This window comes from Paraburkholderia phytofirmans PsJN (genome assembly GCF_000020125.1).
GTDB classification, from domain to species: Bacteria; Pseudomonadota; Gammaproteobacteria; order Burkholderiales; family Burkholderiaceae; genus Paraburkholderia; species Paraburkholderia phytofirmans.
Window position 1 is genome coordinate 3,488,481 of the sequence record NC_010681.1, and the last position, 55,668, is coordinate 3,544,148.

At 62.5% G+C, this 55,668-nt stretch carries 54 protein-coding genes and 2 tRNA genes (2 of these 56 running past the window's edge); 26 read left to right on the forward strand and 30 right to left on the reverse strand.

From position 1 onward, the window contains the following. A protein-coding gene (locus tag BPHYT_RS15365) for a Bcr/CflA family multidrug efflux MFS transporter (RefSeq protein WP_012434063.1) crosses the window boundary here: on the reverse strand, window positions 1-1,034 show its 5' portion. It extends 187 nt beyond the left edge of the window; the window shows 1,034 of its 1,221 coding nt (coding positions 1-1,034); the start codon lies at window positions 1,032-1,034; its stop codon lies off the left edge, out of view. Between the two features lie 258 nt (window positions 1,035-1,292). Between BPHYT_RS15365 and BPHYT_RS15370 the strand changes: the two genes are divergently transcribed. From BPHYT_RS15370 to BPHYT_RS15405, 8 genes are all read left to right on the forward strand, one after another. Then, complete coding sequence (locus tag BPHYT_RS15370) at window positions 1,293-1,778, forward strand: hypothetical protein (RefSeq protein WP_012434064.1); 486 nt, start codon at window positions 1,293-1,295, stop codon at window positions 1,776-1,778. Window positions 1,779-1,917: 139 nt separating this feature from the next. After that, on the forward strand, window positions 1,918-3,201 hold the full coding sequence (hemL, locus tag BPHYT_RS15375) for a glutamate-1-semialdehyde 2,1-aminomutase (protein ID WP_012434065.1): 1,284 nt from the start codon (window positions 1,918-1,920) through the stop codon (window positions 3,199-3,201). Between the two features lie 71 nt (window positions 3,202-3,272). Beyond that, window positions 3,273-4,424 (forward strand): bifunctional diaminohydroxyphosphoribosylaminopyrimidine deaminase/5-amino-6-(5-phosphoribosylamino)uracil reductase RibD, encoded by a 1,152-nt coding sequence (gene ribD, locus BPHYT_RS15380; RefSeq protein WP_012434066.1) that lies wholly within the window; start codon window positions 3,273-3,275, stop codon window positions 4,422-4,424. A gap of 15 nt (window positions 4,425-4,439) precedes the next feature. Beyond that, a complete protein-coding gene (locus BPHYT_RS15385; protein WP_012434067.1) occupies window positions 4,440-5,054 on the forward strand; it encodes a riboflavin synthase in 615 nt (204 codons plus the stop codon). A 201-nt stretch (window positions 5,055-5,255) separates the two neighbouring features. Continuing rightward, window positions 5,256-6,392, forward strand: a complete 1,137-nt coding sequence (ribBA, locus tag BPHYT_RS15390) for a bifunctional 3,4-dihydroxy-2-butanone-4-phosphate synthase/GTP cyclohydrolase II (protein ID WP_012434068.1) — start codon at window positions 5,256-5,258, stop codon at window positions 6,390-6,392. Between the two features lie 49 nt (window positions 6,393-6,441). Beyond that, window positions 6,442-6,948, forward strand: coding sequence for a 6,7-dimethyl-8-ribityllumazine synthase (gene ribH / locus BPHYT_RS15395; protein ID WP_006050161.1), 507 nt, complete (start codon window positions 6,442-6,444; stop codon window positions 6,946-6,948). Then, entirely contained in the window at window positions 6,945-7,379 is a 435-nt protein-coding gene (gene nusB / locus BPHYT_RS15400) for a transcription antitermination factor NusB (protein ID WP_012434069.1), read from the forward strand. The genes ribH and nusB overlap by 4 nt, the downstream gene beginning before the upstream one ends. A 149-nt stretch (window positions 7,380-7,528) precedes the next feature. Then, window positions 7,529-8,725, forward strand: coding sequence for a pyridoxal phosphate-dependent aminotransferase (locus tag BPHYT_RS15405; RefSeq protein ID WP_012434070.1), 1,197 nt, complete (start codon window positions 7,529-7,531; stop codon window positions 8,723-8,725). 106 nt (window positions 8,726-8,831) lie between these two features. On the opposite strand, the gene BPHYT_RS15410 is transcribed toward BPHYT_RS15405, so the two are convergent. Beyond that, window positions 8,832-10,013: a transglycosylase SLT domain-containing protein gene (locus tag BPHYT_RS15410; protein WP_012434071.1), complete on the reverse strand. Its 1,182-nt coding sequence runs from the start codon at window positions 10,011-10,013 to the stop codon at window positions 8,832-8,834. A 607-nt stretch (window positions 10,014-10,620) separates the two neighbouring features. On the opposite strand from BPHYT_RS15410, the gene BPHYT_RS15415 reads away from it, so the two are divergent. Then, window positions 10,621-12,189, forward strand: a complete 1,569-nt coding sequence (locus BPHYT_RS15415) for a UbiD family decarboxylase (RefSeq protein WP_012434072.1) — start codon at window positions 10,621-10,623, stop codon at window positions 12,187-12,189. A 53-nt stretch (window positions 12,190-12,242) separates the two neighbouring features. Next, a complete protein-coding gene (locus tag BPHYT_RS15420; RefSeq protein ID WP_012434073.1) occupies window positions 12,243-12,920 on the forward strand; it encodes a LysE family translocator in 678 nt (225 codons plus the stop codon). A gap of 82 nt (window positions 12,921-13,002) precedes the next feature. Here BPHYT_RS15420 and BPHYT_RS15425 read toward each other — a convergent pair whose 3' ends face one another. From BPHYT_RS15425 to BPHYT_RS38700, 3 genes are all read right to left on the reverse strand, one after another. Next, the gene (locus BPHYT_RS15425) at window positions 13,003-13,968 is read right to left on the reverse strand and encodes a threo-3-hydroxy-L-aspartate ammonia-lyase (protein ID WP_012434074.1); all 966 of its coding nucleotides are present in this window, start codon (window positions 13,966-13,968) and stop codon (window positions 13,003-13,005) included. A gap of 249 nt (window positions 13,969-14,217) precedes the next feature. Further along, window positions 14,218-14,517 (reverse strand): hypothetical protein, encoded by a 300-nt coding sequence (locus tag BPHYT_RS37310; RefSeq protein ID WP_012434075.1) that lies wholly within the window; start codon window positions 14,515-14,517, stop codon window positions 14,218-14,220. 372 nt (window positions 14,518-14,889) lie between these two features. Continuing rightward, window positions 14,890-15,051, reverse strand: a complete 162-nt coding sequence (locus tag BPHYT_RS38700) for a hypothetical protein (RefSeq protein ID WP_007180743.1) — start codon at window positions 15,049-15,051, stop codon at window positions 14,890-14,892. Window positions 15,052-15,288: 237 nt separating this feature from the next. On the opposite strand from BPHYT_RS38700, the gene BPHYT_RS15430 reads away from it, so the two are divergent. The 3 genes from BPHYT_RS15430 to BPHYT_RS15440 all read left to right on the forward strand — a co-directional run bounded on the left by BPHYT_RS15430 (window position 15,289) and on the right by BPHYT_RS15440 (window position 17,415). Next, window positions 15,289-16,227: a Rossmann-like and DUF2520 domain-containing protein gene (locus BPHYT_RS15430; RefSeq protein ID WP_012434076.1), complete on the forward strand. Its 939-nt coding sequence runs from the start codon at window positions 15,289-15,291 to the stop codon at window positions 16,225-16,227. A 77-nt stretch (window positions 16,228-16,304) separates the two neighbouring features. Further along, window positions 16,305-16,625: an EthD family reductase gene (locus BPHYT_RS15435; RefSeq protein ID WP_012434077.1), complete on the forward strand. Its 321-nt coding sequence runs from the start codon at window positions 16,305-16,307 to the stop codon at window positions 16,623-16,625. A gap of 226 nt (window positions 16,626-16,851) precedes the next feature. Continuing rightward, window positions 16,852-17,415 (forward strand): YggT family protein, encoded by a 564-nt coding sequence (locus tag BPHYT_RS15440; RefSeq protein ID WP_012434078.1) that lies wholly within the window; start codon window positions 16,852-16,854, stop codon window positions 17,413-17,415. Between the two features lie 69 nt (window positions 17,416-17,484). On the opposite strand, the gene BPHYT_RS15445 is transcribed toward BPHYT_RS15440, so the two are convergent. Further along, on the reverse strand, window positions 17,485-18,381 hold the full coding sequence (locus BPHYT_RS15445) for a hypothetical protein (protein WP_012434079.1): 897 nt from the start codon (window positions 18,379-18,381) through the stop codon (window positions 17,485-17,487). Window positions 18,382-19,380: 999 nt separating this feature from the next. On the opposite strand from BPHYT_RS15445, the gene BPHYT_RS15450 reads away from it, so the two are divergent. Then, window positions 19,381-20,442 (forward strand): ParA family protein, encoded by a 1,062-nt coding sequence (locus BPHYT_RS15450; protein ID WP_012434080.1) that lies wholly within the window; start codon window positions 19,381-19,383, stop codon window positions 20,440-20,442. 6 nt (window positions 20,443-20,448) lie between these two features. Then, window positions 20,449-21,120, forward strand: coding sequence for a hypothetical protein (locus BPHYT_RS15455; protein WP_012434081.1), 672 nt, complete (start codon window positions 20,449-20,451; stop codon window positions 21,118-21,120). Window positions 21,121-21,265: 145 nt separating this feature from the next. On the opposite strand, the gene BPHYT_RS15460 is transcribed toward BPHYT_RS15455, so the two are convergent. Beyond that, window positions 21,266-21,568 (reverse strand): hypothetical protein, encoded by a 303-nt coding sequence (locus tag BPHYT_RS15460; RefSeq protein WP_012434082.1) that lies wholly within the window; start codon window positions 21,566-21,568, stop codon window positions 21,266-21,268. Between the two features lie 305 nt (window positions 21,569-21,873). On the opposite strand from BPHYT_RS15460, the gene BPHYT_RS15465 reads away from it, so the two are divergent. Both BPHYT_RS15465 and trmB read left to right on the forward strand, forming a co-directional pair. After that, window positions 21,874-21,947, forward strand: a tRNA-Gly gene (locus BPHYT_RS15465). A 654-nt stretch (window positions 21,948-22,601) separates the two neighbouring features. After that, entirely contained in the window at window positions 22,602-23,384 is a 783-nt protein-coding gene (gene trmB, locus BPHYT_RS15470; RefSeq protein ID WP_012434083.1) for a tRNA (guanosine(46)-N7)-methyltransferase TrmB, read from the forward strand. 81 nt (window positions 23,385-23,465) lie between these two features. Here the strand turns inward: trmB and BPHYT_RS15475 are convergent, their stop codons facing one another. The 3 genes from BPHYT_RS15475 to BPHYT_RS15485 form a co-directional block, all read right to left on the reverse strand. Continuing rightward, window positions 23,466-24,302 carry an undecaprenyl-diphosphate phosphatase gene (locus tag BPHYT_RS15475; protein WP_012434084.1) on the reverse strand — a complete coding sequence of 279 codons (837 nt, stop codon included), beginning with the start codon at window positions 24,300-24,302 and terminating at the stop codon, window positions 23,466-23,468. An 81-nt stretch (window positions 24,303-24,383) separates the two neighbouring features. Beyond that, window positions 24,384-24,977, reverse strand: a complete 594-nt coding sequence (locus tag BPHYT_RS15480) for a DUF1439 domain-containing protein (RefSeq protein ID WP_012434085.1) — start codon at window positions 24,975-24,977, stop codon at window positions 24,384-24,386. A gap of 114 nt (window positions 24,978-25,091) precedes the next feature. Beyond that, entirely contained in the window at window positions 25,092-25,394 is a 303-nt protein-coding gene (locus BPHYT_RS15485) for a YkgJ family cysteine cluster protein (RefSeq protein WP_041759028.1), read from the reverse strand. A gap of 252 nt (window positions 25,395-25,646) precedes the next feature. On the opposite strand from BPHYT_RS15485, the gene hemN reads away from it, so the two are divergent. Further along, on the forward strand, window positions 25,647-27,032 hold the full coding sequence (hemN, locus tag BPHYT_RS15490) for an oxygen-independent coproporphyrinogen III oxidase (protein ID WP_012434087.1): 1,386 nt from the start codon (window positions 25,647-25,649) through the stop codon (window positions 27,030-27,032). A gap of 106 nt (window positions 27,033-27,138) precedes the next feature. Then, window positions 27,139-27,223: transfer RNA gene (locus BPHYT_RS15495), tRNA-Leu, on the forward strand. Between the two features lie 150 nt (window positions 27,224-27,373). Here BPHYT_RS15495 and BPHYT_RS15500 read toward each other — a convergent pair. Beyond that, a complete protein-coding gene (locus tag BPHYT_RS15500) occupies window positions 27,374-28,759 on the reverse strand; it encodes an amino acid permease (RefSeq protein ID WP_012434088.1) in 1,386 nt (461 codons plus the stop codon). A gap of 214 nt (window positions 28,760-28,973) precedes the next feature. On the opposite strand from BPHYT_RS15500, the gene BPHYT_RS15505 reads away from it, so the two are divergent. Continuing rightward, a complete protein-coding gene (locus BPHYT_RS15505; protein WP_012434089.1) occupies window positions 28,974-29,972 on the forward strand; it encodes an alpha/beta fold hydrolase in 999 nt (332 codons plus the stop codon). A gap of 59 nt (window positions 29,973-30,031) precedes the next feature. Here BPHYT_RS15505 and poxB read toward each other — a convergent pair whose 3' ends face one another. The 10 genes from poxB to BPHYT_RS15555 form a co-directional block, all read right to left on the reverse strand. Further along, entirely contained in the window at window positions 30,032-31,756 is a 1,725-nt protein-coding gene (poxB, locus tag BPHYT_RS15510; protein WP_012434090.1) for a ubiquinone-dependent pyruvate dehydrogenase, read from the reverse strand. 136 nt (window positions 31,757-31,892) lie between these two features. After that, a complete protein-coding gene (locus tag BPHYT_RS15515; protein WP_012434091.1) occupies window positions 31,893-32,726 on the reverse strand; it encodes a M55 family metallopeptidase in 834 nt (277 codons plus the stop codon). Further along, on the reverse strand, window positions 32,726-33,826 hold the full coding sequence (locus tag BPHYT_RS15520) for a DmpA family aminopeptidase (protein WP_012434092.1): 1,101 nt from the start codon (window positions 33,824-33,826) through the stop codon (window positions 32,726-32,728). The genes BPHYT_RS15515 and BPHYT_RS15520 overlap by 1 nt, the downstream gene beginning before the upstream one ends. Continuing rightward, on the reverse strand, window positions 33,823-34,728 hold the full coding sequence (gene gsiD / locus BPHYT_RS15525; RefSeq protein WP_012434093.1) for a glutathione ABC transporter permease GsiD: 906 nt from the start codon (window positions 34,726-34,728) through the stop codon (window positions 33,823-33,825). The genes BPHYT_RS15520 and gsiD overlap by 4 nt, the downstream gene beginning before the upstream one ends. 7 nt (window positions 34,729-34,735) lie before the next feature. Beyond that, entirely contained in the window at window positions 34,736-35,656 is a 921-nt protein-coding gene (gsiC, locus tag BPHYT_RS15530; RefSeq protein ID WP_012434094.1) for a glutathione ABC transporter permease GsiC, read from the reverse strand. 123 nt (window positions 35,657-35,779) lie between these two features. Beyond that, window positions 35,780-37,342 carry a glutathione ABC transporter substrate-binding protein GsiB gene (gene gsiB / locus BPHYT_RS15535; RefSeq protein ID WP_012434095.1) on the reverse strand — a complete coding sequence of 521 codons (1,563 nt, stop codon included), beginning with the start codon at window positions 37,340-37,342 and terminating at the stop codon, window positions 35,780-35,782. A gap of 83 nt (window positions 37,343-37,425) precedes the next feature. Further along, window positions 37,426-39,348, reverse strand: coding sequence for a dipeptide ABC transporter ATP-binding protein (locus BPHYT_RS15540; RefSeq protein WP_012434096.1), 1,923 nt, complete (start codon window positions 39,346-39,348; stop codon window positions 37,426-37,428). A gap of 73 nt (window positions 39,349-39,421) precedes the next feature. After that, the gene (locus BPHYT_RS15545) at window positions 39,422-40,414 is read right to left on the reverse strand and encodes an isoaspartyl peptidase/L-asparaginase family protein (RefSeq protein WP_012434097.1); all 993 of its coding nucleotides are present in this window, start codon (window positions 40,412-40,414) and stop codon (window positions 39,422-39,424) included. Further along, on the reverse strand, window positions 40,411-41,394 hold the full coding sequence (locus BPHYT_RS15550; RefSeq protein ID WP_012434098.1) for a MurR/RpiR family transcriptional regulator: 984 nt from the start codon (window positions 41,392-41,394) through the stop codon (window positions 40,411-40,413). Before BPHYT_RS15550 ends, BPHYT_RS15545 begins: the two co-directional genes overlap by 4 nt. Before the next feature lie 168 nt (window positions 41,395-41,562). After that, entirely contained in the window at window positions 41,563-42,816 is a 1,254-nt protein-coding gene (locus BPHYT_RS15555) for an MFS transporter (RefSeq protein ID WP_012434099.1), read from the reverse strand. A 95-nt stretch (window positions 42,817-42,911) separates the two neighbouring features. On the opposite strand from BPHYT_RS15555, the gene BPHYT_RS15560 reads away from it, so the two are divergent. Next, window positions 42,912-43,622: a pseudouridine synthase gene (locus BPHYT_RS15560; RefSeq protein WP_012434100.1), complete on the forward strand. Its 711-nt coding sequence runs from the start codon at window positions 42,912-42,914 to the stop codon at window positions 43,620-43,622. 167 nt (window positions 43,623-43,789) lie between these two features. After that, a complete protein-coding gene (locus tag BPHYT_RS15565) occupies window positions 43,790-43,978 on the forward strand; it encodes a hypothetical protein (RefSeq protein WP_012434101.1) in 189 nt (62 codons plus the stop codon). Between the two features lie 156 nt (window positions 43,979-44,134). On the opposite strand, the gene BPHYT_RS15570 is transcribed toward BPHYT_RS15565, so the two are convergent. Next, window positions 44,135-45,160, reverse strand: a complete 1,026-nt coding sequence (locus BPHYT_RS15570; protein ID WP_012434102.1) for an NAD-dependent epimerase/dehydratase family protein — start codon at window positions 45,158-45,160, stop codon at window positions 44,135-44,137. Window positions 45,161-45,269: 109 nt separating this feature from the next. On the opposite strand from BPHYT_RS15570, the gene BPHYT_RS15575 reads away from it, so the two are divergent. Further along, window positions 45,270-46,301, forward strand: coding sequence for a CDP-6-deoxy-delta-3,4-glucoseen reductase (locus tag BPHYT_RS15575; protein WP_012434103.1), 1,032 nt, complete (start codon window positions 45,270-45,272; stop codon window positions 46,299-46,301). A 29-nt stretch (window positions 46,302-46,330) separates the two neighbouring features. On the opposite strand, the gene BPHYT_RS38225 is transcribed toward BPHYT_RS15575, so the two are convergent. Then, window positions 46,331-46,627, reverse strand: coding sequence for a hypothetical protein (locus tag BPHYT_RS38225; RefSeq protein WP_148225094.1), 297 nt, complete (start codon window positions 46,625-46,627; stop codon window positions 46,331-46,333). 34 nt (window positions 46,628-46,661) lie between these two features. Here BPHYT_RS38225 and BPHYT_RS15580 point away from each other — a divergent pair, with 34 nt between their 5' ends. After that, the gene (locus BPHYT_RS15580) at window positions 46,662-47,846 is read left to right on the forward strand and encodes an acetylornithine transaminase (RefSeq protein WP_012434104.1); all 1,185 of its coding nucleotides are present in this window, start codon (window positions 46,662-46,664) and stop codon (window positions 47,844-47,846) included. 18 nt (window positions 47,847-47,864) lie between these two features. Beyond that, window positions 47,865-48,335, forward strand: a complete 471-nt coding sequence (locus BPHYT_RS15585; RefSeq protein ID WP_012434105.1) for a GNAT family acetyltransferase — start codon at window positions 47,865-47,867, stop codon at window positions 48,333-48,335. A gap of 82 nt (window positions 48,336-48,417) precedes the next feature. Here the strand turns inward: BPHYT_RS15585 and BPHYT_RS15590 are convergent, their stop codons facing one another. From BPHYT_RS15590 to BPHYT_RS15620, 7 genes are all read right to left on the reverse strand, one after another. Then, complete coding sequence (locus BPHYT_RS15590; protein ID WP_012434106.1) at window positions 48,418-49,134, reverse strand: ABC transporter ATP-binding protein; 717 nt, start codon at window positions 49,132-49,134, stop codon at window positions 48,418-48,420. Beyond that, entirely contained in the window at window positions 49,134-49,907 is a 774-nt protein-coding gene (locus tag BPHYT_RS15595; RefSeq protein WP_012434107.1) for an ABC transporter ATP-binding protein, read from the reverse strand. The genes BPHYT_RS15590 and BPHYT_RS15595 overlap by 1 nt, the downstream gene beginning before the upstream one ends. A gap of 20 nt (window positions 49,908-49,927) precedes the next feature. Further along, window positions 49,928-51,097: a branched-chain amino acid ABC transporter permease gene (locus tag BPHYT_RS15600; protein ID WP_012434108.1), complete on the reverse strand. Its 1,170-nt coding sequence runs from the start codon at window positions 51,095-51,097 to the stop codon at window positions 49,928-49,930. Window positions 51,098-51,115: 18 nt separating this feature from the next. Beyond that, complete coding sequence (locus tag BPHYT_RS15605; protein ID WP_012434109.1) at window positions 51,116-52,066, reverse strand: branched-chain amino acid ABC transporter permease; 951 nt, start codon at window positions 52,064-52,066, stop codon at window positions 51,116-51,118. Between the two features lie 230 nt (window positions 52,067-52,296). Then, window positions 52,297-53,496 (reverse strand): branched-chain amino acid ABC transporter substrate-binding protein, encoded by a 1,200-nt coding sequence (locus BPHYT_RS15610; protein ID WP_012434110.1) that lies wholly within the window; start codon window positions 53,494-53,496, stop codon window positions 52,297-52,299. A 540-nt stretch (window positions 53,497-54,036) separates the two neighbouring features. Beyond that, window positions 54,037-54,996 (reverse strand): 4-hydroxy-3-methylbut-2-enyl diphosphate reductase, encoded by a 960-nt coding sequence (gene ispH, locus BPHYT_RS15615; RefSeq protein WP_012434111.1) that lies wholly within the window; start codon window positions 54,994-54,996, stop codon window positions 54,037-54,039. Window positions 54,997-54,998: 2 nt separating this feature from the next. Beyond that, entirely contained in the window at window positions 54,999-55,454 is a 456-nt protein-coding gene (locus BPHYT_RS15620) for an FKBP-type peptidyl-prolyl cis-trans isomerase (protein ID WP_012434112.1), read from the reverse strand. 165 nt (window positions 55,455-55,619) lie between these two features. On the opposite strand from BPHYT_RS15620, the gene radC reads away from it, so the two are divergent. Beyond that, window positions 55,620-55,668, forward strand: the start of a protein-coding gene (gene radC, locus BPHYT_RS15625; RefSeq protein ID WP_012434113.1) for a RadC family protein. It continues 731 nt past the right edge of the window; only the first 49 of its 780 coding nucleotides appear in the window; it begins with the start codon at window positions 55,620-55,622; its stop codon lies off the right edge, out of view.

Below are 55,668 nucleotides of genomic sequence, written 5' to 3' on the forward strand. Positions count from 1 at the left end.
GCGGCGCCGGCATTCTGCGGATAGCGATGCATCAAATCGGTCGTGCAGTTGGCGGACAGAAGACCGACCACGCCGACCACAAAGAACAGCCCGAACACGATCGACCACAGACCGCCCCAGCCGGTCAGCGACACGAGACAGACAAACAGCGACGCAATGCAGCTCACGGTCGCGGCGAAAGAAATGATCGGCAGCGAACCGAGCCGGCCGACGAGCCGCGTATTCATGAAGTTGCCGAACATAATGCCGACGATATTCAGCGCGAACAGAAAGCCATAATGCTGCGCCGACACATGGAAATATTCGATGTAGACGAACGGCGTCGCGGTGATGTACGCGAACATCGACGCGAACGCCATGCCGCCGCACAGCATGTGCCCCCACGCAACCGGATCGCGTAGCAGCTTGCCATACGCGCCGAATGACTTCAGCAACGCCGAGTGCGCACGCTTCTCACGCGGCCAGGTTTCCGGCACTTTGAGAAACGCAGTGATTGCGCACACCGTGCCGAACAGCGTCAGCACGATAAACACCACGCGCCAGCCGCCGAGCAGCAGCAACTGTCCGCCGATGAGCGGCGCGAGTAACGGTCCGATCGACGTGACGATGGCAAGCATCGACAACACGCGAGCGGCATCGGTCGGACCGTGGGCGTCGCGTGCGATGGCGCGCGCCAGCACCGAGGCGGCGCCCGCGCCCAGCGCCTGCACGAAGCGGAACGTCACGAGCGAGCCGATCGAGAACGACATCGCGCAGGCCACGCTAGCCAGCGCGTACATGACGATGCCGCCGAGCAATACGGGCCGGCGGCCATAGGTATCCGACAGCGGACCATAGAGCAGCATGCCGATCGAAAAGCCGAACATGAAGCTGGTGAGCGTGGTCTGCGCGGCGCCGGTGCTGATGGCGAACGCCTGCGCGATGGTCGGCAGGCTCGGCAGATACATGTCGATGGAAATCGGCCCGCATGCGGCAAGCGCACCGAGCAACAGAATCAGCCGGCCATCGGGCCGGCTTCTGGCGACGTGAGACATGGGAATCCAGATGAAGCGCCGCGCCGTTATCGGCAGCGGAACAGGTGAAACGGGGAAAACAGCAACTTGACAGCCTCAATTGTACGCGACGGTTAATACGACAGCCGGGCTCTGGACCAAGTCGCAAAGACGCACGTGCGGCGTCGACAACGCGCGGCAGCCACGTTGCCGATCGGTTAAGCTGCCGCCTGAGCGCTTCGGGTAACGCGCAAATCTTTGCGCAGCGCCCTTCCCGACCATTCTGTACGCGACCACGCGATGACCGCATTCCTGCTGATCTGGAGCCCCAAGAAATGGCCATGGCCCGAGTTGCCCGACGTGGCCAAACGCGTGGTTGCGGGCGTCGCGGTGGCCGACGCGTGGGGCTGCGGATTTGCGCGCAGCATCCTGCCGGGCGACCGCGTGTTCCTGCATCGCGTGGCGCAGGAACCGAAGGGTATCTTCGGCTCCGGCTATGTGACGCGCGCGCCGTACGAGGTCCCCGATCCGGCCACGAAGCGCGGCTACCGTTTGTGCATCGACTTCGTGTACGACTGGCTCGTCGATGCACATGAAGGTGTGGTGATTCCGCGCGAGATGTTGCGCACGCATCGTTTCTCCGTACAGACGTGGGACGCGCAGAGCTCGGGCACCGTGATCAAGCCGATGGCCGAAGGCGCATTGGAAAAGCGCTGGGCGGAACTGACCGGCAAGCGCAAGCCGCCGAAGTTCGACACGCCGACGGGACCCACGCACAAAAACTAAGCAAGCGGCCCGCTGCGCAGGCGCATCCGGAAAACCTGTTCACGCTGACTCCGGTACAATTTCCCCACCTATCCCAGTGCCGCGCGACTCGCCGAGAGGCCATCCGCGTTGCTGCGCAACCCCAATTCCAGTCATCGCCATGTCCAGAAACGAAACCCTTTTTGAACGCGCGCAACGCACCATTCCCGGCGGCGTGAACTCGCCGGTGCGGGCCTTCCGCTCGGTCGGCGGCACGCCGCGCTTTATCGAGCGCGCGCAAGGCCCGTACTTCTGGGATGCGGACGGTCAGCGTTATATCGACTACATCGGCTCATGGGGCCCGATGATCCTCGGCCACGTCCATCCGGAAGTTCTCGAAGCCGTGCAGCGCGTGCTGGGCAACGGATTCTCGTTCGGTGCGCCGACCGAATCGGAAGTGGAAATCGCCGAAGAAATCTGCAAGCTGGTGCCCTCCATCGAACAGGTCCGCATGGTGTCGAGCGGCACCGAGGCGACCATGAGCGCGCTGCGCCTTGCGCGCGGCTTCACGAACCGTAGCCGTATCGTCAAGTTCGAAGGCTGCTATCACGGCCACGCGGACAGTCTGCTGGTCAAGGCCGGCTCGGGCCTGCTGACCTTCGGCAATCCGACTTCGGCGGGCGTGCCGGCAGATATCGCCAAGCACACCACCGTGCTCGAGTACAACAACGTTGCCGAACTCGAAGAAGCATTCAAGGCGTTCGGCAACGAGATCGCCTCGGTGATCGTCGAGCCGGTGGCCGGCAACATGAACCTCGTGCGCGCCACGCCCGAATTCCTGCAAGCCTTGCGGCGCCTGTGTACCGAGCACGGCTCGGTGTTGATTTTCGACGAAGTGATGTGCGGCTTTCGCGTCGCCCTGGGTGGCGCGCAAGAGGTCTACGGCATCACGCCGGATCTGACGTGCCTAGGCAAGGTGATCGGCGGCGGCATGCCGGCAGCGGCTTTCGGCGGCCGGCGCGACATCATGGCCCATCTCGCGCCGCTCGGCGGCGTCTACCAGGCGGGCACGCTCTCGGGTAACCCGATCGCGGTCGCCGCCGGCCTGAAAACGCTGCAACTGATCCAGGCGCCGGGCTTTTACGACACGCTGGCCACGCGCACCGCGCGCCTCGTGCAGGGTCTCGCGAACGTGGCGCGCGAAGCCAAGGTGCCGTTCGCGGCCGATTCGCTCGGCGGCATGTTCGGCCTCTACTTCACCGACTCGATCCCGACCAGCTTCGCAGAAGTCACGAAGAGCGACGTGCCGCGCTTCAACGCGTTCTTCCACAAGATGCTCGACGCCGGCGTGTACTTCGCGCCTTCGGCGTATGAGGCGGGCTTCGTTTCGATCGTTCACGACGACGCAATCGTCGACGCCACGATCGACGCCGCGCGCGGCGCGTTCGCGTCGCTCGCGGCCTGAAGCCGGCGAGACAACCTACCGCTAAAACCGAAACCCATTACAGCCTAGCCACCGTACCCGACCGGACACCGATGTTTTCGCAAACCGATTTCGTCCATATGGAACGCGCGCTCGCGTTGGCCAAGCGCGGCATGTACACCACCGACCCGAATCCGCGGGTCGGCTGCGTGCTCGTCAAGAACGGCGAGGTGATCGGCGAAGGCTTTACGCAACCGGCCGGCCAGGACCATGCCGAGATCCGCGCGCTGAAAGACGCCCGCTCGCGCGGTCACGATCTGCGCGGGGCCACGGCCTACGTGACGCTGGAGCCGTGCAGCCATTTCGGGCGCACGCCGCCGTGCGCGAATGCTTTGATCGAAGCCCAGGTCGCGCGTGTTGTCGCGGCAATGGAAGATCCCAATCCGCAGGTATCCGGGCGCGGTCTCGCCATGTTGCGCGACGCCGGCATCGAAGTACGCTGTGGACTGTTGGCCCACGAAGCGCACGAACTCAATATCGGCTTCGTCTCGCGCATGACACGCGGCCGCCCGTGGGTACGCATGAAGGTGGCGGCCTCGCTGGATGGACGCACCGGCTTGCCTTCGGGCGACAGCCAATGGATCACTGGCGAAGCGGCGCGCGCCGACGGCCACGCCTGGCGCGCCCGCGCGTCGGCGATTTTGACGGGCATCGGCACGGTCAGGGAGGACAATCCGCGCATGACGGTGCGGGCTGTCGATACGCCGCGCCAGCCGCAACGCGTACTGATAGACAGCCAGCTCGACGTGCCGCCGGACGCACAGATTCTGGCCGGCGCATCCACGCTGATCTTCTGCGGCAATCTGGATGGGCGACATACCGATCGCGCCGCCGCGTTGCGCGATCGCGGCGCGGAGATCGTCCAATTGGCGAACCCGGCCGGCAAGGTCGATCTGCCTGCGGTGCTCAAAGTGCTCGGCCAGCGCAACGTCAACGAACTGCATGTCGAGGCGGGCTACAAGCTGAACGGCTCGCTGCTGCGCGAAGGCTGCGTCGATGAATTGCTCGTGTATCTCGCGCCGAGCCTGCTCGGCATGGATTCGATGAGTATGTTCAATCTGAGCGCGCCCGAAACGCTCGAGGGCCGCGTCAAACTGAACTTCCATGCGGTCGACCGGATCGGCGAAGATGTGCGGATTCTCGCGCGCTTTATGCCCCAACCCGGACCCGGCAACGAGCCCGCGACCCCACCCGTTTCGAAATGATCGAGGATTAGTACGATGTTCACAGGAATCGTCGCGGCCGTGGGCCGCATTGAATCAGTCAAACCGCTCGGCACGGACGGCGACGCGGGCGTGCGCCTGAACGTCGAAGCCGGTGGCCTCGATCTCGACGACGTGCAACTCGGCGACAGCATAACCATTCAGGGCGCCTGCATGACCGTGGTCGCAAAGACCGCCCACTCGTTCGAAGTCGACGTCTCGCGCGAAAGCCTGAACTGCACGGCGGGCCTCGGCGAGACCGGCGAAGTCAATCTCGAAAAAGCGCTGCGCGCTCACGACCGGCTCGGCGGCCATATCGTTTCCGGCCATGTGGACGGCCTCGGCACGGTCACGCATTTCGCGCCGGTCGGCGAATCGCACGAACTGCGCGTGCTGGCTCCGCGCGAGATCGGCCGCTATCTGGCGTTCAAAGGCTCTATCACTGTCAACGGCGTGAGCTTGACCGTCAACTCGGTTAAAGATCGCGACGATGGCTGCGAATTCTCGATCAACCTGATTCCGCACACGGTCGAAGTGACCGCGCTCAAGCGCCTGCGTGAAGGTACGCAGGTGAATCTGGAGATCGATCTGATTGCGCGCTACGTCGAGCGCATGCTCAACGCGCCGAAATAACAGGCCGCAAGCCCGGCTATGCATAAGTCGGAGGCGGCGCCTCACCGCCTCCGGCCGGTTCATGCGGCCATCGTTTTCAACGAGCATAGCAACGGCGGACGGCTCATCGCCAGTCGACCAAATGGCCTATGCCGTTCGGCGGAGGCGACTTGGGCCCGCGCGTGGCGTAAAATACGCGCTTTCTTCGAAACTCTCGCCAACATGACGCTCGCCTCCACTCTAGAGATCATTGCCGAACTGAAAGCAGGCCGGATGGTGATCCTCGTCGACGAAGAAGACCGCGAAAACGAGGGCGACCTCGTGATCGCCGCCGAATTCGTCACGCCGGAAGCGATCAACTTCATGGCCCGCTACGGCCGCGGTCTGATCTGCCTGACACTCACGCAGGAACGCTGCAAGCTGCTGAATCTGCCGCTCATGACCTACCGCAACGGCACGCAGTACGGCACCGCGTTCACGGTCAGCATCGAAGCGGCCGAAGGCGTCACCACCGGCATTTCGGCTGCGGACCGCGCCCGCACGATCGCCGCAGCGGTCGCGCCGGACGCCAAGGCAGAGCACATCGTGCAGCCGGGCCATGTGTTCCCGATCATGGCGCAGCCCGGCGGCGTACTGGTGCGCGCCGGCCATACCGAAGCGGGCTGCGACTTCACCCAACTGGCCGGGCTCACGCCGGCCGCGGTGATCTGCGAAGTCATCAAGGACGACGGCACGATGGCACGCCTGCCGGACTTGATGGAATTCGCCAGCGAACACGGTCTGAAAATCGGCACGATCGCGGATCTGATCCACTATCGCAGCCGCACCGAGTCGATCGTCGAGCGGATTTGCGAGCGCACCATGCAGACCGCGCGCGGCGCATTCCGCGCGGTCATGTATCTGGACCAGCCGAGCGGCCAGCCGCATATCGCGCTGGTGCGCGGTACGCCGTGCACGGATCAGGACACGCTGGTGCGCGTGCATGAACCGCTGTCGGTGCTGGACCTGCTGGAAGTCGGCGAATCCACCCATTCGTGGACGCTGGACGCAGCCATGAAAGAAATCGCCGCGCGCGACTGCGGCGTGATCGTGCTGCTGAACTGCGGCGACTCGAAGGACCATCTGATCGACGTTTTCAAGGCGTTCGACTCGAAGGAAAAAGCCGACGCACTCAAACGCCGCCCGGTCGACTTCAAGACGTACGGCATCGGCGCGCAGATTTTACGTGAGCTCGGTGTCGGCAAGATGCAGGTGCTGTCGAACCCGCGCAAGCTGGGCAGCATGTCGGGCTACGGTCTCGAAGTCACGGGCTTCGTGCCGATGCCAGGCGGCGAGACACAAGCTCCGCAACACGGCTGATCCGACCATTCACGCGCTTCGCGCCCACTCAAAACACTACGGAATTCACATGGAAATCGGACAATACCAACCGAACCTCGACGGCGACGGACTGCGTATCGGCATCGTCCAGGCGCGCTTTAACGAGCCCGTTTGCAATGGCCTCGCAGACTCCTGCATCGAAGAACTCGAACGCCTCGGCGTGACCGGCGAAGACGTGCTGCTCGTCACCGTGCCGGGCGCGTTGGAAATCCCGCTGGCACTGCAAAAGCTCGCCGAAAGCGCGCAATTCGACGCACTGATCGCGCTCGGCGCGGTGATTCGCGGTGAAACGTACCACTTCGAACTGGTCTCGAACGAAAGCGGCGCGGGCATCACGCGCATCGGCCTCGACTTCGGCATTCCGGTCGCGAACGCGGTGCTGACTACCGAAAACGACGAGCAAGCCGTCGCGCGCATGACCGAAAAGGGTCGTGACGCGGCGCGCGTGGCCGTCGAAATGGCGAATCTCGCCGTCGCGCTCGAACAACTCGGCGGCGACGACGAAGAAGAAGACGAAGAAGAGGAAGAGGCATGAAGAGCGCACGCCGACGCTCCCGCGAACTGGCCACGCAGGGGCTTTACCAGTGGCTGCTGTCGGGCTCGCCCGGCGGTGAAATCGACGCGCAACTGCGCGGCGCGCAAGGCTTCGACAAGGCCGACCACGAACATCTGGACGCCATTCTGCATGGCGTGATCCGCGATTCGGAAGCCCTCTCCGCGGCAATCGCTCCGTGTCTGGACCGTCCGATTGAGCAGCTCTCGCCGGTCGAACGCGCCGTGCTGCTGGTAGCCGCGTTTGAACTGAAGAATCACGTCGACATCCCTTATCGCGTGGTCATCAACGAAGCGGTCGAGCTCGCCAAGACGTTCGGCGGCGCGGACGGCTACAAGTACGTGAACGGCGTGCTGGACAAGCTGTCGGCACAACTGCGCGTGGATGAGACGCAGGCCGCTCGCAAGCGTTGAGCGCAAGGCGCGATGCTGGCAGCTTGATTGCCGTCATGCGCCTCGCTGAATGGATGCGGCGCGAATGAATCGCCTGCAAGGACGCCGTTTCGAGCATAAGCACTCGCGTCGAACGTCGTCCCGCTTTGCTTCTGACTGGATTTAATCGTATGAACTCCGTGACCGAACCCTTGGTGCGGCTTGCTGCGCGTGTCGACGCCATCCAGCCTTTCTATGTGATGGAACTGGCCAAGGAGGCCGCGCTTCTTGAGCGCGACGGCCGCGACATCATTCATATGGGCATCGGCGAACCCGATTTCACCGCGCCCGAGCCGGTTATCGAGGCGGCCGCGAGCGCACTGCGCCGTGGCGTCACGCAATACACCAGCGCGCTCGGTCTGCACGCGCTGCGCGAAGCGATCTCGGCGCATTACGCCGACTTCTATGGCGTCGACGTGGATCCGGCGCGGATCGTCGTTACCGCAGGTGCATCGGCCGCGTTGCTGCTGGCTTGCGCGGCGCTCGTCGATCGCGACGACGAAGTGCTGATGCCCGACCCGTGCTATCCGTGCAACCGCCATTTCGTGATCGCCGCCGAAGGCAGGCCGGTGATGGTGCCTAGCGGCCCGGCCGAACGTTTCCAACTCACCGCCGCCGACGTCGAGCGCCTCTGGAACGAGCACACCCGTGGCGTGCTGCTGGCGTCGCCGTCGAACCCGACCGGCACGTCGATCGAACCGGCTGAGCTGGAGCGCATCGTCAAGGCCGTGCGGGCGCGTGGCGGCTTTACCATCGTCGACGAGATCTACCAGGGGCTGAGCTACGACGCGAAGCCCGTGTCGGCGCTCTCGTTTGGCGACGACGTGATCACCGTCAACAGCTTCTCGAAGTACTTCAACATGACGGGCTGGCGCCTGGGCTGGCTGGTGGTGCCGCCCGGCATGGTCAGCGCGTTCGAAAAACTCGCGCAAAATCTGTTCATCTGCGCTTCCGCGCTCGCCCAGCACGCGGCGCTCGCCTGCTTCGAGCCGGAAACGATCGCGATCTACGAAGCGCGGCGCCAGGAATTCAAGCGTCGCCGCGACTTCATCGCGCCGGCTCTGGAATCGCTCGGTTTCTCCGTGCCGGTGATGCCCGACGGCGCTTTCTACGTGTACGCCGATTGCCGCACGGTTGCGCATTCCGCGGCCGGCGACAGCGCGGCGCTTACCAAGGCGATGCTCCACGACGCGGGCGTGGTGCTGGTGCCGGGCATGGATTTCGGCACGCATGCGCCGAAGGACTACATCCGGCTGTCGTACGCGACCGCCTATCCGAAGCTGGAAGAGGCCGTCGACCGGCTGGCGAAATTGTTCGGCAAAGCCTGAGCGAAGCAGCTCACTCTCAGTCGCCAGACGAAAAAAAGGACACGCCAGATGGGTGTCCTTTTTTGTTGCCGCTCCTGCATGGAGCCGCAAGTCTACGCTTCCAACCTCAAGCGCCTAGCTCAGACGCCGACGCCACATGCTTCGTCGCGTTGGCGCTCGCATCGTCCTGCTCGGCGGAAACCGGCGCCTTGACCGGTGTCGCCGCGCTCAACTGATGACTGCCCTCGAGCGTCACCTGCACGCGCTTGCCATTGCTGCTGGCGGGCGCAGCCGTGTTGGTCGACGCCGTCAAAACCGGCGCCTGCGGTGCGTTGATCGGCACCTTGCGGCCACGCGCCACGTCACGCAGACGGGCACGCTCGGCCATGACCTTGGCGCCGTAGCCGCCGTCGTCCGGCGAGGTCGAGCCGACGTACAGACGCAAACCGCCCGGCAGCGAGCCGCCACGTGCGATGCAATCCTTCAGCACCAGCGCGCCCACCTTGATGTTCGCGACCGGTTCGAGCGCCGCGCTCTGACCGCCGAAATACTGGAACTTGTCCGAGTGCACCTTGGACATCACCTGCATCAGGCCTTGTGCGCCGACGCCGCTCTCGGCGTACGGGTTGAAGCCCGACTCGATTGCCATTACTGAAAGCAACAGCAACGGATCGAGACCGACTTCGCGGCCGGTGTCGAACGCCGCCTTCACGAGCTCGCTAACGGGCTCCTGAGCGACGCGATAGCGCCGTGCCAGAAATGACGCAACCAGGTCCTGCTCGCGGGTCGAGATCAGGACGCGGTCGTCGCGTGCGTCGGCGGATACGCGTTGCGACGGGATCAGGCTCGCCAGCGCGGTAACGCTTTGCATGGTGCGCGGGTCGAGGCCGTTCAGCGCTGCGACGCCCATGCCGGTCGAGCCGGCTGTGTCGAATGCGTTGTCAAAGCCGGAGTTGCCCGCGGTGACAGTGTTGCCGTTGTTCGTGCCGCTCACGGCATCGGGGCCGTTCGTGTTGGCGGTCAGCGAGTCGTCCGAGGACGCGCGCGCGGGCGGTCCGAAAGCCGGCAGCGGGTTGCCCTGAAGCAGACGGGCGGGACCGGCTTGCACAGCGGCGGAGATGACCGGCATCAACTTGGCGGCTAGCGTGCCGCGCAGGGCCGGCATCAGCCACAGTGCGACTGTCAGCACCACCGCGATACCGCCGACGATGCTGAACAGGTGATGACTCATTCGCGTCCCGCGACGCAGCGCACCACGCACAACTTGCGCGATACGCTCATCGGGACGCCACGATAACCAGGCGTTCATTCAGATCTCCCATGTTGCATGATCCGCGAACCCCGTCGGATGAAGAGGCGGTGAGGCACGTTCGCAGAGTCAAGACATCGCGCGCTCTGTCTGGTTAGGGCAGCAGCGACGTCGGGAAAACGGCAAATACCGTTTGTGGGGAGCCGTCCTGAAAGAGGACTGCGGCATGTCAAAAAAACATGCGGGCGGTGGCTCCCACGCGAAAAACCAGCGTCAGTTGGCGCTGGCGAGGACATCAATAAGACCGTTAGATACCGTGCAGGGACTCGGTAAGCGGTGACGCGTTGCGTCTGATGGGACCGGGGGCAGTGGTAAAAAGGTTCACGCCCTGCAACCAATGTGGACGGATTCTATGCAGGGTTTTATAGATCGTCAACACTATAGATAGGCAAATGTATAACTAATTGTAATAATGAACGGTGTTCAGACCGTCCAAAACCGCGCGGCGCGCGCCTTTTGAGCGATCTCGATTCCCCCGTCTCACCTAGGTCGTTTGGCTGAGCTACGTGCGCCTGCCAACACAGGTAAAATCGACAATCGTTCTGGCGCCGTTAAATCCTGCCGCGCCTCCCCTTTCCGCCGCCTGCGCGGCACTGAACCGCACCAGATGAAATACAAAGACCTACGCGATTTCGTCGGCCGTCTCGAGACGATCGGTGAACTGCGCCGCATCTCGCAAAACGTCTCGCCTGTCCTGGAAATGACCGAGTTGTGCGACCGCGTGCTGCGCGCCGGCGGTCCGGCTTTGCTGTTCGAAAGCAAGGCACAGCATGAGTTCCCGGTGCTCGGCAACCTGTTCGGTACGCCTCGGCGGGTCGCGCTCGGCATGGGGGTGGATGCGCAAGCCGGCGAAGGCGACGGCGCCGCACTCGAATCGCTGCGCGACGTGGGCCGGCTGCTCTCCGCATTAAAGGAGCCGGAGCCGCCGAAGGGTCTCAAGGACGCCGGCAAACTGTTCTCGCTCGCGAAGGCCGTGTGGGACATGGCGCCCAAAACGGTGAGCGCGCCGCCCTGCCAGGAAATCGTCTGGGAAGGCAACGATGTCGACCTCGCCAGGCTGCCCATTCAGACGTGCTGGCCCGGCGATGCCGGCCCGCTAATCACATGGGGCCTGACCGTTACAAAAGGCCCGAACAAGAGCCGACAAAACTTAGGCATATATCGCCAGCAGTTGATCGGACGTAACAAACTGATCATGCGATGGCTCGCGCATCGCGGCGGCGCGCTCGACTTTCGGGAGTTCGCGCTGCAGAACCCCGGCAAGCCGTATCCGGTGGCCGTCGTGCTGGGCGCCGACCCGGCGACGATCCTCGGCGCGGTCACGCCGGTGCCCGACACGCTCTCCGAATACCAATTCGCCGGGCTGCTGCGCGGCGGCCGCACCGAACTGGCTAAGTGCATCACGCCGGGCGTCGACGGTTTGCAGGTGCCGGCGCGCGCCGAGATCGTGCTCGAAGGCTTCATCTATCCGCAGGAAGGCGCGCCTTCGCCCGCTCCCGCAGGCGCGCCGCCGCGTCCGGTCAAGGGCGCGTCGGCGGCCTATGAACATGCGCTGGAAGGCCCGTACGGCGACCACACCGGCTACTACAACGAGCAGGAGTGGTTCCCCGTCTTTACCGTCGAGCGCATTACCATGCGGCGCGACGCCATCTACCACTCCACGTACACCGGCAAACCGCCCGACGAACCGGCCGTGCTCGGCGTCGCGCTCAACGAAGTGTTCGTGCCGCTGTTGCAAAAGCAGTTCAGCGAGATCACAGACTTCTATCTGCCACCCGAAGGCTGCAGCTACCGGATGGCCATCGTGCAGATGAAGAAGAGCTACCCCGGCCACGCCAAACGCGTGATGTTCGGCGTGTGGAGCTTCCTGCGGCAGTTCATGTATACGAAGTTCATCGTCGTGGTCGACGAGGACGTGAATATCCGCGACTGGAAGGAGGTGATCTGGGCGATCACCACCCGCATCGATCCGGCGCGCGACACGGTGCTGGTGGATCGCACGCCGATCGACTACCTGGATTTCGCCTCGCCCGTGGCCGGCCTCGGATCGAAGATGGGCCTCGACGCGACCAACAAGTGGCCCGGGGAAACCGATCGCGAATGGGGCCGCCCCATCGTGATGGACGACGCGGTCAAACAGCGCATTGACACCTTGTGGAACGAGTTGGGCCTCTGAGGCAAACCGTATAACGAGACTGAAATAACAGAGCTATCGGAGCCGTTGCGCGGATGCATGCTTTTTCAATGATGTCGGATGGATTTTTTCTGTCGCTGTCGCTGTGTCTGGATATCGGTCTCGTGAACGTCGCCATGATTTCCCTGACGCTCTCGCATGGCTTCAAACCGGGCTTCTGGCTCGGCCTTGGTTCATGCATCGGCGATCTGATTTACGCGGCGCTCGCGCTTGCGGGCATGGCGGCCTTGCTGCAGTTCGAATCGGTGCGCTGGGTGGTGTGGATCGGCGGCGCGGGGATCCTGCTCTTCCTGACCTGGAAGATGGCGCGTGAAGCGATGTTCCCGGCGACGGCGCCCGCAGTGGCCGGCGAGGCGGACGCGAATGCGCCGCATCTGTCCGCGTGGCGCGGTTTCTTGCGCGGCGTCTTGCTGGCGGTGTCGTCGCCATCGGCGATTTTGTGGTTCGCCGCGGTCGGCGGCGCGCTGATCGCGAAGGCCGGCGCCACGAGCGTGACGACCGCGCCGGTGTTTCTCGGCGGCTTCTTTCTCGGCGGCCTGTGCTGGACCATCTTTATCTGCGGACTCGGCAGCCACGGGCGCAAACGCGCAGGCACCGGTTTGCTGCGCGCCTGTCACGTACTGTCCGCGCTGCTGTTTGCGTACTTCTCGTACAGCGTGATCGTCAACGGGTATCGCGATCTGATCGTGCAAACCGCGCACGTGGCAAGCTGACGTGAAAACGCTCGCGTTGGCGAGCCGTTTTCGATTGAGCGCCAAGCCAGGCGAGCGCGACAGCGCCTGCTTGCACGATGTATCAGGCGAGATACTGCGCGAGCTTTTCCAGGTCGACGTTGCCGCCGCTCACCACCACGCCGACACGCTTGCCCGTCACCGGCACGATGCCGTTGAGCACCGCGGCCGCGGCGAGACAGCCCGTCGGCTCCACCACGATCTTCATGCGCTGGGCAAAAAAGCGCATCGTTTCGATCAACTGCGCGTCGCTGACCGTTTCGATCTGCGCGACCAGCTTGCGAATAATCGCGAACGTGTAGTCGCCGAGATGCGTGGAGGCGGCGCCGTCGGCGATCGTGCGCGGCGTGTCGATATGCACGATCTCGCCGCGCGCCAGCGACTGCTGACCGTCGTTGCCCGCTTCGGGCTCGATGCCGATCACCGTGCACGCCGGGCTCAATGCCGCCGCGGCCAACGCGCTGCCGCTGATCAGCCCGCCGCCGCCGAGACACACGAACAGCATGTCGAGCGGGCCGGTTTCCTCGATCAACTCCTTCACCGCCGTGCCTTGCCCGGCAATCACGTGCGGATGGTCATACGGAGGAATCAGTGTCATGCCACGCTCTTCGGCGAGCCGCCGGCCGATCTCTTCGCGGTTCTCCGTGTAGCGGTCGTAGGTGATCACTTCACCGCCGTAGCCCTTGGTTGCCGCCACTTTGGCCGCCGGCGCGTCCTGCGGCATGACGATCGTCGCGTGGATGCCGGCAAGACGTGCCGACAAGGCGATCGCCTGAGCATGGTTACCCGACGAATACGTCAGTACGCCGGCCTTGCGTTGCTCCGCGTCGAAATGCGAGATCGCGTTATAGGCGCCGCGAAATTTGAAGGCGCCCATACGCTGAAAATTCTCGCACTTGAAGAACACCGACGCCCCGGTGCGCTCGTTGAACGTGCTCGAGGTTAGAACGGGAGTGCGGTGGGCGACGCCGTTCAGACGCGCAGCGGCGTCGAGTACGTCGTCGAAAGTGGGAGCGGGAAGCGCTTGCATCGGCGAAACTCTCCAGAGCGGTGGCGAAACAGCCATTCTCCCAGCTTCGGCAGAGGTTTGGAACGTCACGCGTGAAGTGAGCTTCTGTGCCGGCGACTCTTCGCCCTGTCCGACTGGCGCGAATTCAAACCGTCTTTCCGGCAAAATGCACCGGACTGACTGCATGACAAGCCGCCAACCCAAAACAAACGGCGTAACCCGGCGATCAAGCCGGCGTTACGCCGTCAACGAAAACGCTACGTGCCGCGATTAACGGCGATAGTAGCCATGACCGTAATAACCGCGGTAATAGCCATGGTGATAATAAGGACGCCCATAACCACCATAATATCCGCCCACCACGACTGGCGGCGGTGCATAAACGACCGGGGGCGGCGGCGCATAAACCGGCTGCGGCGCGTAGTACACCGGTGGCGGCGCGGCATAAACCGGGTAAGCCGGCGCAATCGGAACCCCGATACCGATACCTACGGAAACGTGCGCCTGAGCGGCACCCGCAAGTCCCAAGCCGAGTGCTGCGGCAACGACAAACGGAACGATCTTTTTCACTTTTATTCTCCTAGCGCGGCCCACCAAGGTCGCCGACTTCGCATGCCCTGCATGCTATGAAATCAATGTATCGAAAAAGACCGCGCCTATCTGTTCGCATTTGTTGCAAATTGCAATTGGCGGCAAGACGTCGCAATTCTCGCGGACGCCTTAAGCGACTCATGGGCTTCGCAATGCGCTGAAAACTCAGGGATTGCGCGTGACAAAACGCAAGCAACGCGCCGCAATTCACGTAGCAGCGCTTGAAGCATTCGTCTCACGGTAATCTTTGATTACAAATTAGCTTCGATTCTGACGGCGCCCAATTGCGCTCCAAAACGAAAAATGCCCGGCCGAAGACCGGGCATTTCCTTACCTGCAAGGGCCGCGACGTCAGCCGACCTTCACATACGCGAACTCGCGGGACACGCTGGGCGGCACATAAGCGCCGCTGATCCGCACGCGCGGCGTCAGGCGCTTTTTCTGGTCCCACCAGCGACGGCGCTGTGCATGCGTCAGGAACCGCAAGTGCTTTCGGTAAGAAAAAATATTCATCGTGAACCTCCCGAATCTGACTGCGAGACGAAATACCCAGAACAGCAACTGCCAAACCGGCTTTGAAGAATTGTGAGCAGTTTTCTTGCCAGCGGGGCGCATGCCGCCGGATGACCGGCCGGGCGCGCCATATCGCGGGCGCACTGATCAGGGGAAAGCCGACGTTCAGCCGCGCCGCGAGCGTGGCGGATGCGCGATACTTCTGCTTTCCCAATGTTCCGTCTGGAGCACGCACCCATGTCCCAGTCCTCTCTGCCGCGCCTCGGCATTATCGGTGCGGGCCGGCTCGCGCGTTGCCTCGCGCTGAGCTTTTCACGCGCCGGCTATCCGGTCACGGCGGTGGCAAGTCGCTCGGCGACATCCGCCGGCCGGCTTGCCAGTCAAATCGAGCATTGCGCGGCAGTGGAGAACCCACAACAGGTTGTCGACGCCGCCGATATCGTCTTTTTAGCTGTTCCCGATGACAGCATCGGTACGTCAGCGCACACACTCCGGTTCAGCCCGGACGACGCGGCCGGCGCGCACGGCAAGGCGCTCGTGCACTGCAGCGGCGCTTCGCCGGTCGAATTGCTCGCCCCGGCACGCGATCAGGGCGCGTCGATCGGCGGGTTTCATCCACTGTACCTCTTTAGCGGCGAACTCGCCGATCTGGAGCGCATCGCCGGTTGTTCCGTGACGATCGAGGCCGACGGCGCCCTGAAGGACACGTTGACAGCCCTCGCCGTCGCGCTGCGCTGCCATCCGCTGTCGATTCCGGCGGGCGGTCGCATGCTCTATCACGCCGCCGCGCACTACGCCGCCAGTTTCGCGCTGTGCAGCCTCGCGGAATGCGTCGCGCTGTGGCGCACGCTGGGCTTTGCCGAAGACGACGCGCTGCGCGCGCTGCTGCCGATGCTCTCCGGCACCATCGAAACCGCCCGCGACAAGGGTTTGCCCAATGCGCTCGCGGGCCCGGTATCGCGCGGCGACACGGGCGTGGTTCAGAAACAGCTAGCGCTGCTGGAAGGCCTCGGCGGCGACCACGCCGCGCTGTACGGGCTGATGTCGCGGCGCGCGGTCGGACTGGCCGAACGCCGTGTCACGCCGCCCGCCGCGATCGACGCCATCTCCGAGGCCGTGGAAGAATCGCTCAACCGGTCGCTGAATCAGGCCGCGGCAGGTGCAAGCGTCAAGTAAGCCGTGATAATGTGACGTCCGGCGCCGCGCGCAATCCGCCAGCGCCGCGCATCGGGACCAACAGACGAGAACGCACAATGATCAAGGTCAGCATCCTCTATCCGTATCGGGAAAACGGCCACTTCGACGTGGACTATTACTGCGTCACACATATGCCGCTTGCGGCGAAGCTGTTCGGGCCGTCGTTGAAGGGCTGGTCGGTCGACGTCGGCATCAATGCTGGGCCGCCTGGAACACCGCCGCCGTACGTCGCCGCGGGCCACTTCCTGTTCGACAGCGCGAACGATTTTTATAAAGTCTTTAAACCGGCTTCCGAGCAATTGGTGGCCGACATTCCCAACTACACGGACGGTGGCAACGGCGCGATTCTGATCAGCGAGATCAAGATTTCCGTGTGATGCCGCGCGGAAGCGGGACGAACCGCGGCCTTTAATACAGTGAGCCGTTGAGCGCAGCCCGCAAACTGTGGCATCGCGACACCACGCAACCGCTTCAAACGACGCGTAATGCGCCCGAGTGCGGAAAGGGCGCGGGAAATTAAATGAAACCGCCGGCGCGCCGTTCGGAAAGCGCCGGCACCCTGCGGCCGGTCTGCGGTCGTTATTCGAAGGATAAGGACACGAGATGTTTGGCGATATCGCCCGTTTTCTGCTCAATACCGTCTTCACGCTGTTCGGCGCGGCCCTGTTGCTGCGCGCATGGCTGCAGGTCGTGCGCATGCCGCCCTACAACCCCGTCACGAATGCCGTGCTGCAAGTCACCAACTGGATCGTGCTGCCGCTGCGGCATATCTTGCCGAGCACGCGCAAGATCGATTGGGCAAGCCTTGTCGCAGCCCTCCTGGCGGCCATCGTGTATGTGGTGCTGATGGTGGTGCTGACCGGCGCCGATCCGCTCTCGCTGTTGCCGACGCTGCTGATCGTCGCGGTGCTGACGCTGATCAAGTGGGCGCTGAATCTGATCATCTGGTTGACGATCCTGATGGCGCTGCTGTCGTGGCTCAATCCGCGTTCGCCGGCTATGCCGATTCTGTACCAGCTCACGGCGCCGTTTCTGAACCCGCTGCGCCGCGTGGTGCCGCAACTCGGCGGCATCGACCTCTCGCCGATCCTGCTGTTCGTGATCGTGCAGGTGCTGCTAATGGTGGTCACCCGCGCGGCCGTTCAACTGACTTATTTCGTGATCTGAACGCACAGGTAGCGAACATTCACAAGCCGCCGCCCGTCAAACAGGCGGCGGCTTTGTTTCATGCGTCGCTTATTGCTTCGTCAATTGACCGTAGGCGACCGTGTCGTTGGTCGCTGTCTTGATCATGAAGAAAATTGTGCGGACGTACAGGTTGCTGCCCGTGATCGGCAGGAACGTAATCGCGGCATTGCCCGTGTATGTCGCACCCGATTTCAACGTGCAGGATGCGGTCGTGCCGGTCACGTTCAACGTGTAGAGATTCTTGCTCGACGATGGCGTGGCCAGCAGCAAGGTGCCGGAGACCGGGCAGTTGCTCAATGTCCCGCTCAGCGTGCCGTCGTTTGCAATCGTCAGCGACGAGCCGGTTTCCGCCCACGTACCCGCGACGCTCGACTGGGTAACCGCGAGCGCGTTCGCCGCGTCGTAGTTCCAGGACAGGTTCACCGTGTTGCTGTTCTCGACATAGCTGCCGGTGAACGTCTGGTTATTCACGAAGGTGCCCGAGCCGGAGGTCGTCGGATAATAGAAGCCGCCGATGAATGCCGTACCCGATGTGAGCGTCCAGTTCGGCGCACCGGCCGCGATGACGCCGAAGAATTCCGACAAGCCGATGCCGCCTACCGTATTCAGGTAAGAGATGTTGCCCTGCGGATCGACCAGCGCCGTGGTCTTGTCGATGCCGAACTGGCTAGTCCAGATCCCTTCTACGCCGTTGCCCGTGGCCGCAGCCGAACCGCTCTGCGGACTGGACAGACTCGGCAGTTGCTCGCCGCTGAGGGAGGACGAAGAGGCCGGCGCGCTAGCCGGAGCGGGCGCGCTAGCGACGGCTGGCGCCGAAGCGCTGCCGGCCGACGGCGCAGCCGCCGAATTACCCCCGTCGCCGCCACCGCCACCGCCACCACACGCTGCCAGAGCGAGCGAAGCGAGCAGGGACAACGTCAATTTAGCTTTGATTTTCATATCCATTTTTGTTTTTGGGCGAGTGTGCCGCCAATCAGATTGGCACTGTCACGCCATTGGTCATTTTGATCTCGATGTTTGCTGTCAGCGCCGATTCGCTGAATCATTCCAAAAATCCACTTGACAGAAGCCAACCGAACGAATTCTTGTAACTTCTTGAAAGGGCGCTAAAGAAGTAAACGGCGGCATTCCGACAAGCTTTAGTATTTATTCGAACTTTTTGGGAGACCGCTGAATCGATACTGACGAAATATCATGCATAACGAATTAAAAAATCGAAGCGGGAAGCGCGTATCTATTTGATTGGTCTTGTATTTATATGGGCTTCTGGCGGCATTCAATTTTCTCGCTCTGGTTGGCAATCGAAGCGCTAATCGGCTAGTTCCGAGCTTTGCGCGGCAGCGGGCGGTGCCTGCCTTTCCACTTAGTTGCGGCGCCTGCCAACGGCGACGACACTTCATGGGCGTCAAAAGCAACCGTAAGGGAGATAGCCAATCGAACGGGCGAGCCACGCAATTAGCCGTTGCACACGGGCGGTTTGGTGCGGCAAGTGCGTCGTGGCGCGGAACACCGCACCCGCTCCCGCAGCGAGCACACGCCTAAGCTGGCCGCAAACATCCACGTTTGCCAAATCGCGTGAAACCCGCGTAGAATGCCATGCTCTGCGGGCGTCGTATAATGGTAATACCCTAGCTTCCCAAGCTGCAACGGCTTGAGCAAACCCACTATTCACGCGGGTTTTGGATGTGATTTTCCAGCCGGCGCCATTGAAAACCACGTGTCATACGGGTTTGACGGCGATGCCAGTTTTCACCCCACGGGCAGCAGCAAAAAGCTGACGACATATTTAGCAAACGCGCCCTGTCAGTTCCCAATCAGCAGTACGTTTGCTCTGCTTTACCAGAGTCACGAACAGTCATAGAAGTCGGATCGACTGACTTTGCAGGTTGGCCTTCCCGCACCAAGAAGTAGAATCCTGATGACCACTGTCAATAAAGGTGACAAATGCCGATTGTGACTCTATACAACCATAAAGGCGGTGTGTCCAAGACCACCACCACTTTCAACTTGGCCCATCTTCTCGTAACTCAGGGGAAAAGGGTGTTGTTAGTGGATGCGGACTCACAATGCAACCTGACGGAACTATGCTTGGGAAGGGTCATTCAAGAATTGGACGCGGTCGCGGAAAAAACCGGCATTATTCAAGAGCTTCCCGGAACGAGCATCCTCGACGCGCTCAAACCGCGGATCGAGGGCGAGGTTGCTGCGGTAAATATCGATGCTATCGAGACCGTAAATCTGGTAGCGGGGCTAGACCTAATCCGAGGCAGTGTCGATCTCACGTCGATCGAAGATGATATTGGCGAAGCACACAGCCAACGATTCGCTGCTCGCACGAACCTGATGCGCACATACGTCGCCATCGGCGACATGTTGACGCGCCTCGCAGATGCCAAGAAATATGATTATGTATTCATTGATCTCGGCCCAAGTGCTGGCGCGCTAACACGTTCATTCTTCTTAGCGTGTGACGCGTTCTTTGTTCCTGTCGCACCGGACCGATTTAATGTCCAAGCCATTCGCACTCTATCAACCATCGTCTCTCGATGGCTTGAGGAGCATGCTCAAATTCGCGAGACGTACAAAAGCTATTCACTCCCGGTACGACATGGACTTCCAATCTTTTGTGGCGTGATATCTCAATTCTTCAAGATCTACAAAGGTAAGCCCAAAGCAGGTTTTGATGTTTGGATGAAACGCATTCCGGAGCAAATCACGAACTACCTAGTCCCCGCTCTGGCGAGACAATCGACACCCGAAAGAAATCTTTGTTCTCTGAACCCTGAGGAATTCATCGCTGCACAGATTCCTGACTTTGGCACATTATCCCCTCTCATGCAGGAGGTGGGGAAGCCCGTGTTCGGTATCATGCAGGAAGATACGGCGTTAGTAACGGAATCGGGCGTTGCGTGGGCAGGTGGTACTTGGACGGACGCCCAGAAACGAATGGCGACGTACAAGGAATGTCTTGAGCAACTTGCCGCTCGTCTTTCTATTACGGGTTAATCGACAATGCCATTGCAACTTGCCAGCCATTTCGTGGCATTTATAGATCTTCTGGGTTTTTCCGAGATGGTACGGATCGACTGCGAATCATCTCACGCCCCTAAATACCTGGAGATTTTGTATGATGCGCATCTTCGAGCGGCGACTCTCTTTAGCAAAGATTTAGACTCCGGCCTCACTCAGTTTTCCGATTCAATCGTACTGAGCCGACCGTTTGATCTTGCGTGCCTAGCCGATTTCATCTCAACGATAGCTGCTTGGCAGCGTTCGCTTCTTCTCGATGGGCTTCTATGCAGAGGCGGGGTGACATTTGGGAAGCACTTTGTCAAGGATCGATTCTTATTTAGCAAAGGGTTAATTGATGCTTACCGTCTCGAAAGCACGCAAGCTAAACACCCTCGGATAGTCATCTCGGAAAACTTGCTTCAGCTCGCCCACCCGACGGTAGAAATCGGAACGCTGAATCTGATCCAAGAGGAAGATGGCATTTCATTCATAGACTATCTTGCAATAGACAACCAGAACGAAAAGGAGAAATTCTCCGCAGCGATTCAGACAGTGATGGCAGCATCACCAAATGGCGATGCCTCTGTGCAAGAAAAGATGCGTTGGCTAGCACGTTATGCCGATCACAAACTAGGAACCAATTTATCTGGACCAAGGTTTGCTATCTTGTAATCGACAAATTCGATTCGCGCATTTTCGGTCCACCACTCAGACCTCGGGCTTCGCTGATGTCCCCGCCAAGCATCAGCGGGAAACGACTTGATCCTCAAAAAAATACAGTAGAAGCTTCGTGGCAAGATTTAATCGACCCGCTACATCACTTCTTTCCCGTCGGTTCGTGCTTGTCCTTGATCAGCTGATAGTATGTGCTCGCACCGGTCTTCGTTAGCTTAACGTCGGCGATGAACTTCTCGATGATGTCTTTTCGCGTCACGTCCTTGACCGTCCGCATCCGCTTGTAGATTTCGGTTACCAGCTCCATCTTTGTCGGTGTAGCTGGTGCCGCTTTCGCTGCGGTATCGTTCGCCGTCCCAGTACCGGCATTTGCCTTCACATCGGCGACAACCGGCTTACCCAACTTCTCGTCTTTGGCCGCCGCCCCTTGCTTCTGATCAACCATACTCGCACTCCATTCGTTGAAAGTGCGTCCAGGGTCCAGCAGATCGACCTTCAAGGCAACGGCAGGCGAGCGACCACGACCGACACGACGGCGTCCAGCGCGGAATCGGACGAGCAACAGTGACAGTTTTCACGTCACCCTCACCTACCTCTCTCCTATCCCTTTGATCTATGGGGGATTCCGCCCTCTGCGCACCATTTTCCGACGATGCCAGCAAGAATTTCCGAAGTGCATACACTTTTCACGCCAGTTCACACGATCCCTACTCCCCAACGCGCCGAAACCCCTGTAAAATACGCGGCTGCGCGGGCGTCGTATAATGGTAATACCCTAGCTTCCCAAGCTAGAGCCGTGGGTTCGATTCCCATCGCCCGCTCCAGATACTTTCTGATTAGCTCTTGAGCAACCGGGCAAATTCGCGAAAGGATCTGACTCTACCGCTCGTCTCGTTTCTACCCATAAAGACCTTTCCTGACTGTCAAATCCGGCATTCGATTCGCTTGCGCAAACGGGCAGAGCAAAACGTCGAGTAACGACGCCGCCGCGAATGGCGCCTCATAACGAAGTCCGCGCCGCCAGTAGTTGGAACGACAGTAAGACCGCCGGCACCGACACGCATATTCGCTACTGATCGGTACTCGCCCAGATAATCGCGCTCAGGAAAACACCTTACAAACCGATTAAATCAATTGCGCGGATACCTGCGTTATTTAAACGTAATATTCCCCACCACATCCATGCTCCCGCCGTCCGCAGTCCGTCTGGACGCGCCCTTTTCGGTTGTGCTACCTTACGCGCACTTGCAACGCCCGCTCCACTTTCCGCTGACACTTTCAGCAGAATCCAGCACGAGCCGCCTCCATGAAGGCGGCTTTTTTCTCATAGCGGCGGCTTGGCACAGCGACCCGTCAACCTCGCGCTTACCAGCCGCGCCTGTCGGAACTCGCCGCCCCACACCACGCGAGCTCCGACGGCCACCGTGCAGCACGCGAGGCAAGCCGCGAAGCCCTTCACCCTTGTAGCAGCATCGACGATGATCCACGATCCAAACGACGCCGGCCTGCCGGACGACCTCCCGACGCCCTCCAGCGAAACCGAACACCAGTCGAACGCCGACGGCAACGCACCACAAGAAGCCCTGCACCGACGCCGCATCCGCAGCTTCGTCACGCGCGCCGGCCGCGTCTCGACCGGCCAGCGCCGCGCCATGGACGAACTCGGCCCGCGCTTCGTGGTGCCCTTCGCGCCGCAGCAGCCTGACTGGAACGCCGTATTCGGCCGCGAGGCGCCACGCGTGCTGGAGATCGGCTTCGGGATGGGGGCGACCACCGCCGAGATCGCCTCGCATCGTCCCGGCGACGATTTTCTCGGCGTCGAAGTACACGAGCCGGGCGTCGGCGCGCTGCTGAAACTGATGGGTGAACAGAACCTGTCGAACATCCGCATCATTCAGCACGACGCGGTCGAGGTGCTCGAACAGATGATCGCGCCGGATAGCCTCGACGGTGTGCACATCTTCTTTCCGGACCCGTGGCACAAGGCGCGCCACCACAAGCGCCGGCTGATCCAGCCGAAGTTTGTCGCGCTGCTCGTATCGCGCCTGAAGCCCGGCGCCTATCTGCATTGCGCGACGGACTGGCAGAACTACGCCGAACAGATGCTGGAAGTACTGGGCGCCGATCCGGCGCTGGAAAATACTGCCGACAGCTACGCGCCGCGTCCGGAGTACCGTCCGGTGACGAAGTTCGAGCGCCGTGGATTGCGGCTCGGACACGGCGTGTGGGATCTCGTCTTCCGCAAACGCGGCGTCGCATAAACGCCCGGCGAAATCGCCACGCAACGAAAAAGGTCCGCAAATGCGGACCTTTTTCTCATGGCTCAAGCGAAACGCACGCGCTTACTCTGTCCAGCTCAACGCGCCGCTATAACCAACCAGCAGGATCAGCAGCCCGAAGCCGATGCGATACCACGCAAACGCGGTGAAATCGTGCGCGGCGATGTAGCGCAACAGCCAGCGCACGCAGGCAAAAGCACTGACGAACGCCGCCGCGAAACCGATCGCGAAGGTGCCGAGCGCATCGACGGAAAGCAGGTGCCAGTCTTTGTACAGCTCGTAAGCGGTTGCGCCGAAAATGATCGGAATCGCGAGGAAGAACGAAAACTCCGTGGCGACGCGCCGGTCGAGACCGAATAGCATCCCGCCGATGATCGTCGAGCCCGAGCGCGACATGCCCGGAATCAGCGCGAAACATTGCGCGAGGCCGACTTTCAGCGCGTCCAGCGCGCTCAGGTCGTCCACGCTCTGCACGCGCGCTTGCGTCTCGCCTTGCGCGCGCTGACGCGCCTCCGCCCACAGGATCACGACACCGCCCGCCACCAGCGCGAACGCGACCGGCACCGGAGAGAACAACGCCGCCTTGATGGATTTCTCGAACAGCAAGCCGAGCACGATGGCCGGAATCGTGGCGATGATCACGTTCAGTGTAAAGCGGCGCGCATCCGGCCGGGTCGGCAGACCGGACACCACACTGCCGATACGGCGACGGAATTCCCAGCACACGGCGAGAATCGCGCCGAGCTGGATCACGACATCGAAGGTTTTCGCGTGCTCATCGGTAAAGTTCAGCAGACTGCCCGCGACGATCAAATGCCCGGTGCTCGATACGGGCAAAAACTCCGTCAATCCCTCGACGACGCCCAGAATCAGCGCCTTGCAAGCCAATAGCCAGTCCATCCCTGCCCCTAATCGCTTTAGTTAGTCGGAACGAACAGGGCCGGCATGGAAAGCGCGCGGCCCTGCCGGCCGCGCGCCGCGTCATTTTTCGACGATTTGCACGCGTATGCCGTTTGTAAGGATGGTGATTGTACCGGGTTCGTAATTCACTCCGGCAAATTGCAGCTGTTCGGGCTTGAATGTGTAGATCGGATAGTTGGTCAGCAACTGTGTGGCGAGCACCGCCGCCGCCGCATTGATCTGCTGCGTATAGGCCTGCGCCTGTCCGCTCACGCTGACGTTGTCGACGTTCGGCGACTTGAGCACGACCGATTTGCTGGCGGCGTCATAAGCCAGTTCGCTCGACAGCGTAAACACGCCGTCGACCGGCTGCGGCATGAAGGGGCTCACGAGGCGTGCATCGAGCTTCACCGAGACGCGGTTCGCGTCCGGCAGCAAACCGACCACCGGGTGGGTCAGCGCGACATCGAACACTTGCGAAACCGTGCGCTGATACGGGAATTTGCGCTGCACCGCGTCCTGCACCTGCTGCTGCGAGAATGTGTAATGCGAAGGGATGAACGGAAAGGTCGAGGTTGCGCAGGCCGAGAACGAAACGGTGATGCCGAGCGCGCTACAGCCCGTCAGCGCGGCAAGCAGGAAGCGGCGCCGGGCCGGCGCAGCGGGTCGAGTCATGCGAAATCTCCTGTGGAAATCTGTTCGGGCATGCTATTGCGGTGTTTGTTTTCAGCTTGTGGTTTTGCAGTTGCGGTTTGCGCCTGGCGGCGATTCGCTTGCGGGCGTTTAGAGCTAAGCCGCCGGTTGTGCGTTCGGTCGAGTCTGCATCTCGAGCTGCGTGAGCCACGCGAGCGCCTCGCCGCGATCCGTGCCGCACATTTCCATCTGCGGTTGCAGACCTGAGCAGCACGCCGGCCGCTCAGGCTGACCGAAGATCGCGCAGCGCAGATCGTCGCGGAGTTGCGCGCAGCGTACGCCCGCCGGCTTGCCGTTCGGCATGCCCGGAATCGGACTCGAAATCGACGGCGCAATACAGCATGCGCCGCAATCCGGGCGGCACGCGTGATCGGCCACGTGAAACGGAGACTCGCGCATCACGGCGCTGTTCGACACATCACTCACGACATTTTTTCCTGAACCCAAAAACGGGCAATGCACTATCAGACCCGCATTGTGCCACCGCATTCCATGCGACCTTTTTACGCAATCGGGCGAATGGTCACTCGCGTAAACTCGAAAAATCTTAAAGGCCATGCGCAAGGGGCGCCCGCGCGGATCGATCTGGTCGCGCGAATCGCGGCGGTCCGCCTCTTTCCCGATGGCCGCCAGCCAGCCCTCGAGTCCCTCATGTCCATCGCCAGCACGCTGTTCCGCCCTGACCTGCTCGCCAAATACAGTGCGAACGGCCCACGGTATACGTCCTATCCGACCGCCCTGCAGTTCCGCGACGAGTTCGACCCCGCCGACTATTTACGCGCCGCCGCCGACCCAGGCGCGTCGGCCACGGATCTCTCGCTGTACTTCCACATTCCGTTCTGCGACACCGTGTGTTTCTACTGCGGCTGCAACAAGGTCGCCACCAGGAATCGCGCCCATGCGCGTCCGTACCTCGACCGGTTGAAACGCGAAATGGCGTTGCAGGCGGCCTGTTTCGACACGCGGCGCCCGGTATCGCAATTGCATTGGGGCGGCGGCACGCCGACTTTTTTGTCGCATGACGAAACGGCCGAACTGATGGCCGCCACGCGCGAGCACTTCAAGCTGCTGCCCGACGCCGAAGCCGAATATTCGATCGAAGTCGATCCGCGCGAAGCGTCGCCCGATACCATCGCCCATTTGCGCAAGCTGGGTTTCAACCGGCTGAGCCTCGGCGTGCAGGACTTCGATCCGATCGTGCAGCAGGCGATCAACCGCATTCAGCCGCTCGAAATGACCGCCTCGGTGATGCAGGCGGCGCGCGAGACCGGCTTTCACTCGATCGGTGTCGATCTGATTTACGGACTGCCGCATCAAACGGTCGAGAGCTTCAGCCGCACGCTCGACACGATGCTCGCGCTCGCGCCCGATCGTCTCTCGGTCTTCGCCTATGCGCACATGCCGCAGTTGTTCAAGATGCAACGTCAGATGGACCCGGCCACGCTGCCTTCACCTGAAGTGCGACTCGCGATCCTGCAGCGTGTGGTCGAGCGTCTGACAGGCGCGGGCTACGTGTACATTGGCATGGATCACTTCGCGCTGCCCACCGACGAACTCGCGCGCGCGCAAGCGCAGCGCACCTTGCATCGCAATTTTCAGGGCTACAGCACGCGGGCGGAATGCGATCTGATCGGCTTCGGGGCATCGTCGATCGGCAAAGTCGGCGACGTGTACGCGCAGAACGTCAAGGATTTGCCGGGCTATTCCACGGCGATCGATGCAGGCACGCTCGCCATCGCACGCGGCGTGCGCCTCACCGCCGACGACCGTCTGCGCCGCGACGTCATCACGCAACTGATGTGCAACCTCGAGTTGCGCTTCGACGGATTCGAAGCGGCGTATGGTATCCGCTTCGCCGATACGTTCGAGCCGGAGTTGGAGCGTTTGCGCGGCTTCGAGCAGGACGGCCTGGTGTCGCTCGAAGCGGGCAAGCTCGAAGTGCGGATGGCCGGCCGCATGCTCGTGCGCAACATCGCGATGGTGTTCGACCGCTATCTCGGCCAACAGACACTCGAACGATTTTCGCGCACGGTTTGAAGCCCTTGCAGCAGATGAAAGCAACTGGCTTGCCCGTCGCCGAATTTTCGGCCATAATCTGCGTCTTCGCCGCGCGCCAGCTTCTGACGCGTGCGCTGCAAGACCTGCCCAGGTGGTGAAATTGGTAGACGCAGGGGACTCAAAATCCCCCGCCGCAAGGCGTGCCGGTTCGATTCCGGCCCTGGGCACCAAAGAATTCGAAAGACTGCTGTTTCAGTATTTCCTCGAACCCCGCTAGCACATGCTGCTCGCGGGGTTTGTCGTTTCTGGCCCGTCTAAAAAACCTCAAGGGATTCAAACGGCGCGAGCGCGAACGTCGCCCTCACGCCATTCGAGACACCTTACCGCCCCACGACCCGCGCCCCACCCTGCACAGCCGCGCGCCGGCGCTTGAACACATATCCAGCCCACATCACCACCAGCCACGCCGGCACCAGCCACACCGAAACCGACAGACCCGGCGTCATCGCCAGAATCACGAGGATCAACGCCATGAACGCGAGGCAGATCCAGTTGCTGACCGGAAACCAGAACGACTTGAACACGAGCGTCTCGCCGGCCGCGACCATCGCCTTGCGCGACTTGAGATGCGTCAGGCTGATCAGCGCCCAGTTCAACACGAGCGCGGCCACTACCAGCGCCATCAGCAAGCCGAGCGCTTCCGCGGGAATCAGATAGTTGACGATCACGCACGTGAACGTGGCGAGCGCCGACAAGCCGATCGCCATATACGGCACGCCGCGCCGGTCGACCTTCATCAGCGCGCGCGGCGCATTGCCCTGCTCCGCGAGGCCGTACAGCATGCGGCTATTCGCGTACACGCCGCTGTTGTACACCGACAGCGCCGCGGTCAACACCACCACGTTAAGGACGTTCGCGGTCAGCGTCGAACCGATCTGCGAGAAGATCATGACGAACGGACTGCCGCCGGCCGCCACTTCGTTCCACGGGTACAACGACAAGAGGACCGTCAGCGAGCAGATGTAGAAAATCAGAATCCGGTAAATCACCTGATTCACGGCCTTCGGAATGCTCTTCTGCGGCTGGTCCGCTTCCGCCGCCGTAATGCCGATCAGCTCGAGGCCGCCGAACGAAAACATGATGACCGCGAGCATCATGAACAGGCCATGAAACCCATGCGGGAAGAATCCGCCGTGGGACCAGAGGTTGGTGATCGAAGCTTGCGGGCCGCCGTGGCCGCTGATCAGCAGGTAACCGCCGAACACGATCATGCCGATCACCGCCACGACCTTGATGATCGCGAACCAGAACTCGGTTTCGCCATAGGCTTTGACGTTGGCGAGATTGATCGCGTTGATCAGCGCAAAGCACACCAGCGCCGACACCCACGTCGGCACGCCCGGCCACCAATAGTGAATGTACGTGCCGACAGCGGTCAGTTCGGCCATGCTGACAAGCACGTACAGCACCCAGTAATTCCAGCCGGACAGAAAGCCGGGAAAGTCGCCCCAATACTTGTACGCGAAGTGGCTAAACGAACCGGCCACCGGCTCCTGCGCCACCATTTCGCCCAACTGCCGCATGATCATGAAGGCGATGATGCCGCCGATCGCGTAGCCGAGAATCATCGACGGTCCGGCTGCCTGCAACACGCTGGCGGAGCCGAGAAACAGGCCGGTGCCGATCGCGCCGCCCAGCGCGATGAGCTGGATATGGCGATTCTTGAGCCCGCGCTTCAGGCCGTCTTGCTGTTGTGCACTATTCAACGTTGCGCCCCAGTGTATGGATTTCGATCACCCGATCGGACTTGTGGTCCGGTCCGGCACAACCTGAAATTTTACCGTGGCCGATAAAGCCTAAATACTGGGAGCAACCCGCGCTTGGTTCTGCGCCGCACTTAACGGCGAGGATAGTGATTGTCACTGGCGCGGGGCTTCTGTATGTTGCCCTAGTCGAGCTTTAAGCCTTCGGAGATTCAACATGTCGCCCAAACGTCTGCTTTGCGCCGCTGCTGTGTGTCTCTGCTTCACGGGGGCCGCCGCGCTCGCCCAGACCAACGCGCCCTCCGCGACGCCCGCGCCTGCGCCCGCCATGGCACCGGGCGTGGCGCCCGCAGCCGAGCCGGCCGACGAGCCGGGCACGGAGGCAAGCGCGCCCGAAGCGCCGACGCCGGCACCTATGGCACCCATGGCACCCATGGCACCGAGCATGACACCCGCCGCGCCGCCTGCCAAAGCCGCCACCGTGCCGCCGCCCACGCCGCCCGCCGCGCCCATGACCGGCCCGGTGCGCAACGTCGTGCTGGTGCACGGCGCGTTCGTCGACGGATCGAGCTGGAACGGTGTGGTCGCCAAATTGCAGCAGAAGGGCTATCACGTCAGCTCGGTGCAGAATCCGCTCACCTCCCTCGCCGACGATGTCGCCGCAACCCGCCGCGTCCTTGCGCGTCAGAACGGCCCGACCATTCTGGTGGGGCATTCGTGGGGTGGCGTCGTGATTACCGAGGCGGGCGCGAACGCGCCGAACGTCGCCGGCCTGGTGTATGTCGCGGCGATCGCGCCGGACCTGCACGAGTCGACCATGGATCTGATGAAGCGCGCCGCGCCGGCGCCCGCCGGCGCCGGCATCATGAAGGATTCGAGCGGTTTCCTTTGGCTGGATCGCACGAAATACCACGCCGATTTCGCAGCGGACGTCCCCGAGAATCTGACGCGCGTGCTGGCCACCGCGCAGGTGCCGATCGCCGCGACAGCTTTTAGTGAAACGGTGAGCCAGGTCGCCTGGAAGGAAAAACCGTCGTGGTACGTGCTCACGACTCGCGACCGTGCGGTGTCGCCGGAAGTGGAAAAATTCATGGCCGACCGGATGGGCGCCAAGATCGTGCCGATGGCGTCGAGCCACCTCGCGCCCGTGTCGCACGCGGGCGCGATCGCCGATGTGATTGACCGCGCGGCGCGTGAATTGAGCCGGCAGCAATAGTCGAAGTCAGGCGTATGCACGAAGGCGTTCGCGCATACGCCAGTCGCCCCAAACTCGTCTCAGCGCAGATTGGTCGTCGCCAGTTCGACGACCTCATCTCCGCGACCGTTCAGCACCGCCTTCAGCATATACAGGCTGAAGCCTTTGGCCTGTGCCCACTGGATCTTCGGCGGCATCGCGAGTTCGTGCTTCGCGGTCACCACGTCGATCACGGCCGGACCCGGATGCGCGAACGCCTCGCGCAATGCCGGTTCGATGTTCTCCGACAGTTCGATTCGGACACCGTATATTCCCGCGCCTCGCGCGATCGCTGCGAAGTCGGTCGTCGCCAGATCGGTGCCGGCCTCCAGATAACCGCCCGCCTTCATCTCCATCGCGACGAAGCCGAGCACGCTGTTGTTGAACACCACGACCTTGATCGGCAGATTGAGCTGACGCGCGGTGAGCAGATCGCCGAGCAGCATCGACAGCCCGCCGTCGCCGGATAGCGAAATCACCTGGCGGCCCGGCTCGGCCGCCTGCGCGCCCAAGGCCTGCGGCATTGCGTTGGCCATCGAGCCGTGATTGAACGAACCGTGCAGCGTGCGCTTGCCGTTCATGGTCAGATAACGGGCGGCCCAGAGCGTCGGCGTGCCGACGTCGACGGAGAACACCGCGTCCTCGTTGGCGACCTTGTCGATGATGCTGGTGAGGTATTGCGGATGTATCGCGCGCCCCGGCGCGGACGGCCGTGCGAGATCGTCGAGGTCCTTGCGCGTATCCGCATAGTGCTTGCGCGCATTCTCCAGGAAATGCCGGTCGCTCTTGTGCTTGAGCCGCGGCATCAGCGCCTGCAAGGTCGCCTTCACATCGCCGACCAGACCGAGCTTTAACGGCGCGCGCTTGCCGAGCGCGGAACCGCGCCGGTCGATCTGCACCACGTTGCCGTGCGACGGATAGAAGTTGCGATACGGGAAATCGGTGCCGAGCATCACGAGCGTGTCGCACGACATCATCGCGTGATAGCCGGAGCTGAAGCCGATCAGCCCGGTCATGCCGACATCGAACGGGTTGTCCCATTCCACGTATTGCTTGCCGCGTAGCGCATGCACGGTCGGCGCGCCGAGCTGATCGGCGAAGGCGACGACTTCGTCGTGCGCGCCGGCGCAGCCGCTGCCGCACAACAGCGTCACGGCGCCCGCCTGGTTGAGCAGATCAGCGAGGCGGTCGAGATCCGCCTCGGACGGCACCACCATCGAGCGTTCCAGCGTGCCGGCCCAGCTCGGCGTCTCGTCGGGCGCATCGCCCAACGCGACGTCGCCCGGCAGCACGATCACGGCGACGCCGCGCTCTTCGATCGCGGTGCGCATGGCGCGCGCCAGCACGCGCGGAAACTGCGACGGGTTCGTCACCAGTTCGACGTAGTGACTGCACTCCTTGAACAGCTCTTGCGGATGAGTTTCCTGAAAGTAGCCGAGGCCGATTTCCGAAGACGGAATATGCGCGGCAATCGCGAGCACAGGTTGATGATTGCGATGGCAGTCGTACAGGCCGTTGATCAGGTGCAGATTGCCGGGACCGCAACTGCCCGCGCAGACGGCGAGCTTGCCGGTCGCGGCGGCATCGGCGCCGGCGGCGAAGGCGGCCACTTCTTCGTGGCGCGTGTGCATCCAGCGAATCGAACCGAGGCGTTGCAAGCTATCCGACAGGCCGTTCAGGCTGTCGCCCGTCACGCCCCAGATTCGCTCGATGTCTGCCGCAGCCAGTGTTTTGGCCAGATAATCCGCGATAGTCTGCTTACCCATGCTGTACCCCGCTCAGTGAGAAAGACGCCGCCTCCGGAATGCAGGAGAGTAACGCTTCCTCACGAAACGTGCAGTCACGGTGCCGCTGTAAGCGGGGTGAAATGGCCGCGTATGCGAACGGCCCGTTGCCGCGCGCTCAGCGCAACATGAACGACATCGCCGACAGGCAATTCAGCATGCGGACCCCGTGTTCCGCCGACGCCGCGCTAAAGCGCAGTGTGACTGCGTCGACACGCGTGAGCGTCGGCCATTGGCAGAACAGATCGGCGAGCGCGCTGGTTTGCACACGCAGTTCGCATTCCACCGGCTTCGCCTCGGCGCGGGTCGATTCGCGCGCGCGCCCGTTGGCGAGGTGCTGCTGAACCACTTCACGCGCGGCGGCTTCGATGGCGGCGCGCGCGCTGGCTGGCGATTGCGTCACGCCGCTCGCATGCCCCGTCGCGCTCTTGGTGACGACAAAACGCGCGCCCGGAAAACGCGGCGCGGTCTCTTCAGCGAAGACGTCGTCGCCGGATAAAAGCGCTACCTGTGCGCCATATTCTTCCGCCAGCGCGCCATAGATGCCCGCCTCACCGACCTCGACGCCGTTCAGCGCAACGCGTGCGAAAGCGAAGCTGTTGATGGTATGCGCGAGGATGCCGCGGGTTTGCGACATGGCGTGATAGCCGATCATGAAGACCAGCGCCGCGCCGTATTCGAGCCCGGCCATCATGCCCAAAGTGCGCGGCTTGCCGAGCACGATCTGCGCGCGGGCGTCGAGCAGGTCGGGCAGCAGATTGCGAAAGCCGCCATGAGAGTCGTTGACCCACACCTGCGTCGCGCCGCCGGCGAAGGCGCCTTCGATCGCGGCGTTGGCTTCGAGCGTCATCCAGCGGCGCGCGGCTTCGTATTCGCCATTGCCCGCGCGCGTCTGTTCAGGATGGAACACGCCGGCAATGCCTTCGATGTCGGCGGAAATGAGGACTTTCATCAGCGAGTGCGTTCGAGTAGTTGGGCGAGATCGGGCACGCAGTCACGCAGCGACAGACGCTGGTGAGCGTCGCGCCCGGTTACGGATACGGCGCTCCACAAAGTATCGAGAATTGCCTGCTCGACGCTGTCGGCGCATGCGCGAAAGAGCGGGTCGAGACGTTCGTCGGCGAGAAGCGGTGGGAGCGTGATGAAGTCGGCGCCGTGCGGCACCGTATAGGCCGTTGAAAACGCGAGCGCGATATCGCCGCTGCCGTGGCCGTACACCGAACCGGTGCGCGCGAGGCCCGCCGCCGCGCGCAAGGAGAGACGTTTGAGTTGGCGTGCGTCGAGCGGCGCGTCGGTGGCGACGATCATGATGATCGAGCCTTGTTCGGCCTTCATCGCCAACGTGGCCGACGATGCCGCCTTCGCCACTTTGGCCGCTTTGGCCGCCCGCTCGGCGAGCATACGGCCGAGCGGCGTGCCGTCGACTGTCAACATAGTCAGCCGGCCAAAGTTCGCCAGCACAAGCGCGCCCACGGTATAGCTACGGTTCGCCACACCCACAACGCGCGACGCATTGCCAATGCCACCCTTCATATCGAAGCACGACATGCCCCGCCCCGCGCCGACCGATCCGCTCGCGACATTTGCGCTGGCGGCTGCATAAGCATCGTCGAAATGCTGCGCGGTGACGGCCAGTGCCTGGATATCGTTCAGATACCCGTCATTGCATTCGAACACCAATGGATTAACCGTCGACCACTCGCGCCCAATCCGCGGATTCGCGCGAATGGCCGCACGAATCTGCGCCTGCGCGACGGCGCTGACACCAAACGTATTGGTCAACGCGATCGGCGTTTCCAGCGTGCCGAGTTCTTCGACTTGCACGAGCCCGATGCTTTTGCCGAACCCGTTGATCACCGACGCCGCCGCCGGCACCTTCGCGAGAAACGGATCGCCGTCGTGCGGACGAATCACGGTCACGCCGGTTTGCACGGCGCCTGCATCGAGCGTGCAATGTCCGACCGTCACGCCCTGCACATCCGCAATCGTACCGAGCGGACCGCCTGGCAACGTGCCGATATGCGGCGCGTTTTGAAGCTCGCTCGAATTCATGGCCGGTCGAGCTTCGGATCGAGCGCGTCGCGCAAACCGTCGCCGAGCAGATTGAACGCCAGCACGGTCAGGAAAATCGCGAGACTCGGAAACAGCGCGATATGCGGCGCCGTGACCATGTCGGCGCGCGCTTCGTTGAGCATCGCGCCCCACTCCGGCGTCGGCGGTTGCGCGCCGAGACCGAGAAACGACAGGCTCGCCGCGGTGATGATCGAGGTGCCGATACGCATTGTGAAGTACACCACCACCGAGGAAATCGTCCCCGGCAGAATGTGCCGCACGATGATCGTCCAATCCGACGCGCCGATGCTGCGCGCCGCCTCGATATACGTAAGCTGCTTGAGCATCAGCGTATTGCCGCGCACGAGCCGCGCGAACGCCGGGATGCTGAAGATCGCGACCGCGCAGATCACGTTGATCATGCCGTTGCCGAGAATCGCCACCACCCCGATGGCCAGCAAAATGCCGGGAAACGCGAACAGCACGTCGGCCACGCGCATGGTGATGCGATCCCACCAGCCTTCGTAATAGCCAGCGAGCAAACCGAAGAACGTGCCGATCACGGCGCCGATCGCAACGGACAGAAAGCCCGCTTCGAGCGAAATGCGCGAGCCCGCGAGAATGCGGCTGAAAATATCGCGGCCCAGCGAATCCACGCCGAACCAGTGCGCTGCGGACGGCCCCGCGTTTAACGCGTCGTAGTCGAAGAAATTCTCCGGGTCGTACGGCACGATGTGCGGTGCGACGATCGCGACCGCAATCAACAGCAGCACGAAGATGCCGGCGCCGAGCGCCACGTGCTGCTTACGGAATTTGCGCCAGAACTCGCTCCACGGTGTGCGGATCGCGCGTTCGGTTTTGACTGGGTTGGCCGCGTTCGGCTCGGTGGCGGTCGTGCTCATGCGGGCCTCACTTGAAACGGATGGTGGGGTTGATCACGGCGTACAGCACGTCCACGACCAGATTGATGATGATGAATTCCAGCGAGAACAACAGCACTTCAGCCTGAATCACCGGATAGTCACGCATCGAAACGGCATCCACCAGCAGGCGTCCGAGGCCCGGCCAGTTGAACACCACTTCGACTACGATCGAACCGCCCAGCAGAAAACCGAATTGCAGACCCATCATCGTGATGACGGGAATCATCGCGTTGCGCAGGCAGTGTTTGACGATCACGAGACGCTCGGGCACGCCCTTGGCGCGCGCGGTCCGCACGAAGTCTTCGTTCATCACTTCGACGAACGACGCCCGCGTGAAGCGCGCCATCACCGCCGCGACGGCCGCGCCGAGCGTGAGCGACGGCAACACGTAGCTCTGCCACGAACCGTCGCCGACAATCGGGAGCCAGCCGAGCTTCACCGAAAAAATCTCCATCAGCAGCATGCCGAGCGCGAAGGCGGGAAACGAAATACCCGACACCGCGAGCGTCATGCCGAGCCGGTCCGGCCAGCGGTTGCGCCACACAGCCGAGACGATGCCGATGCCCATGCCCAGCACGACCGCCCACACCATGCTGGCGAGCGTGAGCAGCAGCGTCGGCATGAAGCGCTCGCCGATTTCCTGGCTGACCGGGCGCTTGCTGCGCGTCGAAATGCCGAAGTCGCCGTGCGCGATCTTCACGAAGAAGCTGGCGAATTGCTGCGGCATCGGCTTATTGAGGCCGAGGTCGGCACGCACCAGCGCGACAGTCGCCTCGTCCGCATCGGGACCGGCGGCGAGCCGCGCCGGATCGCCCGGCAGCATATGCACGAACAGGAACACCAGCACGGCGACGATGAAAAGCGTCGGCAGCAGGCCAAAGAGACGTTTGACGAGGAAATTCAGCATGACATTCAATCCGGCAATGATGCGGGCAACGAAAGGTCTTGTGCGGCACGTAGCGGCGCAAAGCGGCGACCGTGCAGCGCGGCGTGCCGATGAAACGGCACGCCCGCGCTCACGGCCGGCTCATCACTTGATCGCGATCTCGTCGAAATTGAACGAACCGTCCGGCGCCACATACGCACCCGACAGACGCTTGCTGCGCGCGTACACGACCTTCTCCTTGACGAGGAAAATCCACGGCGCGTCGGCCCAGATGCGTTTTTGCGCGTCCGTGTAGAGCTCGGCTTTCTTCGTGCGGTCGGTGGTTTCGAGCGCCTGCTTCAGATCGCTGTCGACGGTATCGTTCTTGTAGTAGGCGGTGTTGACCATCTTCGGCGGGAACGAGACCGACGCGAGCAGCGGCGTGATCGCCCAATCCGCTTCGCCCGTCGACGAGGACCAGCCCGCGTAGTACATGCGAACCGGCGCCGTCGCGGCGTCCTGCGCGCTTTCCACCTTGGCCACGCGTTGACCCGCTTCGAGCGCTTCGACCTGGGCCTTGATGCCCACTTGCGCGAGTTGCTGCTGCACGAACTGGATCACCTTCTGTGCGGTCGAGTAGTTATACGCGGACCACAGCGTGGTTTCGAAACCGTTCGGATAACCCGCTTCCTTCAGCAACGCGCGCGCCTTGGCGGGATCGTACGGCCACGGGCCCTGCTTCACCGCATAGTCGACGCCTTGCGGCACCACGCCGTCGGCCGGCGTTGCGTAACCGGCGAACACGACCTTGGTGAGCGCGTCCTTGTTGACCGCGTAGTTCAGCGCTTCACGCACCTTCGGATTGTCGAACGGTTTCTGGTTCACGTTCAGGCTGATATAGCGCTGAATGATCGACGGCGACGCGATCAGATCGACCTTCGGGCTCGTCTGCAATTGCGCGGCCTGTTCGAACGGCACCTGGAACGCGAAATCCGCTTCGCCTGTGCGCATCAACGCAGCGCGCGTGTTGTTGTCGACCACCGGCTTCCAGTCGATCGCGTCGACCTTCGGGTAGCCCTTCTTCCAGTAGCCGGCAAACTTCTTCACCGTCAGATCGCCCGCCGGATCCCACTTCACCAGTTCGAACGGACCCGTGCCGACCGGATGGAACGCGATGTCCTTGCCATACTTCTTCAGCGCGTCCGGCGAAATCATCACCGCCGACGGATGCGCCAGCACGTTGACGAACGCCGAGAACGGCGCCTTCAGCGTGATCTTCACCGTGTACGGATCGACCACTTCGGTCTTCTCGATGCGGTTGAACATGTTGTAGCGCTTGAGCTTGTTCGCCGGATCGGTCACGCGGTCGAAGTTCGCTTTCACCGCCGCTGCGTTGAAGTCGGTGCCGTCCTGGAACTTCACGCCGTGGCGCAGCTTGAACGTGTAAACCTTCGCATCCGGGCTGGCTTCGTAGCTGTCGGCCAGCACGTTGACCAGCTTCATGTCCTTGTCGAAGCCGAACAGCCCCTGATAGAACGACTTCGCGACGGCTTGCGAGAGCGTGTCGTTGGCATCGTACGGATCGAGCGTCGTGAAGGTCGAGGCGACGGCCATCACGGCCGTAGTGTCGGCGTGCGCCGCATTGCCCGCGAGCATCGCGAACACCACCGCGCCGCCGCTGATCAGCGCGCGCAAACGAAACGGAGAAGACGGGACCAGCAGGTTCATGAGGTTGGCTCCAGGCTGCGAAATGAAAACAGGTTGTGATGCTGCGAGAAGAAACGTGTGGCTAGAGGTTTGGGTACGTGGTTTTAGTACGCGCCGCCCACGTGATGCTGGGCGACGAAATGATCCGGGCCGACTGCGACGAGCGGGGCCACGATAGGCTCATCGTTCAGCGCGCGGATCGGGCTCGGAATCTCGTCGGCGGCGAGCATGCGCTTTGCGTGACGGCGCGCCGGATCGGCAACCGGCACCGCGCCCATCAGCTTGCGCGTGTACGGATGCTGCGGCGCTTCGAACACCGCGCGGCGCGGGCCGATTTCGACGATCTGGCCGAGATACATCACCGCGACGCGATGACTGACGCGTTCGACCACGGCCATGTCGTGCGAAATGAACAGATACGCGACGCCAAGTTCACGCTGCAAATCGAGCATCAGATTGACGATCTGCGCTTGCACGGAGACGTCGAGCGCCGACACGGATTCGTCGGCGATTACGACCTTCGGGTTCAACGCCAGCGCGCGCGCAATCGCGATGCGTTGCCGCTGACCGCCGGAGAATTCGTGCGGATAGCGCCGCGCGGCTTCGGAGGGCAAACCGACTTTGTCGAGCAGCCACTGCACCCGCGCCTGCGCTTCGGCGCCTTGCGCGACGCCGTGCACGAGCAACGGCTCCATGATCGAGAAGCCAACCGTCAAACGCGGATTCAGCGAAGCGAACGGGTCCTGGAAAATAAACTGGATATCGCGCCGCAGCGCCTGCAACGCGGGGCCGGTCAGCGAACTGATTTCCTTGCCGTTGAATTCGATCGACCCGCTTTGACTTTCGACCAGACGCAGCAGCGAGCGGCCCGTGGTCGATTTGCCGCAACCGGATTCGCCGACCAGTGCGAGCGTTTCGCCGGGCCGCAAATCGAAGCTGACTTTTTCCACCGCATGCACGCGGCCCGTTAGGCGGCCGAACAATCCGCTCTTGACCGGAAAGCGCGTGACCAGATCGCGAACTCGCAGAATGGGCGGGGTGGTTTCCTGCACCAGCGGCTGCGTTTCTTCCGCGACAGCGGCAGCGGGACGCACGGCCTGGTAAGTGCCGCTCAGGCTCGCCTGCTCGACGGTCAGGATCGGAAACTTGGCCGGCTGATCGGTGCCTTGCATCGCGCCGAGACGCGGCACGGCGGCGAGCAACGCCTTCGTATAAGGATGCGAAGGCGCGGCGAACAACGCGTCGGAAGCGCCCTCTTCCACCTTCTCGCCGCGATACATCACCAGCACGCGGTCCGCCACTTCGGCGACCACACCCATGTCGTGCGTGATGAAAATCACGCCCATGTTCATCTCGTCCTGCAAGCCGCGGATCAGTTGCAGAATCTGCGCCTGGATCGTCACGTCGAGCGCGGTGGTCGGCTCGTCGGCGATCAGCAATGCAGGTTTGCACGACAGCGCCATCGCGATCATCACGCGTTGACGCATGCCGCCCGACAGTTGATGCGGAAACCGCGCCGCCACGCGCCGCGCTTCAGGAATACGCACGAGTTCGAGCAGACGCAGCGTTTCAGCGTGCGCGGCAGAGCGGCTCTTACCCTGGTGCAACGCGATCGCCTCGCTGATCTGATCGCCCACCGTGAAGACCGGATTGAGCGAGGTCATCGGCTCCTGAAAGATCATCGCGATGTCGGCGCCGCGAATCGAACGCATCGTGCCGGACGACGCTTTCGCGAGGTCGAGCACGCTGCCGTCGCGGCGCCGGAAAGCGATGCTGCCGCCGGCAAGGCGCCCACCGCCATGCTCGATCAGCCGCATCAACGCGAGCGAGGTCACTGATTTGCCCGAACCCGATTCGCCGACGATCGCCAGCGTCTCGCCGCGCTCGACCGTCAGCGACAGATTGCGCACCGCGTTGAAGGTGGTGTCGCCGCTGCGGAAGGCGACCGACAGATCGTCGACCGCGAGCACGCGTTGCGGCGGCAAGGTTTCGATAAGCGGACGGGCGGTGTGCGATGAAGTCGGCACGGTGGTTCCTTTGAATTCGAACGCGGCTAACGAGGGTTCAAGCGGGGGTTCAAGCTGTGAGCGGTCAGACTGACTAGCGGTAAATCGCCGTCACCGGCGTTTCGCCGAGCCGCGCAAAACCGCGGTACATGCCTTCGGTGTTGAACGGCAGCGTGACGTTGCCGCGCGCATCGACGGCGATCAGGCCGCCGCGTCCGTCGATCTTCGGCAAGCGGTTCATCACCACGTCGTCGGCTGCTTCCTGCAGCGATACGTTGCGGTAGGCCATTTGCGCGGCGACGTCGTAGGCCGCGACCATGCGCATGAACATTTCGCCCGAGCCGGTGGTCGAGACCGCGCAGGTCGCGTCGTCCGCATAGCAGCCCGCGCCGATCAGCGGCGTATCGCCGACCCGGCCGGCCTGCTTGTTGGTGACGCCGCCCGTCGACGTCGCCGCCGCCACATGGCCGTGCTGATCGAGCGCGACCGCGCCGACGGTGCCGAACTTGCGGTTCGGATCGATCGGTTCATGCGGCGTCGGATCGCCGTCATTCGGGGACGGCGCGGCGGCGAGCGTCGCACCATCGTGATCGAGCATGGCGCGTTGCTGACCGCGCGCGATCAGCCATTGACGGTGACGTGCTTCAGTATGGAAATACTCCGGCTCCGCAAATTCGAGACCTTGCGCGGCGGCGAATGCTTCCGCGCCTTCGCCGGTGAACAGCACATGCTCGCTGCGTTCGAGCACGCGGCGCGCGGCAAGAATCGGGTTGCGCACGCGCTTCACGCAGCAGATCGCGCCGGCTTCGAGCGTGCTGCCGTCCATGATCGCCGCGTCGAGTTCGTGCGTGCCGGCGGCCGTGTAGACCGCGCCGCGGCCCGCGTTGAAGAGCGGACAATCTTCGAGCAGACGCACGGCTTCGCTGACGGCGTCGAGCGCGCTGCCGCCGTCGGTAAGCACGCGTTGCCCGGCGCTCAGCACCGCGTGCAAGGCGGCGTGGTATTCGGCTTCGGCGCTGGCCGACATCGACGTGCGCAGGATCGTCCCTGCCCCGCCATGAATGGCAATGACTGCGTTGGAGTTCATCGTTTGGCTTTCGTAGTGCGAGGAGTACGGGAAGTGCGGGTGGCTCGGGCCGCGCCGCGCGCGGGCCGCGCGTTCGTGCCGGCAGTCTCGGCTTGTGGATCGACGAGCCACGGCAGCAGGAATTCGCTGACTTCGGCGGCGGCCTTCACCGAGCGTTTCGCGCGATACGCGACCGCGTCGCACAGCGCTTCGATCACGGCGAGCACGGCCGAATCGGCGTTCGCGGCGAGCCGCCGATCGGCGCGGATGTAGAGCGAGATATCGGCAAACTGCGCGAGCGGCGAACGCGGACTATCGGTAAGCGCGAGCACGCGAGCGCCACGGCCCGCCGCGCGATGCGCGAGCTTGATCGTGTCTTCGACGTAGCGCGGAAAAGCAAGGCCGATCACGAGATCGCTCTCGTTGGATGCGAACAGACGCCGCGCGGCATGCGACGGTCCGCCCATCAGCGCGAGCGACTGCACGTTGTCGTGATACGGCATCAAGCCGTGTTCCATCAGACCCGCGAGAAACGCGCTGGCGCCAAAGCCGAGCACGAACACGCGGCGCGCGGCGATGATCGCTTCGACGGCGGCTTCGGCCGCGGCGCTGTCGATTGCGGTGCGGGTGGCTTGCAGATTGTTGGCGGCCTGTTCGAGCGAGGCGTCGACCACGTCGTCGCCGGCTGCGAGCGACTCCTGCGCACTGCGCAAGCGCTCGACCGGCGCGAGCGTCGCCTCGAAGCCGCGCACCAGCGCCTCCCGAAATTGCGGATAGCCGTCGAAACCGAGCGCGCGGGCGAAACGATTCGCCGTCGCCACCGAGGCGCCCACGACGCTCGCCAGCTCGTCGATCCGCATGGTCGCCGCGCGAAACAGATTGGCCAGCACGTAGTCGCCCATGCGCCGGTGGATCGGTGTGAGGGTCGGCATGGCCGCGGCGATGCGTGCGGCGATGGACTGCTCGGCGGAATCGGATGCAACGGACGGTTGATGAATCATGCGAGCGAGGGCGCGGCGCCAGAGGCGTAATGAAAATGAATGAAAGTATATTTACATGAAAATCTCGTAGAAAAAAATTCATTTTCATTTTTGAGGGTTTTTACCAGTGAGCTGAACTGAAAAAAGACGCGTGTCGGACGCACCGACACGCAGTATGAAAATCCGTTTTCAGCACACCGCGGCGCTTTGCTCTGGAATGCGAGCCAGCCGCGCCGCCGGCGACATCACGATGATCAACGCTTGCACGAGGAACGCCACTGCCGCCGCGACCAGACACGCGTCCATGCCCCAGCGCGCGCTAATCGCCGCACCGAGCAACGCGCCGAGCGGCCGCGCGCCATAGGTGGCGGTGCTGTTGAGCGCGGAGACGCGACCCATCATCCGTTCGGGCGTGATGGCCTGGCGCAGGGTGGTCGAGCCGACCACCCACAGAATCGGTCCGGCGCCGAGCAGAAAGAAGCTCAGCATCGCCAGCCAGAACGACGGCGTAACGAGTGTCGCCACCATTACGAGCGACGCGAGCAACCCGCACGACGGCCCGATAATCAGCACGCGGCCGAATGCGAGACGTCGCGCGATGGCGGGTGCAGCGAGCGCACCGCACACCATGCCGACACCGTAGGCGCCGAGCGTCACGCCAACCGCCGACGCGCTCAGACCCAGCCGATGCACCGCGTATGGCACATACACCGCTTGCAGCACGAAGAAGCCGAGATTGAAAAAAACCGCGGTGGCGAGCATCGGACGCAGCAGCGCATCGCGCAGCACGAAACGCGTACCGTCGCGCAGTTCCAGCATGAAGTGACGTTGCGGCAATGCCGTGCGCGGTGGCTCGCGCAAGCCCGCCAGCAACGCGACGGCCAGCGCCGACAGCGCGGCCGCGCAGCCATACGCCCAACCTGCGCCGATCCAGCCGACCAGCAGACCGCCGAGCGCCGGCCCCGCGGAATACGCCACGCTACGCGCGAGTTCGAGCCGGCCGTTCGCGCTGGCATACGCTTCGCGCGGCACGAGCGCGGGCACGAGCGACGGCGCCGCGACGTTGTAGGCCACGGTGCCGGTCGCGGCGATGAAGCCGAGCGCGGCGAGCAGCGGCAAGCTCAGCGTATGGGTCAGGACGAGCAGCAGCACGCACAGCATGGCGATCGCGCGCACGCTTTCGGCGAGTGTCATCAACGTGCGGCGCGAGCGCCGGTCGGCCCAGACGCCGAGCGGGATCGACAGCAACAGGAATGGCAGCGTCTGCGCGGTTTGCAACAGGCCCGTATCGCGCGCGTCGGCGCCGAGCGCGAAGACCGCGACGAGGGGCGCGGCGGCGAGGCTGATCTGTTCGGCGGATTGCGCGACCAGGTTCGACCACCCGAGCCGCTGAAAGGCGGCCGGCAGTCGGAGCGCGGAAGATGTTGAGGATGTAGCGTGCATCGATGAACTCCTGCGACGTGACATGAAGGAGTTCATCGTCGTCCGACTCGTGCCGCGGGGCGCTCCGCTTCTTGCGGTGTTATTCTTCGCTCGCCATGAATCTCGAAAGCATCCTCTTCACTCAAGGTTTCGGCTCGCGCCGCCAATGCCGCGCGCTGATCGCCGACGCGCGCGTGAGCATCGGCGGCGTTGCCTGCACCGATGCCGACGCCGATTTCCCCACCGGCGACACCGCCTTCTTCTTCAGCGTGGACGGTGTCGACTGGCCGTATCGCGAGCACGCCTATCTGCTGCTGAACAAGCCGGCGGGCTACGAATGTTCGCGTGATCCGCAGCATCATCTGAGCGTGTTCAGCCTGTTGCCGCCGCAGTTCGCCGAGCGCGGCGTGCAATGCGTGGGGCGCCTCGATCAGGACACCACCGGCCTCTTGCTGCTCTCCGACGACGGCAAGTTCGTGCACCTCTTCACGTCACCGAAACGTAAAGTGCCGAAGGTGTATATCGCAACCACGCGACATCCACTCGATGACGCGCAATTGAGCGCGCTGCGCGACGGCGTGCTGCTGCACGGCGAGCCCAAACCGATTGCCGCAGTCGACGCAGCAGCGCGCGGCGCTAACACGCTCGCGCTCACCGTGATGGAAGGCAAGTATCACCAGGTCAAGCGGATGATCGCCGCGGCCGGCAACCGTTGCGAAGCGCTGCATCGCGAGCGGATCGGCGGACTCGCGTTGCCCGAAACGCTTGCGCCGGGCGCATGGCAATGGCTCGACGAAACCGACCTCGGATCTTTACGGAGCGGGTAAACCGGTAGCGCCCCTTTAAGGTCTTGATGCGGCAGGAAAACGCGTGAGCGGCTGCGCACATAGCGCGCGCGGCGCCCGCTCGCGCGCTGCGTCGCAGCATGATCTTCCTTACACCTCGCCCTATACTCGTTTAAACAAAGACTACAAAGAGTTCAAGGAGGGGCGCCATGATCATCCACGATGGTTTCCAGATTTCGTCCGTGATGATTGCTTTCGTGTGCGTCGGACTGGTCCTGATCGGCGGATTGCTGGTCGTGATGCGGCTGCGGCACAAATATCATCCGAACCTGATCGGCGCATTGATCGGCGCGATGCTGTGTTTCCTGTTGCTGGAAGCATTGCCCGCGCTGACGTAGGGCTCGCGGGGCTGCGTCGCGCTGATGCGGTGGGTAGAGCGCGGCGTGGGTGGGATTTTCCGGGCGACACCTGGAGAGATGGCTTTTTGCCGCACTTTTTCGTGGCTTTCTGTGATGCGTGAAACGGCTTGATACGGCGCGCTCCCGGCCACGCCTTCACGCCTTCACGCCTTCACGCAAAAAATCTTCGACGCTCGGATACCGCAAGCGCACCCGCAATTCCCCTTTAAGACGCCGGTTTATCAGCCGCCTCGATTCACGCATGAACGACAGCAAGGTCGGCTCGATCTGCGACTCCGCTTCGGCTCGCGTGATGCGCGGCGCGCGCGCGAGGCCGAACGCGTCGGCGACCTCGTCGAAGTACTCGCCCATTTTCAGCGACGTGTCGTCGGACGCGTGCACTACGCGCCCCGGCCGGCCGTGCGTGGCGAGGCGCACGAGGATCGCGGCCAGATCGTCGGCGTGAATGTGGTTGGTGTAGACGTCGTCGGCATCGACCAGGGCCGGCGTGCGCTTTTCGAGCCGCGCGAGCGGCAGGCGGTTGCCCGCATAGATGCCCGGAATCCGCGCGATGCTTGCCGCGACGCTGCCGCGCGCGGTCGCGCGCCGCAATTGCCGCTCGGCCGAGACGCGCCGTTTGGCGCGCGGGTTGGCGGCTTGCGTCGCGCGAGTCTCGTCGATCCACGCGCCGCCGCAGTCGCCATAGACGCCCGTCGTACTCGCGTATACGAGGCGCACGGGCGCACGCGAAGCGGCGGTCCGGCGCACCCCGTCGGGTACAATATTGGCTGTTCCAGATTCCGCCCACGAGGCACGAAGTTGGCGCAACCGCCCTACCGGCGGGACCGCAGGCGCCACGGCAGCCCGCGCTGAAGCGCGGCGAGTGCTTAAAGTAGCGAGCAAGGCGCGGGTACGGCGGTCGTCGTCGCCGGTTTTCTGTGGCGGAGCGAGATGCAGCACCGTCGGTGCGAGGCCCGCCAACCGTTTCAGGCTGCCGCGCACGTCGAGATCGCCGACCAGCGGCGTGACGCCCGCGGCGCGCAATTCGGCGCAGCGCCCGGCGTGGCTGGTCAGCGCGAAGACATGCGCGCGCGGCTGCAGCAAGGGCACGCAGCGCATGCCGACATCGCCGCAACCTACGATTAACACGCGCGGCCGGCGGAAGTTTCGTGTCGCTTTCATGGTGGACGCATTGTAGCCGTCAAGCGCGGCACGTACCGCGCAGTTGACACGCCGGGTCCGGTCACGCGGGTCCGATAACGATTACCGACTTTTCGATTTCGAACACTTTATGGCATTTAACGTCACGCTCCGGCAAAGCGGCCGGCAGTTTCAGGTAGAACAGGACGAACCGGTGCTGAGCGCCGCCTTGCGCCAAGGCATCGGCCTGCCCTACGGCTGCAAGAACGGCGCCTGCGGTTCGTGCAAGGGCACGGTGGTCAGCGGGGAAATCGAGCAGCGTGCGCATTCGTCGTCGGCTTTGTCGAACGACGAAAAGACGCGCGGCATGGCGCTCTTCTGCTGCGCGACCGCCTGCACCGATCTCGAAGTGGACATCCGCGAAGTGGCGGGCGTCGGCGACGTGCAGGTCAAGAAGCTGCCCTGCCGCGTGAACGCGATCGAGCGCAAGGCCGACGACGTCGTCGTGCTGAAGCTGCAATTGCCCGCCAACGAGCGTCTGCAATATCTCGCCGGCCAGTACCTCGAATTCATTCTGAAAGACGGCAAGCGCCGCAGCTATTCGATGGCGAATGCGCCGCACACCGAAGGTCCGATCGAATTGCACATCCGTCACATGCCCGGCGGCGCGTTCACCGATCACGTGTTCAATACCATGAAGGAGCGCGACATCCTGCGCTTCGAGGCACCGCTCGGCACGTTCTTCCTGCGTGAAGATTCGGACAAGCCGATCGTGCTGCTCGCGTCGGGTACGGGTTTCGCGCCGCTGAAGGCGATCGTCGAGCACGCGGTGTTCAAGAACCTGAACCGGCCGATGACGCTCTACTGGGGCGCACGTCGCAAGAAGGACCTGTATTTGCTCGAGCTGGCCGAACAATGGGCGCGCGAGATTCCGAACTTCAAGTTCTTGCCGGTGCTCTCGGAACCGGACGCGGGCGACGCATGGACGGGCCGCGTCGGTTTCGTGCATCGCGCGGTGATCGAGGATCTGCCGGATCTGTCGGCGTATCAGGTGTATGCGTGCGGCGCGCCGGTGATGGTGGAGTCAGCGCAACGCGATTTCACGCAGCATCACGGTTTGCCGGAAGACGAGTTCTATGCGGATTCGTTCACGAGCGCAGCGGATCTGGCGAACGCGGTTTGATGGGACAAGCGGCCTGATCGAGCAATCGGTCAGGCCGCGCCTAAATAACGTGTCAGCATGATGGCTGACGCACAAAAATCCGTTTCGACGCCATCCATCGCAAATTCATGGTTTACACCGGCGCTTTCCTTGTCGTATTCTTTCGCGCATGAACCGCATCCAGTCCGAACTTCGACGTCGCCGCTCGCCGCTCCCCTAGGGACGCCGCTGGCTTCGTCACGGATTCGCGCCACACCAAGGCGCAAGCTGTTCGAATCATGAAAGCCACGGCATGCCGTGGCTTTTCTGTTTTTCCGGCCCCCGCTTCGTAGTTGGCCAATCTTCATCCACCCTCACCCCCGCTGTCTGGAGCCTGCCGTCATGAATTTCAATGAATATCCGATCGAGTCGCTGATGTACATCACGAACCGGCCCGAAATCGTTTTCACGCACGGCAAAGGCTCGTGGCTCTACGACAACAACGGCAAGCGATATCTGGACTTCATCCAGGGCTGGGCGGTCAACAGCCTCGGCCATTGCAACGACGGCATGATCGAAGCGCTGAACAAGCAGTCGCAATTGCTGATCAACCCATCGCCGGCCTTCTACAACCAGCCGATGGCGCAACTCGCCGGCCTGCTCACGCAACATAGCTGCTTCGACAAGGTGTTCTTCGCGAACAGCGGCGCCGAAGCCAACGAAGGCGCGATCAAGCTCGCCCGCAAGTGGGGCAAGAAGTTCAAGGACGGCGCGTTCGAGATCATCACGTTCGATCACAGCTTCCACGGCCGCACGCTCGCCACGATGTCGGCGAGCGGCAAGCCGGGTTGGGACACGATCTACGCACCGCAAGTGCCTGGCTTCCCGAAGGCGGATCTGAACGACATCGCGTCGGTGGAAAAACTCATCAACGCGAAAACCGTTGCCGTGATGCTCGAACCGATTCAGGGCGAAGGCGGCGTGATTCCCGCCACGCGCGAGTTCATGCAGCAACTGCGCGAGCTGACGAAAAAGCACAACCTGCTGCTGATCGTCGATGAAGTGCAAAGCGGCTGCGGCCGTGCCGGCACGCTGTTCGCGTACGAACTGTCGGATATCGAGCCGGACATCATGACGCTTGGCAAGGGCATCGGCGGCGGCGTGCCGCTCGCGGCGCTGCTCGCGAAAGCGGAGATCGCCGTGTTCGAGGCCGGCGATCAGGGCGGCACCTACAACGGCAATCCGCTGATGACCGCGGTCGGCTACTCGGTGATTTCGCAACTCACGGCGCCGGGTTTCCTCGAAGGCCTGCGGGCGCGCGGCGAGTATCTGCGCGCGAAGCTGCTGGAGTTGTCGGAAGAGCGCGGCTTCGAGGGCGAACGCGGTGAAGGATTGCTGCGCGCGCTGCTGCTCGGCAAGGACATCGGCAACCAGATCGTCGAAAAAGCGCGCGACATGCAGCCCGACGGCCTGCTGTTGAACGCGGCGCGTCCGAACCTGCTGCGCTTCATGCCGGCGCTGAACGTGACGAACGAAGAGATCGACCAGATGATGACGATGCTGCGTTCGATTCTCGACACGCTGTAAGCGAACAGGACCGCGCGTATGACGACGAGCGCAACGCTATCGATCCGCCGCTTCGAAGCGAGCGACACCGATGCCGTGATCGCACTGTGGCAGCAAGCCTTCCCTGAGTACCGGGACGTGACGCGGCCGCAGCGCGATCCGCATCTGTCGATCGCCAACAAGCTGGCGACGCAGCCGGAACTGTTCTTTGTCGCGGTGCTCGGCGAACGGATCGCCGGCACGGTGATGGGCGGCTACGACGGCCACCGCGGCTGGCTGTATTCGCTCGCGGTGGATGAGTCGCTGCGTCGGCACGGGATCGGCACGCGTCTCGTCGCGCATGTCGAAAACGCACTAACGGAGCGCGGCTGTCCGAAGCTGAATCTGCAGGTGTTGTCCGCGAAGGCCGATATCCGTGCGTTTTACGAGGCGCTCGGTTATCGCGCCGATGCGGTGATCAGCCTCGGCAAGCGTCTAGGTGAATTCGCGGACGCGGCGCCTGCCGCCTGACCTGAGTCACGCCAGATAGACAAAGGCCGCATGCGTTTTCGCGCATGCGGCCTTTTTTATAGGCAGAGCAAACTAATCAGGCTTATTCACCCAAATACGCTGCCCGCACCTTCGGATCATCCAGCATCTGCTTCGCGTCACCCGACATCGTGACCAGACCCGAGTCCATCACGTAACCGCGATTCGCTGCCTGCAGCGCCAGACGCGCGTTCTGCTCGACCAGCAGCACGGTCATGCCTTCAGCCGAAATCGCCCGCACCACTTCGAAGATCTTCTCGACCATGATCGGCGACAGGCCCATCGACGGCTCGTCAAGCAACAACAGCTTCGGACGCGAGATGATCGCGCGCGCCATCGCCAGCATCTGCTGTTCGCCGCCCGAAAGCGTGCCGGCGTACTGCGCCGCACGCTCCTTCAGACGCGGGAAAAAACCGAACATGCGATCGACGTCCGCCTTGATGCCGTCCGTATCCGTACGCAGATAAGCACCCATCTGCATGTTTTCGACGATCGACATGCGCGCGAAGATGCCGCGCCCTTCCGGCACCATTGCCAGACCCTTCTTCAACAGCAGATGCGGCGGCACGCCCTTGATCGACTCGCCCATGTACTCGATGTCGCCGATCGTGTAGGGCTTCAGACCCGTGATCGCCTTCATCGTCGTGGTCTTGCCCGCGCCGTTCGCGCCGATCAGCGTGACCAGTTCGCCCTGCGCGACCTCGAGATCGATCCCCTTGACTGCCTGGATGCCGCCGTAATTGACCTGCAGGCCCTTGATTTTCAACATTGCTGTAGCCATTAGTGGACCCCCGCACCCAGATAAGCTTCGATCACCTTCGGATCCTTCTGCACGTCCTGCGGCAGACCTTGCGCAATCACTTTGCCGTAGTCGAGCACCGTCATCTGGTTGCACAGACCCATCACGAGTTTCACGTCGTGCTCGATCAGCAGGATCGTCTTGCCGTCGGCGCGGATCTTGTCGAGCAGCTTGGTCAGCTCGACCTTTTCCGTCGCGTTCATGCCGGCCGCCGGTTCGTCCAGCGCGAGCAGCTTCGGATCCGTTGCCAGCGCGCGGGCAATTTCCAGGCGACGCTGGTGGCCGTACGACAGGTTGCGCGACGTGTAGTCCGCGTACTGCGCAATGCCGACGTACTCCAGCAGTTCGATCGCGCGTTCCTTGATCTCGCGCTCTTCCTTGCGCTCGGCCGGCGTCTGGAACACTGCGCCGATCAGGCCGTGTTTCGTACGCACATGGCGCCCCACCATCACGTTTTCCAGCGCGGTCATGCCGCCGAACAGACGGATGTTCTGAAACGTGCGCGCGATACCGGCCTTCGCCACCTGATAGACCGCGGTCGGCGTGTAGTTCTCGCCGTCCAGCTTGAACTCGCCCGAATCCGGCGTGTACAAGCCCGTGATCACGTTGAAGAAGGTCGTCTTGCCGGCGCCGTTCGGGCCGATCAAACCGTAAATCTGGCCGGACTTGATCTCGAGTCCGACCTCGGACAGCGCCTGCAAACCGCCGAAGCGTTTGTTCACGCCCTTCACGGACAGTCGAATGTTATCGCTCATAGTTATTCACCTCGTGTCCGTTAGGCCCGTACCGGCTTCTTGCCGCTACGCTTCGACAGTTTCGCGATCTTGTCTTCATGCTTGGGCGACGGCCACAAGCCTTCCGAGCGGTACAGCATGATCAGCACCATGGCCAATGCGTAGACCAGCTGACGGATCACTTCCGTATCGACGATTTCATGGCCGAACACCATGTTCTGCAGCGGACCCATCGTCGAGCGCAGGAATTCCGGCAGCACCGCGAGCAGCACCGCGCCGAGAATCACGCCCGGAATGTGGCCCATGCCGCCCAGCACCACGCACGCCAGCACCACGATCGACTCCGGCAGCGTGAACGATTCCGGCGACACGAAGCCCTGGAACGAGCCGAACATCGCGCCCGACAGGCCGCCGAACGACGCGCCCATTGCAAACGCCAGCAGCTTCACGTTACGGGTGTTGATGCCCATCGCCTTGGCGGCAATTTCGTCTTCGCGGATCGCGGCCCATGCACGGCCGATGCGCGAGTGCTGCAGGCGCGTACACACCCAGATCACCAGCAGCGCGGCCAGCACGAACAGGTAGTAGTACGAGTACACCGACGGGAACTGCAAGCCGAACAGCGAGTGCGTTTGCGCGAGGCTGAAGTCGCCGGCGTGCACCGGGTCGATCCCCGTGATCCCCTTCGGGCCGTTGGTGATGTTCACCGGACGGTCGAGGTTGTTCAGGAAGATCCGGACGATTTCCCCGAAGCCCAACGTCACGATGGCGAGGTAGTCGCCGCGCAGACGCAGCGTCGGTGCGCCGAGAATCACACCGAAGAACGCGGCAACCGCCATCGCGCAGGGCACGATGATCAGGAACGGCACGTGCAGGCCATTCGGCGCGAGATGCGCGATCCACTCGAACTGCGACGACAGGTGCGGCGAACTCAGCAGCGCGGACGTGTAGGCGCCGACCGCGTAGAACGCGATGTAGCCCAAATCGAGCAGGCCGGCGAAGCCGACCACCACATTGAGGCCGAGCGCGAGCATCACGTACAGCATCGCGAAGTCGAGCACGCGGACCCAGTAGTTGCCGCCGGCCGCACCGATGATCATCGGTGCGGCGATCACGAAGATCGCGGTGATGATGCCGACGGTCAGCGTCTTCGTCAGGTTCTTTTCAGGGATGAGCGTCGTGGACGGCTCGATCGGTTGAATTGAGGTCATGTCTGTTTTCTCCCGGGATCAGGCGCGATCCGCAACACGTTCGCCAAGCAGGCCCGACGGACGGAACACCAGCACGATGATCAGCACGATGAAAGCGAACACGTCCTGATAGTTACTGCCGAACACACCGCCAGTGAGGTTGCCGATATAGCCGGCGCCCAACTGTTCGATCAGGCCAAGAATCACGCCGCCCACCATCGCGCCGCCGAGATTGCCGATACCGCCGAGCACCGCCGCGGTGAAGGCCTTCAGGCCGGGGATGAAGCCCATATAGAAGTGCGCGTTGCCGTATTCCGACGCGATCATCACGCCGGCCAGAGCGGCGAGCGCCGAGCCGATCATGAAGGTGGCCGAGATCACGAAGTTCGGGTTCACGCCCATCAGCGAGGCATTGCCCGGGTTTTCCGCGATGGCTCGCATCGCGCGGCCGAGCTTGGTCTTGTGGACCAGCAGCAGCAGGCCGCCCATCACGAGGAACGCCACCACGATGATCACGATTTCAGTCATCGAGATCACGGCGCCAGGCGTCGTGTCGGTGGCCTTGATCACGTTCAGCGGGTCGGTGGGCAACAGCTGCGGAAACGGCAGCGGGTTGCGCGACCAGATCATCATGGCCAGCGTCTGCAGCAGGATCGACACGCCGATCGCGGTGATCAGCGGGGCGAGACGCGGCGCCTTGCGCAACGGCCGGTAGGCGACGCGCTCGATCGTGTAGCCGACCGCCGCGCACACAATGGCCGCAATGATCAGCGCGATGATGAGCGTCGGCACATTGCCGAGGCCGGGGAAGTGGTTCTGAAGCACGCCTATGGCTGAGAGCGCAACCATCGCGCCCACCATCAACACATCGCCGTGAGCGAAGTTGATGATGCCCAAGATGCCGTAAACCATCGTATAGCCCAGTGCGATGATGGCGTAAACGCTGCCAAGCACCAGCCCGTTGAGGACCTGCTGGATGAAAATATCCATTTAATGCTCCTTAGCCCGTGCGACTGGATTCGCGTTCTTCATCAGCCGGTGGGCGGTGATGCGGTACGCCAATCTCAACGGCACTGCGGGTACTGATGTAAAAGACCGGTAAGGGTTATCCGCCGCCGGTTTGCCATGACGACCGGGTTGCGATCGCAGGCTCGTCTTGAGCGGATGCAAAAACGGCACCGTTGGGTGGTTTCGGTGCCGTCAGGCTGAACGTCCCGTCATCACATCTTCACGACGTCGAGAACTGCTTTCTTGCCGTCCTTGAAGTCGTAAAGCGTAATGGCGCCCTCTTTCAAATCACCCTTGTCGTCGAACGCGATGTGACCGATTACCCCGTTGTAATCGGTCGATGGCATCGCAGCCAGCACCTTGGGCGCCTCGATCGAATTAGCGCGCTTCATTGCATCGACAATCACGTACACAGCGTCATACGTGAACGGCGCGTAAATCTGCACCGGTGTGTGGAAGCGGTCCACGTACTTCTTTTCGAAGTCCGCTCCCTTGTCCATTTTCGAAAGCGCAAGTCCTGCCTCCGAACAGACCAGGTTTTGCACGGCGGTTCCCGCCAGCTCACCCACCTTGTCGGTACACACACCGTCGCCGCCAAGGATTTTTGCCCTGATACCGAGCGCCGCCGCCTGTTTGGTGAACGGCCCGCCCGTTGCGTCCATGCCGCCGAACATGATCACGTCCGGCTGAACACGCTTGATCTTCCTAAGGACGGCCTGAAACTCCGTAGCCCTGTCATTCGTGCTTTCGCGCGCAACGATCTTTGCCCCGCTCGCCTGTACTGTCTTCGCAAACTCGTCCGCCAGGCCCTTGCCGTAGACGCTCGAGTCATCGACGATCGCGATGCGTTTCGCGTTGAGCACTTTCGTTGCGTAGTTGGCGAGCGCCGGCCCCTGCTGGGCATCGGTCGCGACCACGCGATATGTCGTCTTGAAACCTTGTTGCGTGTACCCCGGGTTCGTGGACGACGGCGAGATTTCCAGGATCCCGGCATCGCTATATATCTTGGACGCCGGAATCGAGACGCCAGAATTCAAGTGGCCGACCACGGCGACGACATGATCGTCGACGAATTTTTCAGCGACCGCCGTGCCCGTTTTCGGGTCCGCGGCGTCGTCTTGCGCATCGAGCTCCAACTGGATCTTGTGGCCGTCGATAGTCAAACCCTGGGTGTTGATTTCATCGATCGCCAAACGCGCGCCGTTTTCATTGTCTTTACCGAGATGAGCAATGGGCCCGGTCAATGGGGCCGCATGGCCGATCTTCACGACAGTCGCTTCGCTCGCCGGTGCCGCCGCAACCGTAGCCGCCGACGCACCCGCTCCCGCCTCGCCATCCTGTTTCTTGCCGCACGCGGTCAACATCGCAACCGCGGCCGCGATGGACACGGCGTAAGCAAATCTGACTCGCATTAAGTAGGTCTCCTGCGCCTTCCAGAAACTATTGTTCGGGGCCCTAAGGCCTTGAGAACGCGCGCATTGTAACTCCAATTTTGCGACGGGCAATATTGTTGAACCGGCAGGGTTTTCCTGCATTGCAACCTTATTTTGAGAGCGAAATCCCCTAAAAGGCGCAACCCGGTTGCGATTGTTTTCCGTGCATCAGTTGCACCAGCGCTGCACCCAATGGCATCAAGTGTTGCAGCGAATTCCCCCGACACCCGGTTACAGCACGGTTTGCCTTAGGTATTACGTTTTCAGCGATATCGAGACGCACGCACTATCATAGTGCGTCAAAAAAATGCGCGATCGGCTTAGGTCATATAAAACGGGGACGCATCACTTATAAATGTATAAAAAACCAGATCACATTTCAAAGAAATTTGTGCGAGTGGACACCAAAACTAGCAATCTCTTATGATCTGGCACTTTATTTTTGATGAGCTGGTTGAAGTCTGGAGATAAAAAAAGCGCGCCCTGGGGCGCGCTTTCCTTTCAGCAGTTGGCGGATTGTCAGGCCGGCAGACCGAGCCCGCGCGGCAGCGGAAACGCGATGTTTTCCTCGATGCCCTCCAGCGCGCGCACGTTGCGCACGCCGAGCTCACGCAGCCGGGCTATAACAGCCTGCGCCAGCACTTCCGGCGCCGAGGCGCCGGCCGTCACGCCGATGCGGCGTTTGCCTTCCACCCAGACCGGATCGATCTGATCAGGCGAGTCCACCATATAGGCGGGCACGCCGAGCTTTTCGGCCAGTTCGCGCAGCCGGTTGGAGTTCGAACTATTCGGGCTGCCGACTACGATCACGACGTCGCACTGCGGCGCCATGAACTTCACCGCGTCTTGGCGGTTTTGCGTGGCGTAGCAGATGTCCTGCTTCTTCGGCTCGCGGATGGACGGGTATTTGGCCTTCAACGCGCCGATGATCTCGGCGGCGTCGTCGACCGATAGCGTGGTTTGCGTAACGAAGGCGATCCGCTCGGGGTCGGCCAGCTGCAAGGCCTGCACGTCGTCGATGTCTTCCACCAGATGCATGCCCTCGCCCGCCTGCCCCATCGTGCCTTCGACTTCAGGATGGCCCTTGTGGCCGATCATCACGATGTCGAAGCCGTCCTGGCGCATCTTTGCGACTTCGATATGTACTTTGGTCACGAGCGGACACGTCGCGTCGTACACGCGCAGCCCGCGCGACTCGGCTTCCGAACGCACGGCCTTCGACACCCCGTGCGCGCTGAAAATGACCGTATTGCCGGCCGGCACTTCTTCAAGCCGCTCGATGAAGATCGCGCCTTTTTTGCGCAGATCCTCGACGACATAGGCGTTATGGACAATCTCGTGACGCACGTAGATCGGCGAGCCGTGCAGTTTGATAGCCCGCTCGACGATCTCGATCGCCCGGTCGACGCCGGCGCAGAACCCGCGCGGCTGCGCCAGCAGGATCTCGGTTTCAGCAAGAGTCGTATCCGTGGTGCTCATGTTTACAGAATCCCGATGATTTTCACTTCAAATGCCAGCGCCTGGCCAGCAAGCGGGTGGTTGAAATCGAACAGAGCCGAGGTTTCGCCGACTTCTTTAAGGACGCCCGCGTAACGGCCGCCACCCGGCGCGTTGAATTCGACCAGGTCGCCCGGCGAAAAATCCTCGCCGATCATGCTGTTTTCCCGCAACGTGGCCAGCGACACGCGCTGAATCAATTCCGGATTGCGGGGACCGAACGCCTCGCCCGGCGCTAGCTGAAAGGTCGAGTGGTGGCCAACCTTCAAACCTAGCAGAATATCTTCCAACGGCGGCGCCAGTTGGCCGGCGCCGAGCAGCAGCGTGGCCGGCTTGTCGTTAAACGTATTGATGACTTCGGCGCCATCGGCAAGGGAAAGCCGGTAGTGAAGCGTCACATGTGAACCGGGTTTCACTTCGGAAATGTCGATGATGCTCATGCAATGCTCGCTCAGTCGAAGCGCGCTGCACGCGTGCGCCGCTGGCGCGGTCGACGCGTGTGGCAAACCGTCGGGTGCCGTGCGCAAAGCGTCTATTGTAAGCCACATGGCGGGCAGCGGCTTGCGTCGTGGCGCCCCAAACCCGAAGCGGAGGACACTCTATATATGGCAGAAGACGCCACCCTGGTTGACGAAACCGCCCTCGAGGCGGCCG

Bases quoted from the DNA above. Each gene is read 5' to 3' on its own strand.
- BPHYT_RS15370 (WP_012434064.1), top strand. From the start codon at position 1,293: ATGACCGCATTCCTGCTGATCTGGAGCCCCAAGAAATGGCCATGGCCC.
- hemL (WP_012434065.1), top strand. From the start codon at position 1,918: ATGTCCAGAAACGAAACCCTTTTTGAACGCGCGCAACGCACCATTCCC.
- ribD (WP_012434066.1), top strand. From the start codon at position 3,273: ATGTTTTCGCAAACCGATTTCGTCCATATGGAACGCGCGCTCGCGTTG.
- BPHYT_RS15385 (WP_012434067.1), top strand. From the start codon at position 4,440: ATGTTCACAGGAATCGTCGCGGCCGTGGGCCGCATTGAATCAGTCAAA.
- ribBA (WP_012434068.1), top strand. From the start codon at position 5,256: ATGACGCTCGCCTCCACTCTAGAGATCATTGCCGAACTGAAAGCAGGC.
- ribH (WP_006050161.1), top strand. From the start codon at position 6,442: ATGGAAATCGGACAATACCAACCGAACCTCGACGGCGACGGACTGCGT.
- nusB (WP_012434069.1), top strand. From the start codon at position 6,945: ATGAAGAGCGCACGCCGACGCTCCCGCGAACTGGCCACGCAGGGGCTT.
- BPHYT_RS15405 (WP_012434070.1), top strand. From the start codon at position 7,529: ATGAACTCCGTGACCGAACCCTTGGTGCGGCTTGCTGCGCGTGTCGAC.
- BPHYT_RS15410 (WP_012434071.1), bottom strand. From the start codon at position 10,013: ATGAACGCCTGGTTATCGTGGCGTCCCGATGAGCGTATCGCGCAAGTT.
- BPHYT_RS15415 (WP_012434072.1), top strand. From the start codon at position 10,621: ATGAAATACAAAGACCTACGCGATTTCGTCGGCCGTCTCGAGACGATC.
- BPHYT_RS15420 (WP_012434073.1), top strand. From the start codon at position 12,243: ATGCATGCTTTTTCAATGATGTCGGATGGATTTTTTCTGTCGCTGTCG.
- BPHYT_RS15425 (WP_012434074.1), bottom strand. From the start codon at position 13,968: ATGCAAGCGCTTCCCGCTCCCACTTTCGACGACGTACTCGACGCCGCT.
- BPHYT_RS38700 (WP_007180743.1), bottom strand. From the start codon at position 15,051: ATGAATATTTTTTCTTACCGAAAGCACTTGCGGTTCCTGACGCATGCA.
- BPHYT_RS15430 (WP_012434076.1), top strand. From the start codon at position 15,289: ATGTCCCAGTCCTCTCTGCCGCGCCTCGGCATTATCGGTGCGGGCCGG.
- BPHYT_RS15435 (WP_012434077.1), top strand. From the start codon at position 16,305: ATGATCAAGGTCAGCATCCTCTATCCGTATCGGGAAAACGGCCACTTC.
- BPHYT_RS15440 (WP_012434078.1), top strand. From the start codon at position 16,852: ATGTTTGGCGATATCGCCCGTTTTCTGCTCAATACCGTCTTCACGCTG.
- BPHYT_RS15445 (WP_012434079.1), bottom strand. From the start codon at position 18,381: ATGGATATGAAAATCAAAGCTAAATTGACGTTGTCCCTGCTCGCTTCG.
- BPHYT_RS15450 (WP_012434080.1), top strand. From the start codon at position 19,381: ATGCCGATTGTGACTCTATACAACCATAAAGGCGGTGTGTCCAAGACC.
- BPHYT_RS15455 (WP_012434081.1), top strand. From the start codon at position 20,449: ATGCCATTGCAACTTGCCAGCCATTTCGTGGCATTTATAGATCTTCTG.
- BPHYT_RS15460 (WP_012434082.1), bottom strand. From the start codon at position 21,568: ATGGTTGATCAGAAGCAAGGGGCGGCGGCCAAAGACGAGAAGTTGGGT.
- trmB (WP_012434083.1), top strand. From the start codon at position 22,602: ATGATCCACGATCCAAACGACGCCGGCCTGCCGGACGACCTCCCGACG.
- BPHYT_RS15475 (WP_012434084.1), bottom strand. From the start codon at position 24,302: ATGGACTGGCTATTGGCTTGCAAGGCGCTGATTCTGGGCGTCGTCGAG.
- BPHYT_RS15480 (WP_012434085.1), bottom strand. From the start codon at position 24,977: ATGACTCGACCCGCTGCGCCGGCCCGGCGCCGCTTCCTGCTTGCCGCG.
- BPHYT_RS15485 (WP_041759028.1), bottom strand. From the start codon at position 25,394: ATGCGCGAGTCTCCGTTTCACGTGGCCGATCACGCGTGCCGCCCGGAT.
- hemN (WP_012434087.1), top strand. From the start codon at position 25,647: ATGTCCATCGCCAGCACGCTGTTCCGCCCTGACCTGCTCGCCAAATAC.
- BPHYT_RS15505 (WP_012434089.1), top strand. From the start codon at position 28,974: ATGTCGCCCAAACGTCTGCTTTGCGCCGCTGCTGTGTGTCTCTGCTTC.
- poxB (WP_012434090.1), bottom strand. From the start codon at position 31,756: ATGGGTAAGCAGACTATCGCGGATTATCTGGCCAAAACACTGGCTGCG.
- BPHYT_RS15515 (WP_012434091.1), bottom strand. From the start codon at position 32,726: ATGAAAGTCCTCATTTCCGCCGACATCGAAGGCATTGCCGGCGTGTTC.
- BPHYT_RS15520 (WP_012434092.1), bottom strand. From the start codon at position 33,826: ATGAATTCGAGCGAGCTTCAAAACGCGCCGCATATCGGCACGTTGCCA.
- gsiD (WP_012434093.1), bottom strand. From the start codon at position 34,728: ATGAGCACGACCGCCACCGAGCCGAACGCGGCCAACCCAGTCAAAACC.
- gsiC (WP_012434094.1), bottom strand. From the start codon at position 35,656: ATGCTGAATTTCCTCGTCAAACGTCTCTTTGGCCTGCTGCCGACGCTT.
- gsiB (WP_012434095.1), bottom strand. From the start codon at position 37,342: ATGAACCTGCTGGTCCCGTCTTCTCCGTTTCGTTTGCGCGCGCTGATC.
- BPHYT_RS15545 (WP_012434097.1), bottom strand. From the start codon at position 40,414: ATGAACTCCAACGCAGTCATTGCCATTCATGGCGGGGCAGGGACGATC.
- BPHYT_RS15550 (WP_012434098.1), bottom strand. From the start codon at position 41,394: ATGATTCATCAACCGTCCGTTGCATCCGATTCCGCCGAGCAGTCCATC.
- BPHYT_RS15555 (WP_012434099.1), bottom strand. From the start codon at position 42,816: ATGCACGCTACATCCTCAACATCTTCCGCGCTCCGACTGCCGGCCGCC.
- BPHYT_RS15560 (WP_012434100.1), top strand. From the start codon at position 42,912: ATGAATCTCGAAAGCATCCTCTTCACTCAAGGTTTCGGCTCGCGCCGC.
- BPHYT_RS15565 (WP_012434101.1), top strand. From the start codon at position 43,790: ATGATCATCCACGATGGTTTCCAGATTTCGTCCGTGATGATTGCTTTC.
- BPHYT_RS15570 (WP_012434102.1), bottom strand. From the start codon at position 45,160: ATGAAAGCGACACGAAACTTCCGCCGGCCGCGCGTGTTAATCGTAGGT.
- BPHYT_RS15575 (WP_012434103.1), top strand. From the start codon at position 45,270: ATGGCATTTAACGTCACGCTCCGGCAAAGCGGCCGGCAGTTTCAGGTA.
- BPHYT_RS38225 (WP_148225094.1), bottom strand. From the start codon at position 46,627: ATGAAGATTGGCCAACTACGAAGCGGGGGCCGGAAAAACAGAAAAGCC.
- BPHYT_RS15580 (WP_012434104.1), top strand. From the start codon at position 46,662: ATGAATTTCAATGAATATCCGATCGAGTCGCTGATGTACATCACGAAC.
- BPHYT_RS15585 (WP_012434105.1), top strand. From the start codon at position 47,865: ATGACGACGAGCGCAACGCTATCGATCCGCCGCTTCGAAGCGAGCGAC.
- BPHYT_RS15590 (WP_012434106.1), bottom strand. From the start codon at position 49,134: ATGGCTACAGCAATGTTGAAAATCAAGGGCCTGCAGGTCAATTACGGC.
- BPHYT_RS15595 (WP_012434107.1), bottom strand. From the start codon at position 49,907: ATGAGCGATAACATTCGACTGTCCGTGAAGGGCGTGAACAAACGCTTC.
- BPHYT_RS15600 (WP_012434108.1), bottom strand. From the start codon at position 51,097: ATGACCTCAATTCAACCGATCGAGCCGTCCACGACGCTCATCCCTGAA.
- BPHYT_RS15605 (WP_012434109.1), bottom strand. From the start codon at position 52,066: ATGGATATTTTCATCCAGCAGGTCCTCAACGGGCTGGTGCTTGGCAGC.
- BPHYT_RS15610 (WP_012434110.1), bottom strand. From the start codon at position 53,496: ATGCGAGTCAGATTTGCTTACGCCGTGTCCATCGCGGCCGCGGTTGCG.
- ispH (WP_012434111.1), bottom strand. From the start codon at position 54,996: ATGAGCACCACGGATACGACTCTTGCTGAAACCGAGATCCTGCTGGCG.
- BPHYT_RS15620 (WP_012434112.1), bottom strand. From the start codon at position 55,454: ATGAGCATCATCGACATTTCCGAAGTGAAACCCGGTTCACATGTGACG.